The sequence below is a fragment of the Flavobacterium zubiriense genome, assembly GCF_041729725.1.
Classification (GTDB): Bacteria; Bacteroidota; Bacteroidia; order Flavobacteriales; family Flavobacteriaceae; genus Flavobacterium; species Flavobacterium zubiriense.
Genome location: NZ_JBCFQL010000002.1, coordinates 57,672 through 115,342 on the forward strand (window position 1 = coordinate 57,672; position 57,671 = coordinate 115,342).

50 protein-coding genes (2 of these 50 cut by a window edge) are annotated in these 57,671 nt (G+C 33.3%); 36 read left to right on the top strand and 14 right to left on the bottom strand.

What is annotated here, in order from left to right; all coding sequences use genetic code 11:
* The 8 genes from AAGV28_RS02245 to rlmF all read left to right on the top strand — a co-directional run.
* On the top strand, nucleotides 1-1,730 hold the 3' portion of the coding sequence (locus AAGV28_RS02245; protein ID WP_373405201.1) for an NADP-dependent isocitrate dehydrogenase. The gene continues 508 nt to the left of window position 1, outside the view; only the last 1,730 of its 2,238 coding nucleotides appear in the window; the start codon falls outside the window, past its left edge; it ends in the stop codon at nucleotides 1,728-1,730.
* Between the two features lie 279 nt (nucleotides 1,731-2,009).
* Nucleotides 2,010-2,600 carry a TetR/AcrR family transcriptional regulator gene (locus tag AAGV28_RS02250; RefSeq protein WP_373405202.1) on the top strand — a complete coding sequence of 197 codons (591 nt, stop codon included), beginning with the start codon at nucleotides 2,010-2,012 and terminating at the stop codon, nucleotides 2,598-2,600.
* Nucleotides 2,601-2,611: 11 nt separating this feature from the next.
* Entirely contained in the window at nucleotides 2,612-2,842 is a 231-nt protein-coding gene (locus tag AAGV28_RS02255) for a hypothetical protein (RefSeq protein WP_373405203.1), read from the top strand.
* A gap of 4 nt (nucleotides 2,843-2,846) precedes the next feature.
* On the top strand, nucleotides 2,847-4,118 hold the full coding sequence (locus AAGV28_RS02260; protein WP_373405204.1) for an MFS transporter: 1,272 nt from the start codon (nucleotides 2,847-2,849) through the stop codon (nucleotides 4,116-4,118).
* A 106-nt stretch (nucleotides 4,119-4,224) separates the two neighbouring features.
* Nucleotides 4,225-6,606 (top strand): TonB-dependent receptor, encoded by a 2,382-nt coding sequence (locus AAGV28_RS02265; RefSeq protein WP_373405205.1) that lies wholly within the window; start codon nucleotides 4,225-4,227, stop codon nucleotides 6,604-6,606.
* 28 nt (nucleotides 6,607-6,634) lie between these two features.
* A complete protein-coding gene (locus tag AAGV28_RS02270) occupies nucleotides 6,635-7,453 on the top strand; it encodes a DUF4249 domain-containing protein (protein ID WP_373405206.1) in 819 nt (272 codons plus the stop codon).
* A 271-nt stretch (nucleotides 7,454-7,724) separates the two neighbouring features.
* Nucleotides 7,725-8,387, top strand: a complete 663-nt coding sequence (locus AAGV28_RS02275) for a thiamine diphosphokinase (protein WP_373405207.1) — start codon at nucleotides 7,725-7,727, stop codon at nucleotides 8,385-8,387.
* Between the two features lie 364 nt (nucleotides 8,388-8,751).
* Entirely contained in the window at nucleotides 8,752-9,741 is a 990-nt protein-coding gene (gene rlmF, locus AAGV28_RS02280; RefSeq protein WP_373405208.1) for a 23S rRNA (adenine(1618)-N(6))-methyltransferase RlmF, read from the top strand.
* A gap of 46 nt (nucleotides 9,742-9,787) precedes the next feature.
* Here rlmF and AAGV28_RS02285 read toward each other — a convergent pair whose 3' ends face one another.
* Nucleotides 9,788-10,621, bottom strand: coding sequence for a hypothetical protein (locus AAGV28_RS02285; protein WP_373405209.1), 834 nt, complete (start codon nucleotides 10,619-10,621; stop codon nucleotides 9,788-9,790).
* Nucleotides 10,622-10,870: 249 nt separating this feature from the next.
* Here AAGV28_RS02285 and AAGV28_RS02290 point away from each other — a divergent pair, with 249 nt between their 5' ends.
* From AAGV28_RS02290 to uvrB, 4 genes are all read left to right on the top strand, one after another.
* Nucleotides 10,871-11,131, top strand: coding sequence for a hypothetical protein (locus AAGV28_RS02290; RefSeq protein ID WP_373405210.1), 261 nt, complete (start codon nucleotides 10,871-10,873; stop codon nucleotides 11,129-11,131).
* Nucleotides 11,115-11,861 carry a hypothetical protein gene (locus tag AAGV28_RS02295; protein ID WP_373405211.1) on the top strand — a complete coding sequence of 249 codons (747 nt, stop codon included), beginning with the start codon at nucleotides 11,115-11,117 and terminating at the stop codon, nucleotides 11,859-11,861. The genes AAGV28_RS02290 and AAGV28_RS02295 overlap by 17 nt, the downstream gene beginning before the upstream one ends.
* A gap of 95 nt (nucleotides 11,862-11,956) precedes the next feature.
* The gene (locus AAGV28_RS02300; protein WP_373405212.1) at nucleotides 11,957-14,473 is read left to right on the top strand and encodes a glycoside hydrolase family 95 protein; all 2,517 of its coding nucleotides are present in this window, start codon (nucleotides 11,957-11,959) and stop codon (nucleotides 14,471-14,473) included.
* 343 nt (nucleotides 14,474-14,816) lie between these two features.
* A complete protein-coding gene (uvrB, locus tag AAGV28_RS02305; RefSeq protein WP_373405213.1) occupies nucleotides 14,817-16,808 on the top strand; it encodes an excinuclease ABC subunit UvrB in 1,992 nt (663 codons plus the stop codon).
* On the opposite strand, the gene AAGV28_RS02310 is transcribed toward uvrB, so the two are convergent.
* A complete protein-coding gene (locus AAGV28_RS02310; protein WP_373405214.1) occupies nucleotides 16,805-17,209 on the bottom strand; it encodes an excinuclease ABC subunit B in 405 nt (134 codons plus the stop codon). The two genes, uvrB and AAGV28_RS02310, sit on opposite strands and share 4 nt — an antisense overlap.
* A 321-nt stretch (nucleotides 17,210-17,530) precedes the next feature.
* On the opposite strand from AAGV28_RS02310, the gene AAGV28_RS02315 reads away from it, so the two are divergent.
* From AAGV28_RS02315 to AAGV28_RS02325, 3 genes are read left to right on the top strand one after another with little or no spacing between them, the layout of a single operon-like run.
* Nucleotides 17,531-18,541, top strand: coding sequence for a dipeptide epimerase (locus AAGV28_RS02315; RefSeq protein WP_373405215.1), 1,011 nt, complete (start codon nucleotides 17,531-17,533; stop codon nucleotides 18,539-18,541).
* Nucleotides 18,542-18,547: 6 nt separating this feature from the next.
* The gene (locus tag AAGV28_RS02320) at nucleotides 18,548-19,588 is read left to right on the top strand and encodes an aminotransferase class I/II-fold pyridoxal phosphate-dependent enzyme (RefSeq protein ID WP_373405216.1); all 1,041 of its coding nucleotides are present in this window, start codon (nucleotides 18,548-18,550) and stop codon (nucleotides 19,586-19,588) included.
* A gap of 39 nt (nucleotides 19,589-19,627) precedes the next feature.
* Nucleotides 19,628-20,095 carry a DUF1456 family protein gene (locus tag AAGV28_RS02325; protein ID WP_373405217.1) on the top strand — a complete coding sequence of 156 codons (468 nt, stop codon included), beginning with the start codon at nucleotides 19,628-19,630 and terminating at the stop codon, nucleotides 20,093-20,095.
* Nucleotides 20,096-20,185: 90 nt separating this feature from the next.
* On the opposite strand, the gene AAGV28_RS02330 is transcribed toward AAGV28_RS02325, so the two are convergent.
* The 3 genes from AAGV28_RS02330 to sucC form a co-directional block, all read right to left on the bottom strand.
* Nucleotides 20,186-20,527 (bottom strand): hypothetical protein, encoded by a 342-nt coding sequence (locus tag AAGV28_RS02330; RefSeq protein ID WP_373405218.1) that lies wholly within the window; start codon nucleotides 20,525-20,527, stop codon nucleotides 20,186-20,188.
* 329 nt (nucleotides 20,528-20,856) lie between these two features.
* Nucleotides 20,857-21,195 carry a hypothetical protein gene (locus AAGV28_RS02335; RefSeq protein ID WP_373405219.1) on the bottom strand — a complete coding sequence of 113 codons (339 nt, stop codon included), beginning with the start codon at nucleotides 21,193-21,195 and terminating at the stop codon, nucleotides 20,857-20,859.
* 332 nt (nucleotides 21,196-21,527) lie between these two features.
* On the bottom strand, nucleotides 21,528-22,721 hold the full coding sequence (gene sucC, locus AAGV28_RS02340) for an ADP-forming succinate--CoA ligase subunit beta (RefSeq protein ID WP_373405220.1): 1,194 nt from the start codon (nucleotides 22,719-22,721) through the stop codon (nucleotides 21,528-21,530).
* A gap of 423 nt (nucleotides 22,722-23,144) precedes the next feature.
* Here sucC and gltB point away from each other — a divergent pair, with 423 nt between their 5' ends.
* The 3 genes from gltB to lysA all read left to right on the top strand — a co-directional run bounded on the left by gltB (nucleotide 23,145) and on the right by lysA (nucleotide 30,541).
* Nucleotides 23,145-27,659, top strand: a complete 4,515-nt coding sequence (gene gltB, locus AAGV28_RS02345; RefSeq protein WP_373405221.1) for a glutamate synthase large subunit — start codon at nucleotides 23,145-23,147, stop codon at nucleotides 27,657-27,659.
* 4 nt (nucleotides 27,660-27,663) lie between these two features.
* Complete coding sequence (locus AAGV28_RS02350; RefSeq protein WP_373405222.1) at nucleotides 27,664-29,118, top strand: glutamate synthase subunit beta; 1,455 nt, start codon at nucleotides 27,664-27,666, stop codon at nucleotides 29,116-29,118.
* A 202-nt stretch (nucleotides 29,119-29,320) separates the two neighbouring features.
* Entirely contained in the window at nucleotides 29,321-30,541 is a 1,221-nt protein-coding gene (lysA, locus tag AAGV28_RS02355) for a diaminopimelate decarboxylase (protein ID WP_373405223.1), read from the top strand.
* Nucleotides 30,542-30,589: 48 nt separating this feature from the next.
* On the opposite strand, the gene pafA is transcribed toward lysA, so the two are convergent.
* Nucleotides 30,590-32,203, bottom strand: a complete 1,614-nt coding sequence (gene pafA, locus AAGV28_RS02360) for an alkaline phosphatase PafA (protein ID WP_373405224.1) — start codon at nucleotides 32,201-32,203, stop codon at nucleotides 30,590-30,592.
* Nucleotides 32,204-32,406: 203 nt separating this feature from the next.
* Between pafA and AAGV28_RS02365 the strand changes: the two genes are divergently transcribed.
* The 3 genes from AAGV28_RS02365 (at nucleotide 32,407) to AAGV28_RS02375 (ending at nucleotide 35,521) form a co-directional block, all read left to right on the top strand.
* Nucleotides 32,407-32,868: a hypothetical protein gene (locus tag AAGV28_RS02365; RefSeq protein ID WP_373405225.1), complete on the top strand. Its 462-nt coding sequence runs from the start codon at nucleotides 32,407-32,409 to the stop codon at nucleotides 32,866-32,868.
* Nucleotides 32,869-33,137: 269 nt separating this feature from the next.
* The gene (locus AAGV28_RS02370; RefSeq protein WP_373405226.1) at nucleotides 33,138-34,025 is read left to right on the top strand and encodes a dienelactone hydrolase family protein; all 888 of its coding nucleotides are present in this window, start codon (nucleotides 33,138-33,140) and stop codon (nucleotides 34,023-34,025) included.
* Nucleotides 34,026-34,258: 233 nt separating this feature from the next.
* Nucleotides 34,259-35,521, top strand: a complete 1,263-nt coding sequence (locus tag AAGV28_RS02375) for an RsmB/NOP family class I SAM-dependent RNA methyltransferase (protein ID WP_373405227.1) — start codon at nucleotides 34,259-34,261, stop codon at nucleotides 35,519-35,521.
* Nucleotides 35,522-35,632: 111 nt separating this feature from the next.
* Here AAGV28_RS02375 and rho read toward each other — a convergent pair whose 3' ends face one another.
* Complete coding sequence (rho, locus tag AAGV28_RS02380; protein WP_373405228.1) at nucleotides 35,633-37,396, bottom strand: transcription termination factor Rho; 1,764 nt, start codon at nucleotides 37,394-37,396, stop codon at nucleotides 35,633-35,635.
* A gap of 184 nt (nucleotides 37,397-37,580) precedes the next feature.
* Here rho and AAGV28_RS02385 point away from each other — a divergent pair, with 184 nt between their 5' ends.
* The 3 genes from AAGV28_RS02385 to AAGV28_RS02395 all read left to right on the top strand — a co-directional run bounded on the left by AAGV28_RS02385 (nucleotide 37,581) and on the right by AAGV28_RS02395 (nucleotide 40,492).
* Nucleotides 37,581-37,994, top strand: coding sequence for a DUF4293 domain-containing protein (locus AAGV28_RS02385; RefSeq protein ID WP_373405229.1), 414 nt, complete (start codon nucleotides 37,581-37,583; stop codon nucleotides 37,992-37,994).
* Between the two features lie 101 nt (nucleotides 37,995-38,095).
* Nucleotides 38,096-38,758 carry a response regulator gene (locus AAGV28_RS02390; RefSeq protein WP_373405230.1) on the top strand — a complete coding sequence of 221 codons (663 nt, stop codon included), beginning with the start codon at nucleotides 38,096-38,098 and terminating at the stop codon, nucleotides 38,756-38,758.
* A gap of 153 nt (nucleotides 38,759-38,911) precedes the next feature.
* Complete coding sequence (locus AAGV28_RS02395) at nucleotides 38,912-40,492, top strand: tetratricopeptide repeat-containing sensor histidine kinase (RefSeq protein WP_373405231.1); 1,581 nt, start codon at nucleotides 38,912-38,914, stop codon at nucleotides 40,490-40,492.
* On the opposite strand, the gene AAGV28_RS02400 is transcribed toward AAGV28_RS02395, so the two are convergent.
* Nucleotides 40,493-40,990 (bottom strand): metallophosphoesterase family protein, encoded by a 498-nt coding sequence (locus tag AAGV28_RS02400; RefSeq protein ID WP_373405232.1) that lies wholly within the window; start codon nucleotides 40,988-40,990, stop codon nucleotides 40,493-40,495.
* 206 nt (nucleotides 40,991-41,196) lie between these two features.
* Between AAGV28_RS02400 and truA the strand changes: the two genes are divergently transcribed.
* The 3 genes from truA (at nucleotide 41,197) to AAGV28_RS02415 (ending at nucleotide 44,594) form a co-directional block, all read left to right on the top strand.
* On the top strand, nucleotides 41,197-41,952 hold the full coding sequence (gene truA, locus AAGV28_RS02405; protein ID WP_373405233.1) for a tRNA pseudouridine(38-40) synthase TruA: 756 nt from the start codon (nucleotides 41,197-41,199) through the stop codon (nucleotides 41,950-41,952).
* A gap of 96 nt (nucleotides 41,953-42,048) precedes the next feature.
* A complete protein-coding gene (locus AAGV28_RS02410; RefSeq protein ID WP_373405234.1) occupies nucleotides 42,049-43,803 on the top strand; it encodes an ABC transporter ATP-binding protein in 1,755 nt (584 codons plus the stop codon).
* A 5-nt stretch (nucleotides 43,804-43,808) separates the two neighbouring features.
* Entirely contained in the window at nucleotides 43,809-44,594 is a 786-nt protein-coding gene (locus AAGV28_RS02415) for an ABC transporter ATP-binding protein (RefSeq protein WP_373405235.1), read from the top strand.
* Nucleotides 44,595-44,776: 182 nt separating this feature from the next.
* Here AAGV28_RS02415 and AAGV28_RS02420 read toward each other — a convergent pair whose 3' ends face one another.
* From AAGV28_RS02420 to AAGV28_RS02440, 5 genes are all read right to left on the bottom strand, one after another.
* The gene (locus AAGV28_RS02420) at nucleotides 44,777-45,244 is read right to left on the bottom strand and encodes a tRNA (cytidine(34)-2'-O)-methyltransferase (RefSeq protein ID WP_373405236.1); all 468 of its coding nucleotides are present in this window, start codon (nucleotides 45,242-45,244) and stop codon (nucleotides 44,777-44,779) included.
* Between the two features lie 23 nt (nucleotides 45,245-45,267).
* Complete coding sequence (locus AAGV28_RS02425; protein WP_373405237.1) at nucleotides 45,268-45,918, bottom strand: pseudouridine synthase; 651 nt, start codon at nucleotides 45,916-45,918, stop codon at nucleotides 45,268-45,270.
* 269 nt (nucleotides 45,919-46,187) lie between these two features.
* Nucleotides 46,188-47,582, bottom strand: coding sequence for a hypothetical protein (locus AAGV28_RS02430; RefSeq protein ID WP_373405238.1), 1,395 nt, complete (start codon nucleotides 47,580-47,582; stop codon nucleotides 46,188-46,190).
* A 48-nt stretch (nucleotides 47,583-47,630) separates the two neighbouring features.
* Nucleotides 47,631-48,179 (bottom strand): RNA polymerase sigma factor, encoded by a 549-nt coding sequence (locus tag AAGV28_RS02435; RefSeq protein WP_373405239.1) that lies wholly within the window; start codon nucleotides 48,177-48,179, stop codon nucleotides 47,631-47,633.
* Between the two features lie 59 nt (nucleotides 48,180-48,238).
* Nucleotides 48,239-48,649 (bottom strand): hypothetical protein, encoded by a 411-nt coding sequence (locus tag AAGV28_RS02440; protein ID WP_373405240.1) that lies wholly within the window; start codon nucleotides 48,647-48,649, stop codon nucleotides 48,239-48,241.
* A 148-nt stretch (nucleotides 48,650-48,797) separates the two neighbouring features.
* Here AAGV28_RS02440 and AAGV28_RS02445 point away from each other — a divergent pair, with 148 nt between their 5' ends.
* Complete coding sequence (locus AAGV28_RS02445; protein ID WP_373405241.1) at nucleotides 48,798-50,168, top strand: DNA recombination protein RmuC; 1,371 nt, start codon at nucleotides 48,798-48,800, stop codon at nucleotides 50,166-50,168.
* 86 nt (nucleotides 50,169-50,254) lie between these two features.
* A complete protein-coding gene (locus tag AAGV28_RS02450) occupies nucleotides 50,255-50,797 on the top strand; it encodes a YceI family protein (RefSeq protein ID WP_373405242.1) in 543 nt (180 codons plus the stop codon).
* A gap of 1 nt (nucleotide 50,798) precedes the next feature.
* On the opposite strand, the gene AAGV28_RS02455 is transcribed toward AAGV28_RS02450, so the two are convergent.
* On the bottom strand, nucleotides 50,799-51,713 hold the full coding sequence (locus AAGV28_RS02455; protein WP_373405243.1) for a TIGR01777 family oxidoreductase: 915 nt from the start codon (nucleotides 51,711-51,713) through the stop codon (nucleotides 50,799-50,801).
* Nucleotides 51,714-51,822: 109 nt separating this feature from the next.
* Between AAGV28_RS02455 and AAGV28_RS02460 the strand changes: the two genes are divergently transcribed.
* From AAGV28_RS02460 to AAGV28_RS02490, 7 genes are all read left to right on the top strand, one after another.
* Nucleotides 51,823-52,482 (top strand): TetR family transcriptional regulator C-terminal domain-containing protein, encoded by a 660-nt coding sequence (locus tag AAGV28_RS02460; protein WP_373405244.1) that lies wholly within the window; start codon nucleotides 51,823-51,825, stop codon nucleotides 52,480-52,482.
* A complete protein-coding gene (locus tag AAGV28_RS02465) occupies nucleotides 52,482-53,783 on the top strand; it encodes an ABC1 kinase family protein (protein ID WP_373405245.1) in 1,302 nt (433 codons plus the stop codon). The genes AAGV28_RS02460 and AAGV28_RS02465 overlap by 1 nt, the downstream gene beginning before the upstream one ends.
* Nucleotides 53,783-53,917 carry a DUF2256 domain-containing protein gene (locus AAGV28_RS02470; RefSeq protein WP_373405246.1) on the top strand — a complete coding sequence of 45 codons (135 nt, stop codon included), beginning with the start codon at nucleotides 53,783-53,785 and terminating at the stop codon, nucleotides 53,915-53,917. The genes AAGV28_RS02465 and AAGV28_RS02470 overlap by 1 nt, the downstream gene beginning before the upstream one ends.
* Nucleotides 53,893-55,197 carry a DASH family cryptochrome gene (locus AAGV28_RS02475; protein ID WP_373405247.1) on the top strand — a complete coding sequence of 435 codons (1,305 nt, stop codon included), beginning with the start codon at nucleotides 53,893-53,895 and terminating at the stop codon, nucleotides 55,195-55,197. Before AAGV28_RS02470 ends, AAGV28_RS02475 begins: the two co-directional genes overlap by 25 nt.
* A 6-nt stretch (nucleotides 55,198-55,203) precedes the next feature.
* Nucleotides 55,204-56,688, top strand: a complete 1,485-nt coding sequence (locus tag AAGV28_RS02480; protein ID WP_373405248.1) for a cryptochrome/deoxyribodipyrimidine photo-lyase family protein — start codon at nucleotides 55,204-55,206, stop codon at nucleotides 56,686-56,688.
* A 107-nt stretch (nucleotides 56,689-56,795) separates the two neighbouring features.
* The gene (locus tag AAGV28_RS02485) at nucleotides 56,796-57,080 is read left to right on the top strand and encodes a TIGR03643 family protein (protein ID WP_373405396.1); all 285 of its coding nucleotides are present in this window, start codon (nucleotides 56,796-56,798) and stop codon (nucleotides 57,078-57,080) included.
* Between the two features lie 20 nt (nucleotides 57,081-57,100).
* On the top strand, nucleotides 57,101-57,671 hold the 5' portion of the coding sequence (locus tag AAGV28_RS02490; RefSeq protein WP_373405249.1) for an SDR family NAD(P)-dependent oxidoreductase. It continues 113 nt past the right edge of the window; 571 of the gene's 684 nt are visible here — the first part of the coding sequence; the start codon lies at nucleotides 57,101-57,103; its stop codon lies off the right edge, out of view.

The window sequence follows — 57,671 nt, forward strand, 5'->3', positions numbered from 1 at the left end:
CAAAAACAGCAGTTGCTTCTATGGAAAGCGGTGATTTTTACGGAAGTGAGCAATCACTTACTGTGGCTGAAGCTACTGATGTAAAAATTGAATTTATTGGACAAGACGGTACAGCTACTGTTCTTAAAGCAAGTACACCATTAAAAGCAGGTGAAATTATTGACAGTTCAGTAATGCACCTAAACGCTTTAAAATCTTTTGTTGCTAAAACAATCGCAGATGCTAAAGCACAAGGAGTTTTACTTTCTGTACACTTGAAAGCCACGATGATGAAGGTTTCTGACCCAATTATCTTTGGAGCTATTGTTGAAGTTTACTTCGCAGCTGTTTTCGAAAAATACGCTGCTTTATTTGCTGAATTAGGAGTAAACACTAAAAATGGTTTAGGTGATGTTTATGCAAAAATTGCAGGTCACCCACAACAAGCGGAAGTAGAAGCTGCCATTAATCAGGCAATTGAAAATGGTCCTGCTTTAGCCATGGTGAATTCTGATAAAGGAATTACTAACCTTCATGTCCCTTCAGATGTAATTGTTGATGCTTCTATGCCAGCCATGATTCGTACTTCTGGACAAATGTGGAACAAAGAAGGAAAACCACAAGATACTATCGCTATTATTCCAGACCGTTCTTACGCTGGTGTATATACTGCTACAATTGATTTCTGTAAAAAGAATGGTGCTTTCGACCCAACCACTATGGGATCTGTTCCAAACGTAGGTTTGATGGCGCAAAAAGCAGAAGAATACGGATCTCACGATAAAACTTTCCAAATGTCAGCTAACGGAGTAGTTCGTGTAGTAGATGTAAACGGAAACGTTTTAATGGAACAAGCTGTCGAAGCAAATGACATTTTCAGAATGTGTCAAGCGAAAGATGCTCCTATTCAGGACTGGGTAAAACTAGCGGTAAACAGAGCGCGTTTGTCTGATACTCCTGCGGTATTCTGGTTAGACGAAAACAGAGCACACGACAGACAATTAATCGAAAAAGTAAACTTATACTTGAAAGATTATGATACAGCTGGATTAGATATCCGTATCTTAAATCCAATTGCTGCTACTGAATTTACATGTGAAAGACTTATAAAAGGATTAGATACTATCTCAGTAACTGGAAACGTATTGCGTGACTACCTTACTGATTTATTCCCAATTTTAGAAGTAGGTACTTCTGCAAAAATGTTATCTATCGTTCCATTAATGAATGGTGGTGGATTATTCGAAACAGGTGCAGGTGGATCAGCTCCAAAACACGTAGAGCAGTTTACAGAAGAAGGCTATTTACGTTGGGATTCATTAGGAGAATTTTTAGCATTAGGTGCTTCATTAGAACATTTAGGACAAAGTTTGAACAATGAAAAAGCAATTGTTTTATCTGAAACTTTAGATCAGGCTAACGATGCTTTCTTGCAAAATGATAAATCTCCAGCTCGAAAAGTAGGTCAAATTGACAACCGTGGTTCTCACTTTTACTTAGCTTTATACTGGGCTCAGGCTTTAGCAGCTCAAACTAAAGATGCTGACTTGCAAGCTATTTTTGCTCCAATTGCAAAAGAACTGACTGAAAACGAAGCTAAAATTGATGCCGAATTAATTAGTGCTCAAGGAAAAGCGCAAGAAATTGGCGGTTACTACCAACCAAATCCAGCTTTAGTAAGCAAAGCAATGCGTCCAAGTGCAACTTTAAACGCAATTTTAGATAAAATAGCAGTATTAAAAACAGCTTAATTATTTTTATACAAATATTCAAAAGACAACTCGAAAGGGTTGTCTTTTTTTTTGCTCTTTAATTAAATTCAATCACCAAGCCAATTAGGAATTCATTTTTTTTGCAACACAGATTAGAGAAATTCGAATAATTTTATAAATTTCTCTAATCTGTGTTCCCTCATACCTATTGTAAACACCTTTAGTCACAAAAACAACTCAAAACATAAAATATTTTTTTTATAAATAAACGAACATTCACTTATAAATTATACTTTTGTCGCATAATTCAAAAAACAAATGAGAACTAGAGACAGTAATAAAGAAGAAATCGTCAAACAAAAAGCCATAGCATTACTTGTAGAAAAAGGAATCGAAGGTTTTAGCATGAATCGATTAGCCAAAGAAAGTAACATTTCAGTGGCGACTTTATACATTTATTACTCAGACAAAGACGATTTAATAAAGAAAATTGGAATCGAAATTGGAAAAAATTTCTTCGATGAAATGTCCAAAGATTTCTCTCCAACAATGCCTTTCAAAGAAGGATTATACAAACAGTGGGAGAACAGAATCCGTTTTGCTCAAAGCAAACCACTTGAAGTCAATTGCTGGGAACTGCTTACCCACTCCAGTTATGGCGAATACATTTTAGAAGAAAGTCTATTGGATTTCAAAATCATTATGGGCACCTTTTTTAGAAATGCAGTGGAAAAGAAAGAATTAATTCCGGTCTCAAAAGAAGTCTTTTGGAGCATGGCTTATGGCCCATTATACTCATTATTAGGTTTTGAAAGAGACGGAAAAAATTTTGGAGGAGGTCTTTTTAAACTCAACAAGAAAATAACTGATGAAACATTTGAATTAGTCATAAAAGCATTAACACCGTAAATTTCTAACTTATGGAAACTAATTTTGACAACCTCTTCATTTTTGGAACGAATCTCCAAACTGAAAAAGACAAACAAGTGATAAGCAAAGTATTGAACGTAAATCATGAAATCGAGCAATGGAATATTGATTTGGAAGATGTTGATTCGATATTACGAATAGAAAGCAAGACTTTAACAGCCGAATTAATCATCAAAATAATAACAGAACAGGATTTTAAATGTACTGAATTAAGCGAATAAGCAAATGAAAAACACAACAAAACAAGCAGTTCCTTTTACTTCCTATCAAAAGTTTGCTGTTTTTATATTAGCCATTACCCAATTTACCGTTATTTTGGATTTCATGGTCATGTCACCATTGGGTGATATTTTAATGAAAAGCATGCAACTAAAGCCGACTCATTTTGGTTTGGTAGTTTCAGCTTATGCGTTTAGTGCTGGAGTTTCAGGATTACTTACTGCTGGTTTTGCTGATAAATTTGATAGAAAAAAATTATTACTATTCTTTTATACTGGATTTATCTTAGGAACTATTCTTTGCGGATTGGTTAATTCTTATGCGTTTCTGGTAGCTGCCAGAATTTTTACTGGACTATTTGGAGGCGTTATTGGTTCCATTTCGATGGCCATTGTAACCGATTTATTTTCGATGCAACAGCGTGGTCGTGTAATGGGTTTTATCCAAATGGCTTTTGGCGCAAGCCAGATATTAGGAATTCCACTGGGACTTTATATTGCCACAGCCTGGGACTGGCATGCTCCCTTTTTATGGGTCGCAGCAATGGCAGCAATCATTGCTATTTTGATTGCATTGAAATTAAAACCGCTCACAGAACATCTTGCGATACCAAATAAAAATTCGGCTTTTCAACATCTAATTCATACCATTTCAAAACGAGAATACCGCATTGGGTTTGCGGCAACAGCAATTCTTTCCGTTGGAGGATTTATGCTAATGCCTTTCGGAAGTGCTTTTGCCATTAATAATTTAAAAATTACCGAACAACAACTTCCGCTTCTGTTTATGATTGCAGGGTTTTCTACATTAATTATTATGCCAATTATTGGAAAACTAAGCGATAAAATAGATAAATTCAAGATTTTTACTGTGGCTTCCATCTGGACAATTATAACCGTTGCGATTTACACTAATCTTGCTGAAACGCCTTTTTGGTTGGTTGCCATTGTCAATGTTTTGATGATGATGGGAGTAATGAGCCGAATGGTTCCTTCTACTGCCTTAGTGACTTCTATTCCTGCCAAAGAAGATCGAGGGGCGTTTATGAGTATCAATTCTTCTTTACAACAAATTTCTGGCGGAATTGCCGCTGCCTTTGCAGGAACAATTGTGGTTCAAAAAGATAATTTCAGTCCATTAGAACATTATAATACGTTGGGATTCATTATAATTGGAATATCGATTTTGTCAATATTCTTAGTTAGTCGGGTGAATCAACATTTGAAAAAGCATCCAGAACAAGATTCGGAACCTATTTTAAGCGTTTCTGAAATCTAAATGAAGGAATTAAAAGTTACAACACACAATATTAAACATAAATTAACAGTTGTGGACTTGGCTTTTCTATCTTAATAATAGACATTTGCAATTCAAATATCATAAAATGATTACAAAAAAACAAATTCTCCTTTTCGTTGTTCTGTTTATAGGTATATCCACTTTTGCGCAAGACAAATTTACTCTGAGCGGAATTATTACAGATGCTAAAAATAACGAAACCTTAATTGGCGTGAACCTCTACTTTCCTGATTTGAAAATTGGAACAACCACTAACGAATATGGTTTTTATTCGATTAGTGTTCCAAAAGGAAGTCAGAGTTTAAACATCAGTTATATTGGTTATCAAAACGTGCAAAAAACCGTTTCGTTGACCCAAAGTACTAAACTGAATATAGCACTTGATGAAAACGGCGAAATGCTAGACGAAGTTGTTATAAAAGACAATCAAGGTCGGGCGAATACGCGAACTCCCGAAATGAGTGTGAACAAACTTTCTATTGCTGCTATTAAAAAAATGCCTGTAGTTTTAGGAGAAGTAGATGTTATCAAATCAATTTTATTATTGCCAGGAGTTACAAATGCGGGCGAAGGCGCATCTGGTTTTAACGTTCGTGGTGGCGGTGCCGACCAGAATTTAATTCTTCTAGACGAAGCAACTATTTACAATTCTTCGCATGTTTTTGGATTTTTCTCTGTTTTTAATCCAGATGCTATCAAAGATTTAAAATTGTACAAGGGTGGAATTCCAGCTCGTTTTGGCGGAAGAGCGTCTTCAGTCTTAGATATTTATCAAAAAGACGGAAACAGTAAAGATTTCCACATGAATGGTGGAATTGGATTAATTTCCAGCCGTTTGCTTGCCGAAGGTCCAATTGTAAAAGACAGAGGTTCGTTTTTAATTGGTGGTAGAGCTTCTTATGCGCATTTATTTCTAAAATTATCCGAAGAGCAAAAAGACAACTCGGCTTATTTTTATGATTTGAATACCAAAATGAGCTATAAAATTAACGACAACAACAATATTTACTTATCGGGTTATTTTGGTCGTGACGTTTTTGCTATTAACGAAAGTTTCTCTAATACTTACGGAAACACCACTTTAAATTTACGTTGGAATCATTTATTTTCTGATAAATTATTTTCGAATCTTTCTGTAATCTATAGTGATTATTATTATGGATTGGAGTTGGATTTTGTAGGTTTCAATTGGGATTCCGGTATTAAAAACTACAATATCAAATATGATTTTAAACATTATATTTCTGATAATTTCAAATTAAATTATGGAGTAAATGCTCTTTATTACAATTTTAATCCGGGAACTATTAAACCATCTAACGATGAATCCAGTATCAATCCAGACCAATTGGATAGAAAATATGCTTTTGAGCCTTCGCTTTATATTGAAGCCGAAAACAGAATCACTAAAAAACTAAGTCTTGCTTATGGTTTGCGTTATAGTATGTTTTCTCGAATTGGAAATTCGACAGTTAATTTATACGAAAACGACAATCCTGTTACCTTCAATTCTGAATTTCAGATTTACGAAAAAGCAACTCCAATAGGCACTAAATTTTACGGTAAAAACAAAACTATCAAAAGTTACGACAACTTCGAACCGCGATTTTCAATTTCGTACCAACTCAAAGAAGATCAAGCAATCAAAGCGAGTTACAACCGCATGGTACAATATTTACAACTGGTTTCTAACACCGCCTCGCCTACTCCATTAGACATCTGGATGCCAAGTGACAATTACATAAAACCACAAATTGCTGATCAGGTAGCGATTGGTTACTTCAAAAATATTAGTAATGGCGATTATTCTATCGAAATAGAAAGTTATTACAAGAAAATCCAAAACCGCATGGATTATATTGATGGTGCCAATTTAATTGCCAATGAGGCTATCGAACAAGTTATCCTGAACGGGAGAATGCGTTCTTATGGTTTGGAATTCATGTTCAAGAAAAATGAAGGTCGTTTAAACGGTTGGGTTTCCTATACCTTATCTAAATCTGAACAGCAAACCCCGGGTCGAACTCCTGAAGAAATAGGAATTAATTATGGGAAATGGTACAATTCAGCTTATGACAAAACGCACAATATAGCCATAACTTCTGCTTATAATTTGAATGAAAAATGGGATTTTGGGGCTAATTTTTCCTTACAATCCGGACAGCCTGTGACCTTTCCAAATAGCAAATACCAATATGGAGATATTTTTGTGCCAAGCTATGGTTTACGCAACGCAAACCGTTTGCCTACTTACCACCACTTAGATATTTCAGCTACTTTAACGCCCTCTAAAAACAAAGGCAGAAACTGGCAAGGCGAATGGGTTTTTAGTATTTACAACTTATACAATCGTCAGAATGCTGCTTCCATTGCCTTTAGACAAAATACGGATACAGCTATGAATGAAGCGGTAAAAACATCCATTTTTGGAATTGTACCTGCGGTAAGTTATAATTTTAAATTCTAAATTTTCTTTCGAAAAAAAACATATCACAATGAAAAAAATACTATTCCCCTTTTTAATACTTTTTATCGGTTTGTTTAGCAGCTGCGAAGAAGTAATCGATTTAGAATTGGACAGCGCTGCTCCACGTTTAGTTATTGAAGCATCAATCGTCTGGATTAAAGGCAGTACAGGAAATGCTCAAAAAATAAAATTAAGCACCACCACGGGTTATTATGACACTGAAGTTCCTATTGTAACAGGAGCAACAGTTTTTATAACCAATAGCGAAAATACTGTTTTTGATTTTGAAGAAATTCCAAACACTGGCGAATATACTTGTACGACTTTCGAACCTGAAATTGGAAAAACTTATACACTAAATATTATTCATAATGGAGAAACTTATTCAGGAACGGAAATATTTCAATCCTTAGCTCCTATTACCCGAATTGAGCAAAACAACAATGGAGGTTTTACAGGAAAAGATATTGAAATAAAAGCTTTTTTTAATGATCCAGCAGACGCAGACAATTATTATTTGTATCGTTACGAATATTCAAATGAAGCTACGGTGAGTTATAATGTAGACGACGACCGATTTTCTCAAGGAAATGAAAATTCAAGTCGCTCTCAAAATGACGAATTAAAAGCAGGAGATTTAATCGAGTTAACACACTATGGTGTTTCTAAACAATATTACAATTACATGAATATTCTAATTGGTATTATTGGCAATTCTGGAGGTCCATTTCAAACGCCGCCTGCAACTATACGAGGAAATATTGTCAATACAACTAATCCTCAAAATTATCCGTTGGGATATTTTTATTTAGGCGAAACCGATATACGTCGTTATGAGATTGAATAGTAGATTTCAATTTAAAACCATTACTTCAATTGCCGTTGACTTTAGGAATTTAGATTTACAACTAAATTGGCTTTAGCCAAAATAGCCATAGAAATTTGACTAAAACCAAAGGCAATTTAATCCAATCAACTATTAGGTCTATAACATTCGAAATATTTTCATTTTACCGCAGATTACACTGATTCACTCAAATTAATCTGTGCTAATGTTTTAATCTGCGGTAAAAAAATTAGCTATATTTGCTAACTCAGAAACCTAAATCTACATTCCTTTGTCATCACATCACATTGTTCGAGACGATCAAGAACCGGCTTTAATCATTGCTAACGGTGCTGCCTGCAATCCTGAATTATTAGGACAATTGCTCGAATGGTCTCCACTGGTTATTGTGCTGGATTCTGCTATCGAACGTGTGATTGAATTGGGAATAAAAGTAGATGTTTTGTTAGGCGATTTCGACCGTGATTTTGATCCTGATTACTACAAAGAAAAACAATATCCGCTGGAAATTGTACATGCGCCCGACCAAGACAAAACTGATTTGGAAAAAGCGTTTGACTATTTGTTAGAAAGAAATATTCCTGCGGCAAATGTAGTTTGGGCAACAGGAAGAAGAGCCGATCATACCATTACTAATCTGACTAATATTGTTCGCTACCGCAATAAATTAAAAATCGTCATCTTAGACGATCATTCTAAGGTTTTTTTACTGCCTCGAAAATTCGAAAAATGGTACACTGCCAATACGCCTATTTCGTTAATTCCGATAGGTCATGTCAACGGAATTCATTCAGAAAACCTATTTTATCCTTTAAAAAATGACAGCCTGACTATTGGTTATCGCACTGGAAGCAGCAATCATGTGGCTCAAGATGGTTTGGTGGTTATTGAACACCAGGAAGGCGATTTATTGTTGATGGAATGCATGGATTAATTAATTTATAAAATAGTTTCTACTGAAAACATTAAGAACATTATTTTTTTCAAACCATTTAGGTATTTAAGAAAATTAAGATTTGTTGTGTTTTTAACTCGCTTCATGGTTTAAATGATTTATCTTTCACACAAACACTAGTTGAATCATAAAGAAACACTGATTAGAAAAATTTATAAAATTATTTTAATTTCTTAAATCTGTGTTCAAAATCCTTATCGACTATAAAGATGAATTCCCAAAATCATTACATTTTCTTAAAATTGCACTCCAAAATAACTACAATAAATTAATACCCAAATAACTAAGTATAAGCTAGAAACAAATTTGAAAATCGTACCTTTGCATCGAAATTAAAACCAAAATGTCTAAAGCAATTACTGAGAAAACCAACTTACATTCCAGGAACCCACATCGATTACGCTATGATTTTGACTTGCTAATCGGGAATTGTCCTGAATTAAAACCATTTGTTTTCATTAATGAACATCAAATAGACTCGAGCGATAGCGAACAGGCAAAGCAAAGTATCGATTTCAGTAATCCTCAAGCGGTAAAAGCCTTGAACAAGGCATTATTAATTAGCTATTACGACATTCAAAACTGGGATATTCCTCAAGATTACCTTTGCCCGCCTATTCCTGGCAGAGCCGATTACATCCATTACATTGCTGATTTATTAGCGGAAAGCAACAACGGAATTATCCCTACAGGAGATGAAGTAGAAGGACTTGACATTGGTGTTGGTGCCAATTGTATCTATCCGATTATTGGAAATGTGGTTTACAACTGGAGTTTTGTAGGTACTGACATTGACGAAAAAGCTTTAAACAATTGCAGTAAAATAATCGAAGCCAATCCTAAATTGATTGAAGCCATTAGTTTGCAACAACAATTAGAACCTCGATTTGTTTTTAAAAACATCATCACTCCCGAAGATAAATTTGCTTTCACGATTTGTAATCCTCCTTTCCATAAATCAGCTGAAGAAGCCAGCAAAGGCAGCTTGCGAAAAGTAAATAATTTAGAAAACAAAAAATCGACCAAAGCCGTTTTAAATTTTGGTGGTCAAAATAGCGAACTGTGGTGCGAAGGCGGCGAACTCGGTTTTATCACTCAAATGATTTACGAAAGCGCCCGCTACCCAATGCAATGCCTGTGGTTTACCAGTTTGGTTTCTAAACAATCGCATCTTGGCAGTCTTTATAAAACCTTAAATAAAGTCAACGCTGCCCAAATAAAAACCATCGATATGGCACAAGGACAAAAAACCAGCCGTATTCTTGCCTGGACTTTCCATACCGAAACCCAACAAAAAAATTGGAAATTCGAAGCAGTAAAACCTCTTTTTTAACTTTCTTATTAATGATAGATAAGTCTATAATACAAATAACAAACTACTAATCGAAAATATTTAATTCTTTACTAATCTTCAAAACAAACTCTGAAACACATTGAATCATCTTTTGTATAGCTTTCTCATCAGTGATTACACTTTTACCATCTTTAGTTTTACCATTTCTATGGACTAAATCATGTCGCATCATAACATATTCATAAACTTCTCCTATATCTGGGAAGTTAATTTTAAATGTAGAGATGAACATTATTTTCACAGAAGGTAAATTATGATAAATAGTATCAAGCATTACTTCCTTAGCAGTCTGCTTAATTTTATCTTGTTCATTAAAAATATCACGTAATTCAAATTTTCTTTTTCTAAATTCGGGATGATTTTCAACAAATCTCTGAAAATTAGCTGAATCATTCATTGTCAAATTTATAAAAACTTCAGAAAGAAATGTCTCCATTGTTCCAATAATTCCAATACAAATTTGACGATGTAAAACATTTGTAAGATTGACAGATTCTATCGTTAATTTACTAAGTTCTTTTAGATTATCAATTTCAGAATTAAATTTTTCTAAGTGTCTATCATTTTTAGAAATAGATTCATATTCTCTTTGATAATAATCACCAAATTCTAATTCATATGGCTGAATATACACTATAAAACCATATTCTAAACGATCAATCTTTGATAGAATTTCTTTCGGTGAATCTTTATCAAATTCAATTCTATAAGTTTGAATTAACCCATTTTTACTTGTATCTATATAAAATTTATAATCTAAAAACAATAATTCTTCATATGTAATCCCCAACACATCAGCTATAAATGGATTTTTATCTGCTTCTCTAAAATCTATATCCAAATTACTATAATATCCCATTCGCTTTTTGTTAATTAAAAAATATCTCAAATATAAAAAATCACATCCAATAATTTTTTACACATACAGAAGATTAAAATATTAAACCAGAGAGCGCAGAATTGTATTCTGGTCTGATAGTGTGAAAATTCTTTCCGTGCCTAAAAAGATTGTCTTGTTAATATAACACCTTTCCCTCTTTGACAAAACTCCAACATTGTAACCTAAAGAAAAAGCCTTATATTTGTTATTGAACTAAAATGCCCAATTATGCAACGAGAAAAACAGACTAAAAAAATTGTATTTCGATCTAATGCTAAAGAAGTATCTAATTTAATATTAGCAGGCAAACAGGCAGCAATAAATGCAATTAGAGAAAATAGAGCCTTAGGCTTAGCATTCACTTACACAAAAGGAAATAAAGTAGTTCGCGAAAACGCTAATGGAGAAATCGAAAACTTAGATAGAAAACCTTTACGCTCTTCGCTAAAAATAAAAAAAGGAACTATTTTGTATGTCAAATCAAAGTAGAATTAGACTTTTTGCTGGACCCAATGGCTCTGGTAAGACATCTTTGTATTACAAAATAAGTAAAACCTACAATTCGGGTATTTTCATAAATGCCGATGAAATAGAAAAAGCACTCCTAACAAAAGGACTAATCGATTTATCTGATTTTGGACTAAAAGTAACAGAAGAAGATTTAGAAAAATTCATACTATTAAGTGATAGCCAATCCTTATTAACAAAAGCTAAACAAGGAAACTACATTATAGATATCACTGTAGCTGAAAATTTTATTGTCAATAAACCTAAGGAAACAAATAGTTATGAAGCGGCTTTTGCTGCATCATTCATCCGACATCTACTTTTAAAAGAAAATAAATCATTCTCATACGAAACCGTAATGAGTGACGATTCTAAACTTCGGGAATTAGAAATAGCAAAAAAATCAGGTTTCAAAACCTACCTTTATTTTATCTGCACTGATGATTATCAAAAAAATATTGACCGTGTACAATTAAGAGTTGCAAAAGGAGGTCACAATGTTGATAGTGATAAAATTCAAAAAAGATATTTTAAAACATTAGAAAATCTCTCGGATGCAATAAAAATAGTTGACCGAGCTTTTTTATTTGATAATTCAGGTAAAAAGATGGATTTATTAGCCGAAATATACCAAGGTCAGGCATTTAAATTTCACACCACAGATTTGCCTTTATGGTTTGAAGAATATGTTTACAATAAATTTGATTTCTAAAACTCCCCCATAACTTGCTTTAAAGTTGTAGGTTTTAGTTATTTTTAGCAACTCAAGATAAAAATCCTAAATCTATTAAAAACCAAACCTTTTTTATGCCCATTTTTTACAAAACAAAACCAAATCAGCTGAAAATTGTTTCTTTTATAGCTGTTCAAATGCTATTTACTTCTTTTTGTGAAGCCCAAAGCAATTCAAATACACAAGACCTGAAATTATGGTATGACAAACCTTCGGAAAAATGGGTTGAAGCATTGCCTGTAGGAAATGGAAAAATTGGAGCAATGGTATTTGGTGGCGTTGAAGAAGAACTGTTGCAACTGAACGAAAGTACTTTATGGAGCGGTGGTCCTGTAAAAACCAACGTCAACCCAGAATCAAAAAACTACTTGCCAAAAATTAGGGAAGCCTTACTAAAAGAGGAAGGTTATACGAAAGCCAACTTACTCACCAAAAAAATGCAAGGTTTGTATTCGCAATCCTATTTGCCTTTAGGCGATATTCTTATCAAACAGGATTTCAATAATACAAAACCTACGGCTTACTATCGTGATTTGGATATTCAAAATGCAATTGCAACCACAAAATTCACGATTAATGGTGTTGAATATACTCGGGAAATTTTCACTTCAGCACCCGACAATGTACTATTGGTTCGAATTTCGGCAAGCAAAAAAGGAGCACTTACTTTTGGTATTTCAGCCAAAAGTCAATTAAAATACAACACATCAACTAAAGAAAATAATGAACTTATTATTAGTGGAAAAGCTCCTGCAAATGTAAATCCGTCCTATTATAATCCAGAAGGCAAAGAACCAATTATCTACGATGATCCTAATGGATGTGATGGTATGCGTTACCAATATCGTATCAAAGCGGTTAACAAAGATGGAAGTGTTGCAACAACTAATTCGGGAATTGAAATTAAAAATGCCAGCGAAGTGGTACTTTACATTTCGGCAGCTACTAGTTTTAACGGATTTGATAAATGTCCAGATAAGGATGGAAAAGATGAAAATAAGATTGCATCCGATATAATCAATAAAGCGGTAAAAAAAACATACGCTCAATTATACAAAAAACATCTTGCTGATTTTAGACACTATTTTGACCGAGTTTCTTTTGCTGTAAAAGATACCATAAACAATCCGACTAAAACAAAATTACCTTCTAACGAACGACTGAAAGCCTATTCTAATGGTGCTTATGATCCTGAAATAGAAACTTTATATTTTCAGTACGGAAGATATTTGCTAATTTCTTCTTCGCGTCCAGGTGGACCTCCAGCTAATTTACAGGGAATTTGGAACAAAGAACTTCGTGCGCCATGGAGTTCCAATTACACCATTAACATTAATACCCAAATGAATTATTGGCCAGCTGAAGTAACAAATCTTTCTGAAATGCACCAGCCGCTTTTAGATTGGATTCAAAGCCTGGCTAAAACTGGAAAAATTACCGCACGCGAATTTTATAATGCCAATGGCTGGGTAGCACACCACAATTCGGATCTTTGGGCATTGAGTAATCCTGTGGGCGATAAAGGCGAGGGTGATCCTGTTTGGGCAAACTGGTGGATGGGTGGAAACTGGCTCACACAACATCTTTATGAGCATTACCGTTTTACAGGAGATAAAAAATTCTTGGCTGAAAAAGCCTATCCAGTGATGAAAGAGGCAGCTCTATTTTCATTAGACTGGTTAGTCGAAGACAAAAACGGCTATTTGGTTACCGCACCTTCTACTTCTCCTGAAAATAAATTCAAAGACAGTAAAGGCAAAGAACAATCAGTTTCGGTTGCTACCACGATGGATATGTCGATTATTAGAAATTTATTTAATAATTTGATTGAAGCATCAGAAATATTAGATACCGACAAAGCTTTTCGAGACCGTTTAATTGCAAAACGAGCTAAACTGTATCCTTTACAAATTGGCAAAAACGGAACATTGATGGAATGGTACAAAGATTTTGAAGAAACGGATATTCATCACCGTCATGCCTCTCACCTATTTGGTTTGCATCCCGGAAGAGAAATCACTCCTTTGACCACTGACTTTTTTAATGCTGCCAAAAAATCTCTTGAAGTTCGCGGAGACGAAGGAACAGGATGGAGCAAAGGATGGAAAATTAACTGGTGGGCAAGATTACAGGATGGCGATCATGCTTATTCGTTGATCAGACAATTACTCAATTATGTTGATCCTTCTAAGAAAAATAATGGTGCTGGAGGAACGTATCCTAACTTTTTTGATGCACATCCGCCCTTCCAAATTGACGGAAACTTTGCTGGTACGGCTGGTATGGCGGAAATGCTTTTACAAAGTCAAGCCAATTACATTCAATTATTACCAGCCTTACCAAAAGTATGGAGTGAAGGTCAGGTAAAAGGTCTAATTGCACGAGGCGGATTTGAAATAGACATGAATTGGAGTAACCAAAAGTTGAACGATGCATCTATAAAATCATTAAATGGTGCCGAATGTATCTTGGTTACAAATGTTCCTGTAACAATCAAAAACACGAATGTTGTTTCACAAAAAACGGACAATGGTTACCAAACTTCATTTAAAACATCCAAAGGTAAAACCTATCAAATAGTCAAATTGTAACCGAAACATTCAGCGTTTTAAAACTTTACACAGTCGTTTTATTTTTTAATAAAGCGACTGTGTTTTTTTATTCGCTATTAAACTACTATCTACTTAAAGTCCATAAATTTGATTTGATAGACTAAAAGTCTGCAAGGTTGAAAAAAAAAAAAAAAAATCCACCGCAAATTCGCAAATTTAGAGACTTCGAAAATAAAAAATAATTTGCGAATTTGCGGTCAATATTTTTAAAACCTGAAAATAAAACGCATTAAAACACAGCAATTCTTTAGCTTTTCCTTTAGATTGAATTGGTGATAAACTTTGTAACTTTGCAACTTCCAACTTTGCAATAGAAAAACAAATGAATTTCCAAGTCGTATCTGATTACCAACCTAAAGGAGACCAGCCTCAAGCTATTGAAAAATTAACGCAAGGCATTATTGATGGTGATAAATTCCAAACACTGTTAGGAGTTACGGGTTCGGGAAAAACATTTACGGTGGCTAATGTCATTCAGGAAGTGCAAAGACCTACATTGGTTTTGGCTCACAACAAAACTCTGGCAGCGCAATTGTATTCGGAGTTCAAACAGTTTTTCCCAAACAATGCAGTGGAATATTTCGTTTCTTATTACGATTATTACCAGCCTGAAGCTTTTATGCCTGTTACAGGAGTTTTCATCGAAAAAGATTTATCCATCAACGAAGAGCTGGAAAAGATGCGTTTGAGCACTACTTCTTCCCTACTTTCAGGACGAAGAGACATTCTGGTGGTGGCTTCCGTTTCTTGTTTGTACGGTATTGGAAATCCAGTGGAATTTCAAAAAAATGTTATTGAAATACAACGAGAACAAGAAATCTCCAGAACCAAATTACTTCATAGTTTAGTACAAAGTTTATATTCCAGAACCGAAGCCGATTTTACTCCTGGAAATTTCAGAATTAAAGGCGACACGGTGGAAATTTACCCAAGCTATGCCGATGATGCGTATAGAATCCACTTTTTTGGTGACGAAATCGAAGAGATTGAAAGCTTTGATGTAAAAACGTCTCAAGTCATTGAAAGATTTGAAAAACTGACTATTTATCCAGCTAATATGTTTGTGACTTCGCCAGATGTACTGCAAGGTGCTATTTGGGAAATCCAACAAGATTTGGTCAAGCAAGTCGATTATTTTAAAGAAATAGGCAAACATCTGGAAGCCAAAAGACTGGAAGAAAGAACCAATTTCGACTTAGAAATGATTCGGGAATTGGGTTATTGTTCTGGTATCGAAAATTATTCTCGTTACCTAGATGGTAGACAAGCTGGAACAAGACCGTTTTGTTTGTTGGATTATTTTCCAAAAGATTATTTGATGGTGGTTGACGAAAGTCACGTAACACTTTCTCAGGTTCACGCCATGTACGGTGGTGACAGAAGCCGAAAAGAAAATTTGGTGGAATACGGTTTTAGACTTCCCGCAGCAATGGACAATCGTCCGTTGAAATTTGACGAATTTGAAGCCATGCAAAACCAAGTCATTTATGTGTCAGCAACACCTGCTGATTACGAATTGCAAAAAACCGAAGGTGTTGTCGTGGAACAAGTGATTCGTCCAACGGGGTTATTAGATCCTATTATCGAAATTCGTCCAAGTTTGAATCAAATTGATGATTTAATTGAAGAAATTCAGCAACGTTGTGAGTTAGACGAACGTGTTTTGGTCACTACCTTAACCAAAAGAATGGCCGAAGAATTAGCGAAATATTTAACTAAAGTGAATATTCGTTGCCGTTACATTCATTCTGATGTGGATACTTTGGAACGCATCGAAATTATGCAGGATTTACGAAAAGGAATTTTTGATGTCTTAATTGGAGTAAACTTATTGCGTGAAGGATTGGATTTACCTGAAGTTTCACTTGTAGCAATTTTAGATGCAGATAAAGAAGGATTCCTGCGTTCGCATCGTTCATTGACACAAACAATTGGTCGTGCGGCGAGAAACTTAAATGGAAAAGCGATTATGTATGCCGACAAAATTACGGCAAGCATGCAAAAAACTATTGATGAAACCAATTATCGCCGAACAAAACAGATCAATTATAATACGGCTAATAATATTGTTCCACAGGCATTGAATAAGAAAATCGACAGTGCTTTTACCAAAAATCCTTTGGTAGAATACGAACTGGGTCATACTTTGAATACTGCCGCAGAACCAGTAAACGAATATTTATCGAAAGATGAAATTGACAAACGCATTCGGGAAAAGCGTAAATCAATGGAAAAAGCCGCAAAAGAACTCGACTTTATGCAGGCTGCAAAATTGCGTGATGAAATTAAAAAACTACAAGAACAACTCGCTTAGTAATCCGATTCTTCATTGAAAATATCCCATAAAACGTCATCAGAAATCACTGTATTAGGTGCGTTTTTCACCTTTTTCAATAAATATCTAATAGCATCTGTATCCAATCCCATACTAATTGCGATATGAACAATTAAGTCTGGATCTTGCTTGTATAAAATACCATCATTTTGAAAAAAGACAACCAACTGATAAAATTGTTTGATTCGACTTAATTTCCTATTATCAGGTAGTACTGGCAGTTCTTGACTTAATAAATCAATAAATCCTCCTTTTTCATAATTCAATTCATTGGCTATTAGAAATAAAAAATCATAGCCTTTTTTACTTAATTGACCATCTACAGTCGCATAGGCAATCATCTCTAGAAGCAATTTCTTTTTTTCTTCACAAGTATCCATATCATAAATAATTTTAGCTAAATTATCATTTTTTATGATAATAACCCAAAGAAAAAGGTGCAATTAAACAATTTAATTGAAAAATCACATTTTTTTTCTATCTTAAAATAGTCTGAAAAGAGAAAAAATGATAAAAAATTAACTTTTTGATTTATGAATACTTAGAATAAAAATATTCATTTTAAAGAAAACACTTTTATGGCTACACTTTTTTATTATATATTTAAAATGAGATAAGAAAAATCAGAAAATCAAAATTCTTCATCTGCATCAAAAAATATTCATTTTTATAGCTTAATTTTATCATAAAAGTCAACTATTATGGAATTGATTATTAGAGAATACGAGCTAAAACTGAGGCACACTTTTACAATATCCAGAGAGTCAATTGATACCCAACCTTCTTTAATAGTACAATTAAAAAGTGGTGGATTCTCTGGATATGGCGAAGCAACTTCAAATCCTTATTACAACATAAGTGTTCCAACGATGAAACAGGATTTAGAAGCAATACAAACGCTTATAGAATCAACAGAAGGGGAAACTCCCGAAGATTTCTGGGCAAAAGTCTATCCTTATTTAAAACATGATATGTTTGCCCTTTGTGCGCTGGATATGGCTTACACCGATTTATATGCTCGACAAAAAGGCAAAAAACTACACGAACTTTGGGAGTATAACATTGAAAGAAACCCTTTGACTAATTACACCATCGGAATTGATTCTATCGATAAAATGGTCGCTAAAATGAAAGAATTACCATGGCCGATTTATAAAATAAAATTAGGTACCAGCGATGATATTGCCATTGTAAAAGCATTAAGAGAACATACCGATGCTATTTTTAGAATTGATGCTAATTGCGGTTGGGAAATAGAGGAAACACTAAATAATGCTGTGGAACTAAAAAAACTAGGTGTCGAATTTCTGGAACAACCACTAAAAGCGGACGACTGGAAAGGACATGAAGTTGTTTTCAAACATTCGGTTTTACCTATTATTGCTGACGAAAGCTGCATTATTGAACAAGATATTTCCAAATGTTACAATCATTTTCATGGCGTGAATATCAAATTGGTAAAATGTGGAGGCTTAACTCCTGCCCGAAGAATGATTGAACAAGCTAAAAAACTAGGATTAAAAACCATGGTGGGTTGCATGACGGAATCATCTGTTGGAATTTCCGCAATTGCGCATTTATTACCACAACTGGATTATGTTGATATGGACGGTGCCTTGCTTCTTTCAGAAGATATTGCGAGCGGAGTACAAATACAAAATGGAAAAATTGGCTATTCTGCATTGAATGGAACTGGAGTTGTTTTAAAATAATAATTGATGAAAGTAACTGAATTCCCGGATCGGGTTTTAAAAATCGATGGAGAAAAATACCTATATTTTGGCGGAACAGCCTATTTAGGCTTACCGCCAAATAAAAAATTCCAAAAAATACTCTTTAAAAATATTGCTCGCTGGGGAACGGCTTATGGCAGTTCCAGAAATGCCAATATCAAACTAACCGCTTACGAGAAAGGAGAAACTTTCCTGGCTAAATTTATCCAATCCGAATCCGCACTTACTGTATCTTCCGGAATGTTAGCTGGTAAATTAGTTCTTGAAACATTACAATCAGAAACAACGGTTTTTTATCATTTTCCAGACACGCATGTTGCCATTAATTATCCAGATAGTATTCCGTTTCTTATAAATGAGGAATTAAATCCTCGATTATTGGATAACAAACTCGAAAAAATCACCATCTTAAGTGATGCTGTTACTTCCAATGCTGTTACAGCAGCCGATTTTTCTGTTTTGGAACAAATTCCAAATCATAAAGAAATTACATTGGTTATCGATGAATCGCATTCACTTGGAATTTTAGGTACAAATGGTAGCGGAATTTTTTCGACAATAACTCAGCCTAATATTAAACGAAAAATCATGGTTTCTTCTTTAGGAAAAGCTATGGGTTTATCAGGAGGAGTAATTGCCAGCGATACTGATTTCATTACTAAAATTAAGGCAAATGATATTTTTGTTTCGAGTGCTGGAATGAATCCCGCTTTTGTACAAACTTTAGCCGATGCTGAGAAAATTTACTGGAAACAAAATAAAAAACTGAAAGAAAACTTGAGTTACATTGATTCGAAATTACTTCCAAATACAAACATTCTGTTTGACAAAAACTACCCCGTTATTTACCCTAAAATCGAAAATATCAATACTATTTTAGCGTCGAATAAAATTATTATAACCAATTTCAAGTACACTTCAGAAACAGATTATTTGAATCGCATTATCATTACAGCCAATCATAAAAAGAAAGATTTAGACAAAATAATTAAAATCCTTAATCAATACCAAAACGAAAATGATTAGCTAATGCTAGAATAACGTACATTTGTAAAAAATACAAAAATGACAAACAACGATATCTTTAAAAAATTACGCGTGGCCTTGATGCTTCGTGATGACCAAATAGTAGAAATATTGGAATTAGTTGATTTCAGAATTTCAAAATCAGAATTAGGTGCTTTTTTCCGTGATGAAAAACACCCTAATTATGTAGAATGTGGAGATCAGGTTTTACGCAATTTCTTGAATGCTTTGGTTATTCATTTGCGTGGAACTAAAGAAAATCCAAAAAATCCAAATGATGTTTTAGCAAAACACAAAGCGGAAATTCCAAAAAAAGACGGTTCTAAAGAACGTACTGAATTTAAAGCTAGTGCAAAAGATGAAGAAAAAGGAAGAGGAGATCAAAAACCTTCAAAATCGGGTACTGCTGCTAAAAAACCTTTTAAGAAAAGTAATTCCAAAACAGCTCCTAAAGTTCAAGTTGTAGAAAAAGTGAAATTCAACAACGGAAAAGGAAAAAAATCTTAAGTTTAAAAGTTTTATTTCTTTTACATAGAGAACAAAAAAATCCCGATATCGTTTAATCGAAATCGGGATTATTAGTTTAATGTATAGCCCTTATTTAGTAAACTTAACTAGAAAAACAAGTCCTCTTCCTGCTTCTAATTCGCTAGTTGATAGTTTTCGATAGTTCAACGTATTTTTAATATAATAGTTCAAACTTTCATTACTAGTGTTAGTACTCATTACCACAATTTCATGATTCTCATTTATTGCAATTCTCACTTTTACCAAAACATCTTGGTCTAAACCACTAAATGTTGGATAATTATTAAGCAATTTTGTTATCTCTTTGTAAGTCTCATTAAGCGTTCCTGTTGGATTGTCTTTTGACTTCTCAGCTGCAAATGCTGTTGTTAAAAATAGTGTAACAACAACGGATAAAATTAATTTTCTCATGATTTCTTAATTTTTAATTAGAATTAAATTGTATCAGATTTCATTGTAAAAGTAGCAAAAACAATGATTTAAAAAATAAATAAACACTTGATACAGTGTGATTTACGATTTAAAAAAATTTAAAGAATAAAAAATAACAGCATGATAAAAAAAATTAACTAAAATTTTGGTATTCGCAAAAAAATGAGAGCTACGAAGAAAAAAATTTATTCAAAATAGCCAAAACAGCCTAATAATCAGGAATAATTCAATTATAAATTGCTCTAAAATGAAAAATCCCAATCTCTTTTAAAATGAGATCGGGATTTTTTTGCTTAATGTACTTTGTCCTACTTGGTAAACTTAACTAGAAAAACAAGTCCTTTTCCAACTTCTAATTCGTCTGCTAATAGTTTTTGATAGTTTAAAGTATTTTTGATGTAGTAATTCAAATCTTCGTTAGTAGTATTAGTACTCATCACCACAATTTCGTGATTTTCATTGATTGCAATTCTCACTTTTACCACAACGTCTTGGTCTAATCCTCCTAAGTTAGGATAGGTATTCAATAGTTTAGTTAATTCTCTGTAAGTCTCATCTAAATTTTTTGCTGTATTAGGAGACTTACCTGCAGCAAATGCTGTACTCATAAATAAAGTAACGATAACAGATAAAAATAATTTTTTCATGATTTCTTTGTTTTTAATTACAGGTCAAAATTACTACAGACTTCCAACATAAAAACCACAAAAACAATTACTTAACCTAATCATAAAAGAGCTTGTTTTTCTTTTTTTACGAGGTACAAAAACTATCTGTATAAAAAATAAGAGCCTTATAAAAATGAATCATTAAAATTTCATTAATCGCATAAAAACACGCAAATCACTAAAAAAAAGTAACAATTATCCAATTAATATTAAATTAATACAAAGATTGATAACCAACTAGAATTGAATAGAAACAAAAAATCCTGTTCGCCGCGGCGAACAGGATTTTAATATATTAGCCTGATTCTTAATTAAGAAAGAGCCGCTTTTACTTGGTCAGCAGCTTCTTGAAATTGAACTGCAGATAAAATTGGCATACCAGAATTATCAATTAATTCTTTTGCAATTTCAGCATTTGTTCCTTGCAAACGTACAATGATTGGTACTTTAATAGCATCTCCCATGTTTTTGTAAGCATCTACAACACCTTGAGCAACACGGTCACAACGAACGATTCCTCCAAAAATGTTAATCAAAATAGCTTTTACATTTGGATCTTTTAAGATAATACGGAAAGCCGTTTCAACACGTTTAGCATCAGCAGTTCCTCCTACGTCAAGGAAGTTAGCTGGTTCAAAACCTGCATATTTAATTAAATCCATAGTTGCCATTGCAAGACCTGCTCCGTTTACCATACAACCTACAGTACCGTCAAGATCTACATAATTCAATCCTACTTCTTTAGCTTCAACTTCAATTGCATTTTCTTCAAGAATATCACGCATTTCTGCATAAGCTTTTTGTCTGTATAATGCATTGTCGTCAATATTTACTTTAGCATCAACAGCTAAAATTTTATTATCAGATGTTTTTAAAACTGGGTTGATTTCAAACATAGAAGCATCAGAACCAATGTAAGCTTTGTACAATGCATCGATGAACTTCACCATTTCTTTAAAAGCATTTCCAGAAAGGCCTAAGTTAAAAGCAATTCTTCTTGCTTGAAAACCTTGTAATCCTACATTAGGATCAATTTCTTCAGTAAAAATTAAATGAGGTGTGTGTTCAGCCACTTCTTCAATATCCATTCCACCTTCAGTAGAATACATAATCATGTTGCGACCTGTTCCTCTGTTCAATAAAACGGAAACATAAAACTCAGAAGTTTCAGATTCTCCAGGATAGTAAACATCCTCAGCAATTAAAACTTTGTGCACCTTTTTCCCTTCAGCAGAAGTTTGAGGAGTTACTAGTTGCATTCCAATAATTTGCCCAGCAATTTCTTCTACTTGTTGTAAATTTTTAGCCAGTTTAACCCCGCCACCTTTACCACGTCCACCAGCGTGAACTTGTGCTTTTACAACGTACCAACTTGTTCCAGTTTCGGTAGTTAATTGTTTTGCAGCAGCAACAGCTTCTACCGCATTATTAGCAACGATTCCGCGTTGAATGCGAACTCCGTAGCTTGCTAAAATCTCTTTTCCTTGATATTCGTGTATGTTCATAATATAGAATTTGTCTGGATTCTGAATTTATTTCAAAATATGAGTGCGACAAAAGTAGCAAAAATGAACTAAAATCCGCAATCTTTTTAACGATTTAAAATATCTTATAAATAAAGTTAAAAAAAGATGCTTTTGCGTTCATTTTTTCATTGAAAAAAAGATTTTACAGCAAAAAAAAGAATGAACAGTGCATTTTATATTGAATATAACAATTAGGAATTTAAAAAAATCAGAAATAATTTTCAAATTAACACCCTAAAAACGAAGGTATTTTAACGATTTGTTAATACATAGCACAAATAATGCAATTATTATTATTTATAATACATTTTTCTATTATTCCTGTAAAAGTGGCTTATAATAGTCCAAATCGATGGATTATATTTAATGAAATATCTATTTTTGTAGAAAAAATTATCAAGCATGAAACTTAAAGAACAAGGCCTTTATTTGCCAGAATTCGAGCATGAAAACTGTGGAGCTGGTTTTATTTGCAACCTTAAAGGGGAGAAGACAAATCAAATTATACACGACGCATTAGAAATTCTAGTAAAATTAGAACACCGTGGTGGTGTAAGTGCTGACGGAAAAACGGGAGATGGAGCTGGACTTTTGATTGACATTCCACACGAATACTTCAATAGAGTTTGTGATTTCAAACTACCTGCTGCACGTGAATATGCTGTTGGAATGGTATTTTTACCAAAAATCCAAAATCAATACGTTTTTTGTAAAGACATATTTGAAAAAGAAATTAAAAATCAAGGACTTACTGTTCTAGGATGGAGAGAAGTTCCTGTTGATTCTAGTCAATTAGGTGAAATTGCCTTAGCTTCTGAACCTACTATAGAACAAGTTTTTGTTGGTAAAAGTGAAGTTATTGACGAAGCTACATTCAAAGCTAAATTATACGCTGCCCGTAAAATTACAGAACACACCATTGCGAATTCTAAAATATCTCAAAGTTCATACTTTTACTTACCAAGTTTATCTACTACTACCTTAATATATAAAGGTATCATTATGCCCGAAGATATTGGGCCATATTATACTGACTTACAACAAACGGATTTAGTTACTCGTTTAGCGTTAGTTCACCAACGTTTCTCTACGAATACAATGCCTACTTGGGAATTAGCGCAACCATTTAGATACATGTGTCAAAACGGGGAAATTAATACTTTAAGAGGTAACGTAAGCAGAATGCGTGTGCGGGAAGAAATCATGAAAAGTGATGTCTTTGGACCACAAATAGAGAAATTATTCCCTATTATTTTACCTGGAAAATCAGATTCAGCTTCTATGGATATGGTAGTTGAATTACTTACACATACTGGAAGATCATTGCCTGAAGTAATGATGATGATGATTCCTGAAGCATGGGAGAAACATAAAACCATGTCTGACGAAAGAAAAGCATTCTACGAATACAATGCTTGTATCATGGAACCATGGGATGGACCAGCTTCTGTACCTTTCTCTGACGGAGATTATGTAGGAGCATTATTAGACCGTAACGGTTTAAGACCTTCTCGTTATACTGTGACTAAAAGCGGTAAATTGATTATGGCATCAGAAATTGGTGTTGTAACTGTTGATCCAGAAGATGTAGAAAGCCACGGTAGATTAGAGCCAGGGAAAATGTTCTTAGTAGACATGAACAAAGGACGTATCATTAATGATGAGGAAATCAAAAGCAAAATTGTTTCTGAAAGACCGTATCAAGAATGGTTAAATCAATACCGTTTGAACTTAAAAGACGTTCCTACAACAACTAAAGTTTGTCCAATCGAAACTATCGATTTAAAAACTAGAGAGCGTTTATTCAACTATACTTTAGAGGATATTCAAGATATGATTACGCCAATGGCTCAAGCTGGAAAAGAAGCTTTGGGTTCTATGGGTATAGATACTCCTCTTGCCGTTTTATCTGATAGACCACAACTAATCCCTAACTATTTCAAACAATTATTTGCTCAGGTAACTAACCCACCATTGGATGGTATTCGTGAAGAAATTGTAACTGACATTAGTTTAGCATTGGGACAAGACAGAAATATTTTTGATATTTCCAGTAAACAATGTAGAAAATTAAGAATTCAAAATCCGGTTATTTCTAACGATGACTTAGAAAAAATCAGAAACATTGATATCGATAATTTCAAAGCAGAAACTATTGAAATTTTATATACAAAAGATAAAGGTTTAAATGGTTTAGAAAATGCGTTAGAAGACATTATCACTCAAATCACCAAAGCAGTTGACAGAGGAACTAACATCATTATCTTATCGGATAGAGGTGTAAATAAAGAGTTTGCTCCTATCCCTGCTTTATTAGCTTGTTCTTATGTTCACCACCAAATGAACCGTTTACGCAAACGTTCTTATTTTGATATTATTATCGAATCAGCTGAACCGCGTGAACCACACCACTTTGCTACATTATTTGGTTACGGAGCAAGTGCAATTAACCCTTACATGGTTAACGAAATCATTCGTGTACAAGTACAAGAAGGATTCATCACTGGAATTAGCGAACAAAAAGCAGTTGATAACTTCAACAAAGCAATTGGTTCAGGAATTTTAAAAATCATGAACAAAATTGGAATTTCTACTTTACACTCGTACAGAGGTTCTCAAATTTTCGAAATTGTAGGTTTCAGCTCTAAATTTGTTCAAAAATACTTCCCGTACACTGCTTCAAGAATTGAAGGTATTGGACTGTACGAAATTGAAAAAGAAATTAACGAAAGATACCAATATGCATATCCTGATGTATTAGTTCCAAACCGTTTAGGATTAAACATTGGAGGTGAATACAGATGGAGACGTAACGGTGAAAGACATATGTTCAACCCTACTACTATTGCTAAATTGCAGCAAGCAGTACGTTTAAGCGATCAAGATAGTTATGATGTTTATGCTAAAACAGTAAACGATCAGGCTAAAAATTTAATGACTATTCGTGGATTATTCGAATTTGACAACCTAGACCCTATTCCATTAGACGAAGTAGAACCATGGACTGAAATTGTAAAACGTTTCAAAACGGGTGCGATGTCTTACGGATCTATTTCTCGAGAAGCTCACGAGAATTTGGCTATCGCTATGAACCGTATTGGAGGAAAATCCAATTCAGGTGAAGGTGGAGAAGACAGAACTCGTTTTCAACCAGATGTTAACGGAGACAGTCGTAACTCGGCTATCAAACAAGTAGCTTCTGGACGTTTTGGAGTAACTTCTCACTACTTATCTAGTGCAAAAGAGATTCAAATTAAAATGGCTCAAGGTGCAAAACCTGGAGAAGGTGGACAATTACCGGGTGAAAAAGTATTACCTTGGATTGCATCGGCTCGTAACTCTACTCCTTTCGTAGGATTGATTTCGCCGCCGCCTCACCACGATATTTACTCTATTGAGGATTTAGCACAATTAATCTTCGATTTGAAAAACGCTAACAGAGAAGCACGTATCAACGTGAAATTAGTTTCTGAAGTTGGTGTTGGAACAATTGCTGCAGGTGTTGCTAAAGCAAAAGCTGACGTTGTATTAATTGCTGGTTATGATGGTGGTACTGGAGCTTCTCCATTAACTTCATTGAAACACGCAGGTCTTCCTTGGGAACTTGGATTAGCTGAAGCACAACAAACTTTAGTATTAAACAACCTAAGAAGCCGTATTGTTGTAGAATGTGACGGACAGTTAAAAACTGGACGTGACGTAGCAATCGCTGCTTTATTAGGTGCTGAAGAATTTGGTTTTGCAACCGCTCCTCTTGTTGCTTCTGGATGTATCATGATGCGTAAGTGTCACTTGAATACTTGCCCAGTAGGTATTGCTACCCAAGATAAAGAATTACGTAAAAACTTTAAAGGAACTCCTGAGCACGTAATTAACTTCTTCTACTATGTGGCAGAAGAATTAAGAGGTATCATGGCACAACTAGGTTTTAGAACTTTAGAAGAGATGGTGGGACAAACTCACAAAATCAACTCTAACAAAGCGATAACACATTATAAAGCCAGAGGTTTAGATTTATCATCTATCTTACACAGGCCAGATGCTTATAAATACAAAACAGTTCGTAATACAGAGAAACAAGATCACGGATTAGACAACGTAATGGATTTCCAAATCTTAAAAGATTCTCACCGTGCTTTGTACAGAAAAGAAAAAATGACTTTAGAATATCCTATTAAAAATACCGACCGTTCAGTGGGCGCTATTGTTAGTAACGAGATTTCTAAAATATACGGACACTTAGGCCTACCAGAAGACACTTTAAACATTAATTTCACAGGTTCTGCAGGTCAGAGTTTAGGAGCATTTAGTGCACACGGATTGACTTTTACTGTTGAAGGAAACACTAACGATTATTTAGGTAAAGGTTTATCTGGAGCTAAATTAATCATCAAAAAACCAGCAAAAGCTACTTTTGTTGCCTCAGAGAATATTATCGTAGGTAACGTTTGTTTATTTGGAGCTATTGAAGGCGAAGCTTTCATCAACGGTATTGCAGGAGAGCGTTTTGCGGTTCGTAACTCAGGAGCTACAGCAGTTGTTGAAGGTGTGGGAGATCATGGTTGTGAGTACATGACTGGTGGAAAAGTAGTTGTACTAGGTAAAACTGGAAGAAACTTTGCAGCAGGTATGAGTGGTGGTATCGCTTATATCTATGATCCTGAAAACAAATTCAAAAATGGCTTATGTAATACTGAAACAATCGAATTTGAGACAGTTGAAGGAAACGAAGCTGATGAATTGAAACATTTAATAGAAAGACACGTAGACTACACTAGTAGTACAAAAGGTATCGAATTATTAAATAATTGGAATACAAGCTTAGAGAATTTTGTAAAAGTAATGCCTACAGAATACAAAAAAGCATTAAAGCGTTTGGAAACTGAGGTACAAATGGTAGAAGAATTAACAGCATAATACAATGGGAAAAGTAACAGGTTTTAAAGAATTCGAAAGAAAAGATGAATCATACACAGCAGTTCAAGAGCGTGTAGGACATTATAAAGAATTTACAGTTCCTTTGAGTGAAGCTGAAATTACAAAACAAGGATCACGTTGTATGGATTGTGGAATTCCATTTTGCCACAGTGGATGCCCATTAGGGAATTTAATCCCTGATTTCAACCACATGGTTCACCAAGGTGAATGGCAAAAAGCTTCTTGGATACTACATTCAACAAATAACTTCCCTGAATTTACAGGACGTTTATGTCCTGCACCATGTGAAAAAGCATGTGTATTGGGAATTATTAATGAACCAATTTCTATAGAAAACATAGAAAAAAATATTGTGGAGCGTGCCTTTGCAGAAGGATGGATTAAACCTCAACCACCAAAAGTAAGAACAGGAAAAACTGTTGCTGTTGTTGGTTCAGGCCCTGCAGGTTTAGCAGCTGCACAACAGTTAAACAGAGCTGGTCACACAGTAACTGTTTTTGAAAGAGACAATGCTATTGGAGGATTGTTACGTTACGGAATTCCTAATTTCAAATTAGAAAAAGAAATTATCGACAGACGTGTGGCTATCTTAGAAGCAGAAGGCATCACTTTCAAAGTAAACACTAATGTTGGTGTTAACTACGAAATTAATGATTTAAAAGCTTTTGATTCTATTGTTCTTTGTGGTGGTGCTACAGAAAGAAGAAGCTTACCTACTCCAGGTGCTGATGCAGATGGTGTAGTTCAAGCAATGGATTTCTTAACACAACAAACTAAGGTCGTTTTTGGAGAAAAAATACAAAACCAAATTTTAGCTACTGGAAAAGATGTAATCGTTATTGGTGGTGGAGATACAGGATCCGACTGTGTGGGTACATCTAACCGTCACGGTGCAAAATCAGTAACTAACTTTGAGATTATGCCAAAACCTCCAGTAGGAAGAAGCGAATCTACTCCTTGGCCTTTCTGGCCGTTACAGTTAAAAACATCTACTTCTCACAAAGAAGGATGTGAAAGAAACTGGTTAATAAATACTAAAGAATTTGTAAAAGATGCTAATGGTAAATTAATCGCTCTTAAAACAGTAAATGTAGAATGGAAAATGGTTCCTGGACAACGTCCTGAATTAATAGAAATTGCTGGTTCTGAAAAAACATGGCCATGTGATTTAGCTTTATTAGCTTTAGGATTTACAGGTCCTGAAAAAACTTTAGCTGAACAATTAGGCTTAGAAACTGATTTTAGAAGTAATTACAAAGCGAACAATTACCAAACAAATGTTCCTAACATATTTACTGCGGGAGATATGAGAAGAGGACAATCATTAATTGTTTGGGCAATCTCTGAAGGCCGTGAGGCTGCCAGGGAAGTAGATTTATACTTAATGGGAACTACAAACCTTCCTACTAAAGAAGGTGGAGATTTACCTCCATTGTAGAAATCAATAAATTTTAAAAAGGCTATCCGAAAGCAATTTCAGATAGCCTTTTTTTTTCTAAAAGCGACTTAACTTTTGTTCAAAAAATAATAATTACAACGTTGTATGTTTATTTTAAAACAATTTGTTACAATTTGTTAGTTTTGTATTTATCTATTGTGGTATCGATAAAGAATAATAAATTTGTGTAAAAATAATAACAATGCAATCAAAAGACTTACTTCAATTAGCAGATCAATTTGGCAGTCCGTTATATGTATACGATGCCGAGAAAATAAAATCACAATACGAGAGATTAACGAAAGCTTTTTCTAAAGTAGAAAAACTACGTATCAATTATGCTATGAAGGCGTTGTCTAACGTTGCCATTCTGCAATTGTTGAGGGATTTAGGATCTTGTTTGGATGCTGTTTCTATTCAAGAAGTACAACTAGGACTTCACGCTGGATATTCTCCTGATCAAATATTTTTTACGCCAAACGGTGTTTCTCTTGAAGAAATCGAGGAAGTACACGCTTTAGGAGTTCAAATTAATATTGATAACCTTTCTATTCTTGAACAATTTGGCACAAAACATCCAACAGTTCCTGTTTGTATTCGTATCAATCCTCACGTTATGGCGGGTGGAAACGAAAACATTTCAGTAGGACATATTGATAGTAAATTTGGTATTTCAGTACACCAACTTCCGCATTTAGTGCGTATTGTTGAAAATACAAAAATGAACATCGTGGGTATTCACATGCACACTGGATCTGATATTTTAGATATCGAAGTATTCTTGTATGCAGCCGAAATCTTATTTGATGCAGCTAGAAATTTCAAAAATCTGGAATTCTTAGATTTTGGTAGCGGATTTAAAGTACCATATAAAAAAGACGATATCGAAACGGATATTGAAGAATTAGGTAAAAAATTATCAAAAAGATTCAATGCTTTCTGTGAAGAATACGGCAAAGAATTGACTTTAATTTTCGAACCAGGAAAATTTTTAGTGAGTGAAGCAGGTTTCTTCTTAGCAAAAGTAAACGTAGTAAAACAAACAACATCTACTGTTTTTGCAGGAATTGATTCTGGATTCAATCATTTAATTCGTCCTATGTTTTATGGTTCATCACACTTTATTGAAAATATTTCGAATCCAAAAGGAAAAGAGCGTTTTTACTCAGTAGTAGGGTATATTTGCGAGACAGATACTTTTGCAAGCAATCGAAGAATTCAGGAAATTGCCGAAGGAGATATTCTTTGTTTCAGAAACGCTGGAGCTTATTGCTACTCTATGTCTTCCAACTATAATTCAAGATACAAACCAGCTGAAGTATTGTGGATTAATGGCGAAGGACATTTAATTAGAGCTCATGAAACCTTTGAAGATTTATTAAAAAATCAAATTCCATTACCTGCTTCGGTAGCTAAACAATAAATTCAAACCAAAAAAAGGGACTTAATTAAAGTCCCTTTTTTATATTCTTTAGTTGCCTAAAATCTCTGTCAACACATTGGCATCTGTGCCATTTGGAAAATCAATTTTAATTTTCTGAGCAATTGTTGGTGCAATTTGGGTAATTACTTTTTTATCAAAAGATTCCCCTTTTTTGATATTCCAGCCATAAAACAACAATGGTACATGCGTATCATAATTATAAGGTGTACCATGAGAAGTTCCAGTTCCTTCGTGCTCTATGTAACCTGGCTTATTCAGAATAACTAACTCACCATTTTGTTTGGAATCATAACCATTTACTACATAATTTAAAAAATAATCTGAATTGCCTGCTGCAATAATTTCTTCCTCAGTGTAAACACGTTTTACTTGTGGCAATTTCGTTAAATACTCCTTGAAAGCTAATTTTACTTTATCCAAAGAAAGTCCTTTTTCCTGAATTTGCTTTTTATCGAAAAAAACATTGTAGTTCGAATAATTCAACACTAAATCAGCCCCAAAATTAGTTTTAGAAAATTCATGCAACTTATTCGATAAATCTTTATAATCTACAGATGCTACTGCATATTTATTGTCTCTTAAAAAATTCACATTTTCAGCTGCAGCATGATCGGAAGTTAAAAACAATAAATAATTGTCCTTACCTACTTTTTTATCCAAATAAGACAGAAAATCAGCTATAGTTTCGTCTAAACGCAAATAAGTATCCTGAACCTCTCTGGAACGTGGCCCTGTTAAATGTCCAATATAATCGGTTGACGAAAAACTAACAGCTAAAAAATCGGTGTTTGAATCCATACCCAGCTCTTCATTAGCAATAGTTTCTTTTGCAAAATCAGCTACTATATCATTCCCAAAAGGTGTTGATTTTATTACCTTAGCTCCTTTATTTGCATACATTTCTTTTAAATTATATGGAAAAACAGGTTTTTTACTTCCATACAAAAGCCCTTCATACGGATTATCATCAGCTAAACTCTTATCATAAACTGATTCTGGTTTTAACAAAGACCAATCTTTATTCAAATAGCTTTCATACTGTTTCTTAGCATTGAATTGAGAAACCCAATTTGGTAATTGTTTTCCATAAAAAGTACTGGAGATAAAATTTCCTGAATCGCTTAACCAAAATGCCCAGTTAGCAAAATGTCCAGCTGGAAGTATCGCCCCTCTGTCCTTAACACTAATTCCAATGACTTTTCCTTTAAAATTAGTTGCCAAACGCAATTCGTCAGTAACGGTGGTGGTTTCTAAATTAAGCGGAGACATTCTCCCTTCGGCTAAATCTCCCGTACCTAAAATAGAAACAGATGCATCATCAGTACAATATCTAGATTTTCCCGTAGATCTATCAAACCAATTATTCCCCACAATTCCATGGACGGCTGGTGTAGCACCTGTGTAAATAGATGCGTGACCTGGTCCAGTGTAAGTAGGCATATAATTAAAATGAGTGTTGTGGAAAACATAACCGTCATTCATCAATCGGTGAAAACCATTAGCTGAAAAATCATCTGAGAAGCGATAGAGGTATTCCATCTTCATTTGGTCCACAACAATTCCTACTACTAATTTGGGTCTTTGTTGTCCATAAACATTTAAAATTGTAACTGTTGCAAAAAGCAAAAATATTTTTTTCATGATAAAATTTTAGATATAAGAGCAAAAATACAAATTAAAGTGCGAGCTAATATTATGAAATGGTTATGGAAGCTACTAGCTAATTGAAAAAGAAATACTAAAACAATATCAATCTTAATTTCAAATTTCTCATTCCTATCCAAATCAAACTTTAAAAAGTTATTTTTGTAACTATAAAAATTATTGCTCGAAACAAGAAAAAAATGAAATACCTCTCTATCTCTTCTTCAAGAAAACATATTTTTATACTCTTTTTCAGTCTTCTGGCAACTTTAAATTCATGGGCAGCCTGTGGAAAATGGACAAGTAAAGTTACGGGTGGAACTATTGAATACACAACAACCGAATCTAAAAATCCAATTAAAGATTTCAATGGGAATTACTTAACAGTAGTGTATTTAAAAAATCTTGCTATTAAAAAAATTGGTCGAAATAGCATTAAAAAAGATGTGAATTGGCTGCTTGCCGAAGGCTATCGGGTTATCGAACTGAATTATTCCAAAAACACCAATGCCAAGGCTCTTAAAATAAACGAAGACATCATTGCAATCAACGATTCTATAGCTGCTCTTCTTATTTGGTTGAAACCAAAACGACAGCTCCTACTCTATTTTTTTATAATACGGACGACGATGCTTATTATGAAGATCAAATTATTCATTTAAAAAATAAATTAGACCGTCTAGGTGTTCCAACAACTACCCTAATCAATTATGGAAAAGGACACGCTATTCCGCAAACTGCACCTCATCTCAATACACTTTATAGTTTCTTTAAAAACTATCTTAATCCTCCAAAATTGGATAATACAAAAAGATAATTAACTATAATTTCAATCTGCCATAGCTCCTATTTCGGGAGCTTTTTTTTGTTCCAAAAATTATCAAATAAATAAGTATATTTAAACTATCCTGAAAACCAATTGATTCCCATTATGAAAAAATTAACCAAAGAAGATATAAGTCAGGAAATATTTGACTTGTACGATGATTACGCTCATAACAAAATTGAAAGAAGACAGTTTATCGAAAAACTTTCGGTATTTGCAGTTGGAACACTTACACTGCCTTCCTTGTTAAGTTTTATTACTCCCGACTATGCAAATACCTTACTCATAAAACAAGATGATCCCAGAATTGATTCCGATTATATTACTTTTGAATCGCCAAAAGGAGGAGGAAAAATCAAAGGTTTACTTTCTAAACCCAGCAAAAACAACAAAAAATTACCTGGAGTAATTGTAGTACATGAAAACCGTGGTTTGAATCCATACATCGAAGATGTAGGCCGCCGTACTGCCGTAGAAGGTTTTATCAGTTTGGCTCCTGATGCTTTAACTCCGTTAGGCGGTTATCCAGGAAATGATGATGAAGGCCGAGAAATGCAAAAAAGAAGAGACCGATACGAAATGCTCGAAGATTTTATAGCAGCTTACCATTATTTAAAAAATCATCCTGATTGTAATGGTCACATTGGAGTTGTTGGTTTTTGTTTTGGTGGATGGATTGCTAATTTGATGGCGGTTAAAATACCAACATTAAACGCTGCTGTTCCCTTTTATGGTGGACAGCCCACTGCCGAAGAAGCCGCTCAAATTAAGACTCCTTTATTGTTACAATATGCGGGCTTAGACATTAGAGTAAACGAAGGCTGGCCTGCTTTTGAAGTTATTCTAAATCGAAATAAAGTTCCAAATACAGCTCATATTTATCCAAATATCAATCACGGATTTCATAATAATACCACACCGCGGTATGATGAAAAAGCGGCCACTTTAGCCTGGACAAGAACGATTGATTTTTTCAAAGAGAAATTAAAATGAAAAATGCGTTTTTAAGAAAGTAAACTATCCTTTTTACCGCAAATTCGCAAATTTAGAAGTACAGTTACTGTTAGTGTAATTTTCGAATTTGCGGTAATTTTTTTCAAAATAATCTCAGTAAATTAGTCTTCTTAAAACAACCTTAAATAATATTAAAATCATTTTTACAGAATCGAAATTTTAATTTAACTTTCAAATCAATTAATAGTACCTTTGCAGTTCAAATAATTAAAATGAGATTACACAGAAACTTAGTATATACTACTATCGATTCTCTAAATGCAATATTTAACGAAGGAGAATACGCAGACAAAGTAGTTGCAAGAGCACTAAAAAAAGACAAGCGTTGGGGAAGTTCTGACAGGAAATTTGTCGCTGAAACCATATACGAAATTGTTCGTTGGAAAAGATTATATTCAGAAATTGCCGAAGTAAAAGAACCTTTTGACAGAGATAACCTGTGGAGAATGTTTTCGGTTTGGGCTGTTTTAAGAGGATACCCAATTCCTGATTGGCGCCAACTGGAAGGAACTCCTGAAAGAAAAATTAAAGGACGTTTTGATGAACTTTCAAAAAACAGAGCACTTAAAGAATCTATTCCAGACTGGATGGACGAATTAGGTGTAAAAGAATTAGGCGAACAAGTTTGGGCTAAAGAAATTGCTGCTCAAAATCAACCTGCAAAAGTAATCCTTAGAACTAATACTTTAAAAACAACTAAAGAAGCTTTAAGAGCTATTTTGATGGATTTAGATATCGAAACCGAATATCTAAAAGACCAACCAGATGCTTTGGTTTTAAAAGAACGAGCAAATGTTTTCATGACCGATGCTTTCAAACAAGGTTTTTTTGAAGTTCAGGATGCCAACTCCCAATTAGTTGCGGCTTTTCTTGATGTTAAACCAGGAATGCGAGTGGTAGATACTTGTGCTGGTGCTGGTGGAAAAACATTGCACATGGCGGCCTTAATGGAAAACAAAGGACAATTAATTGCAATGGATTTATACGAAAGTAAATTGAAGCAATTAAAATTAAGAGCCAAACGTGATGGTGCCTTCAACATTGAATACCGCATTATTGACACCACAAAAGTGATCAAAAAACTGCATGAAAAAGCCGATCGTGTATTGATTGATGCACCTTGTAGTGGTTTAGGTGTTTTAAAAAGAAATCCAGATGCCAAGTGGAAATTGAAGCCTGAATTTATTGATAATATTCGAAAAGTACAATCGGAAGTTTTAGAAAGCTATTCTAAAATTGTAAAACCAGGTGGAAAACTGGTTTACGCAACCTGTTCTATTCTTCCTTCGGAAAATCAAGAACAAGTAGCCCGTTTTTTAACTACTGATATTGGAAAACAATTCACTTTTATAAAAGACCATAAAATCCTAGCCTCAGAATCTGGTTTTGATGGATTTTACATGGCTTTGATGGAACGCAAAGAAAATCTAGTAAAAGAGAAAAAAGAAGAAGCTAGAGAAAAGAAAATAGAATAAAGAACATAGATTTTAGACTTCCTAAAATTGCATAAAAAAATCCTCGATATCCTCGAGGATTTTTTTTATGCAATTTTTATCTTTTCTCTTTATTCTTTCTTCTATTCTCTTTTAATCATTCATCGAAATCAAAAACTCCTCATTATTTCTGGTTTTTCTAAATCTATCATTGATAAATTCCATCGCTTCAACCGGATTCATATCAGAAAGGTATTTTCTCATAATCCACATTCTTTGTAGCGTATCTTTATCAAGAAGCAAGTCGTCTCTTCTGGTGCTTGATGAAGTCAAATCAATAGCCGGGAAGATACGTTTGTTAGCAATTTTTCTATCCAATTGTAATTCCATATTACCTGTTCCTTTGAATTCTTCGAAAATTACCTCATCCATTTTTGAACCAGTTTCGGTCAAGGCTGTAGCAATAATACTCAAAGAACCCCCTTTTTCTACATTACGAGCCGCTCCAAAAAAGCGTTTTGGTTTTTGCAACGCATTGGCATCTACACCTCCACTCAATACTTTTCCTGAAGCAGGTTGTACGGTATTATAAGCTCTTGCCAAACGCGTAATCGAATCTAACAGAATTACTACGTCATGCCCACATTCTACCAAACGTTTTGATTTTTCAAGAACAATATTTGCAATTTTAACGTGCTCTTGTGGCTCTCTGTCAAAAGTTGAAGCAATTACTTCACCACGCACAGAACGCTGCATATCAGTCACCTCTTCAGGACGTTCGTCAATTAATAGAACAATAAGATATACTTCGGGATGATTGGCAGCAATAGCATTGGCTATTTCTTTCAACAACATGGTTTTACCCGTTTTTGGCTGAGCTACAATCATACCACGTTGTCCTTTACCTATTGGAGAAAACAAATCGATAATTCGAGTTGAAATCGTACTTTCTCTTTCGGCTAATTTGAATTTTTCTGATGGAAATACAGGTGTTAAATGTTCGAATGAAATTCGGTCTCTAACAACTTGTGGATCGTGTCCGTTAATTTTAAGTACACGAACTAAAGGGAAAAATTTCTCACCTTCTTTTGGAGGTCTTACCACTCCTTTTACGGTATCTCCTGTTTTTAAACCAAACAATCTAATTTGTGATGTTGACAAATAAATATCATCTGGAGAAGCTAAATAATTATAATCAGAAGAACGTAAAAATCCGTAACCATCAGGCATCATTTCAAGAACACCTTCGCTTTCTATGATTCCATCAAATTCAAAATCAGAGTCTCTAAAATTATTTTTCTTGGTTTTAAAATTAGGATTTTGGTTTTGGTTTTGATTCTGATTTGGATTGGGATTCTGCTTATTTTGTTGATTCGGATTGATTTTCTTTTGCGGAGCAGCAGGAGCAACAATTTCGGTAGTTGAATCTTCTTGTTTTGCTTCTACAGCAACAGGATTTTCATCTGTAGTTTCTTTATTCTTTTTTAAAGCAATTTTCTTTTCGTAAGTGGCTTTATTAAATTTAACCACCTTCGCTTTTTCAGCTACAACTTCTTGATATGTATCGTCTTTTTGTTGTTTTAATTCTCCATCTGCAATGGTTTCCTTAGGAAAATCAAGTTTCTCAGCATTATTTTGCTCTAATTGTTCTTCTTTATTGGTAGAAATAGTAGGCTTTTTGGGAGTCGCTTGTTTTTTTACGGGAACAATGCGTGTTCGTTTCGACTTATCATCAACTCCTGCCGACATCACCTTTTCTTCAACTACAGTAGAGGATGCAGCCGTATTTTGAAAATCCAAAATACTGGCTATTAAGGCATCTTTTTTTACACCGTTGAATTTTATTGTTTTAGCAGCTTTAGCTATTTGTTGAAGCTCAGAAAGCTTCATTACTTTTAATGCAGAAATATCAAACATGAATATTCTATGAATTTAATTAAATTGGGGAATCTTGAAAAGATTGGGTGTGTTTTTTTTCTTCGAATTTACCGCAGTATGAAGTGCTTACGGTATTATGTTGCAATAATACGAATAAAATTTAATCATACAATAGTATTTTAAAAAAAGAAAATATATTTTTGTGAAACAATAGGAATAGAAAATGATACAACGAATTCAAACAATATATTTATTTATAGCTTTTATAATTACTGGAGTTTTGCCTTTTATATTTCCTTTATGGACTTTGAGTGAGGGCAAATCATACTTTTTTATGGAAAACCAAATTTATGCCGTTTTGTTTGGATTGAGTACCACTCTATCCATATTAAGCATTTTATCCTATAAAAAAAGACAAAATCAATTTGTTATTGGCAGATTGAATATCATATTAAATTTGATTTTATTAGGATTGTTTTTATATCATTCACTAAATTTATCTGGAGAAGCTCCTGTAGTTTCTGAGAAAGGTATTGGGATGTTCCTACCTATTATTGCTATCGCAGCCTTAGTTTTAGCTAATAAAGCGATCAAAAAGGATGAGGATCTTGTAAAATCTGTGGACCGATTGAGGTAAACCTATAAATTTTAATTTATTAGTGCGAAGGAAACCCGAATGAAAATTCGGGTTTTTTTGTGTTATTTTTTTTATACATTTGGAAATATTAGAATCTAACTATGAAAACCACCATACGAATTCATCTAGCCGACGATCACAAAGTACTAATTGATGGTATGCGTACTTTATTGAATTCAATTCCTAACTTTAATGTGGTAGGCTTTTCTTTAAAAGGAACTGCACTTTATGAAGAAGTTACTAACAATGCAACGGATATTTTAGTTTTAGACATCAGTATGCCTGAAAAAGATGGTATTGAAGTACTCAAAGAATTTTCTAAAAAAGGTTTTCCGTGCAAAGTAATTGTACTTTCTACTTATGACGATATTAAATTAATCCAAGAAGTCATGAAATTAGGTGCTAGCGGCTATTTGACCAAGCAATGCGCCGGAGATAATATTGTTGAAGCACTACAAGTTGTAAGTACTGGTGAAGAATACTTTTGTAATCAGGTTAGAGAAACCATTTTTTTATCAGCAACACAAAAAAGCACAAAACCAAGTAATACAATCATTAGTCACGAATATCAATTAACATGTCGGGAAATAGAAATCATCACTTTGATAGCATTAGAATACAGTAGTAAAGAAATCTCTGAAAAACTTTTTATCAGTTCGAATACCGTAGAAACGCATCGAAAAAATATTCTAAAAAAATTAAAAGCTAAAAACACGATTAGTTTGGTAAAATTTGCCTTAAAAAACAATTTGATTTATCCTTAAATTACAGTCATCTTAAATTTTACTATGCCTTACCAACGCATTTACTGTTTTTTATTAGTGCTCCTTATTTGTAGTACTAACTTATTGTTTCCCCAAACAAAAAGTTCGGAACTAAATAAAATTACAACTCTCACACAACAAGCAACTAAATTAATGAGAGCTGAGAACTATGAAAAGTCATTAATTCTTTCTCGTCATACTTTGCATCAAGCAATTAGATTAAAAGACGACAATCTAGCTGCTCTTTCTTACAACAACATTGCTGCTAATTTCGATCAATTAGCTGAATACGAGAAAGCTTTGTTCTATTATAAAAAAGCAATTATTTACGCCAATAAAACTAACAATCACCATCTAAAAAATCGGATAAGCAATAACTTAGGAAACATCTATTGTTTTGATAAAAAAGAATATGCAAAGGGAATTCACTACTATAAAAAATCGCTGGAATACAGCATGAAAATTGCCGATTCCTCTGAAATTGCTTTTACTAAACTTAATATTACCTGGGCCTATTTTGATATCGGAAAATTTAATTTGGGACTTCCTTACCTAAATTTTATCAATAAACATTATAAAAAACATGAAGACAAATCTATTATTGTAGCTTTAAACATGCTGAATGGCATGTACTTTTCTCATCTTAATAACTTTAAAAGCGCTACTTTTTATTTTGAAAAAGCCATCGAATTAGGGAAAAAAGGAAATGAAAAATCAGATTTATCGTTTAGCCATCAGGAGTATTCTAAGTTTTTATTCAAAATAAAAAATTATAAAAAAGCTTATGAAAACCTTAATGCTTACAACCAAATTACAGATGAATTGAACAGCGAGGAAAAATTAAAAAAACTCAACATTGCCGGCATCAATCTTGAAATTGACGAATACAAAAGAGAAATTGATGACATCAAAACGAAGTACAAATCAGACCAACAAATCTTATTAGAAAAACAATCTAAAAATAAACTATTTAGCATTGTAATTATATCTATTTTGCTTTTAATCATTGTGTTTTCCTATTTTCATTTTCAAAATAAACAACTAAAACAAACCAACAAACTCAAAAATATAGAAAGTAAAATTCAAGAAAAAATAATTAACGCTTCAATAAATGGTCAAGAAATGGAACGAAAAAAAATCGCCTCCTTTTTACACGACAACATTAGTGCATTGCTTTCTTCGGCAGCTTTACATTTAACTATTTTTTCTACAAAAAACAAAAATGATTCGATTGAAATCACAAAAACAAAAGCTATTTTAATACAAACCCATTATAAAATTCGGGACTTATCACACCAACTCTTACCATCTTTGTTAGCACGTTTTGGATTGTTTTATGCGCTGAATGATTTATGCGAAATAAACTCTAATTCGGATATATTTTTCGAATATTCTAGTAATGTTTCTACCGAAACACGTTACAATGAAGAATATGAAATGAAAATGTATTTTATAATCAGTGAGTTATTGAATAACATTATCAAACACAGTGAAGCCTCTAGCGCTAAACTAAGTTTAAAAGAAATCAATTCGGAACTTCATATCCTATTAGAAGATGATGGAATTGGCTTTGAAATCAAACAATACCCAACGATTGAAGGATTTGGTTTGAACCAAATTAAAGCCCGAATAAACACAATGGAAGGGAAATTTACGGTGATTTCGAAACCAAAACAAGGAACTACAATTAAAATAATTGCTCCTATTGAATATAAAGCAAAACCTACGGTATAATCAAACTCTTTTTTCAATTTCAATAATTTCCAGATCCTTAATTTTATCGCCTTCAATTACAAATCGCAACATCGTGCGTACTTGATGAAAACCACTTTTTCCACAAGCCCCAGGATTCATGTGCAAAAGCTGATGCTTTTTATCGAACATTACTTTTAAAATATGCGAATGACCACAAATAAACAACTTAGGAGTATTTGCCGACATTTCAGCCTTTATATTTGGATTGTATTTTCCAGGATAACCGCCAATATGTGTAATCCAAACCGAAACATCTTCGCATATAAACCGATTGTGCAACGGAAATTCTAAACGCGCCTGAGCATCATCAATATTACCATAAACAGCACGTAACGGTTTCAATTTTTTCAAAATATCTGTTACTTTCAAATCACCAATATCTCCAGCATGCCATACCTCATCCGCTTGTTGAACATATTTCAAAATGGTATCATCAATATGACTGTGGGTATCTGATAGTAAAAGGATTTTTTTCATTTTTTTGAGTCTAAGATTCTCGGAAGCTAAGTTACTTAGGTTTTTCTTAGGTTCAAAAAAAGATAATTTCAAAGTTTTAGGTAAAAATCAGCATGTTATCAAATGTGTCATCAGCCATCTCTTAACAAAAACTTAGTATCTTAGCGACTCAGTACCTTAGCTTCTTTTTTGTACCTTTGAAATTCTGAAACTTTGAGATTAAAAACTTGAGATATTTTATAAAATTAGCCTACAACGGAACCGCCTATCATGGTTGGCAAATTCAGCCCAACGCCACTTCGGTACAGGAAACACTGAATAAAGCTTTTTCGGTTTTGTTGAATTCTGAGATCTATTTGATGGGGGCTGGACGTACAGATACTGGAGTTCACGCAAAAGAAATGTACGCTCATTTTGATTTTGAAAATCCCTTTGATATCCCAAAATTAGTTCACAAACTCAATTCCTTTCTTCCAAAAGACATTGTTATTTATCAAATTTTTCCAGTAGACAGTCAAGCACACACTCGTTTTGATGCTACTAAGAGAACTTACGAATACCATATTCATCTGTTTAAAGATGCTTTTTTGCAAGAACAAAGTTGGCATTTTACTCAGAATCTAGATGTGGATTTGATGAATGAAGCCGCCAAATTATTACTCAATCATACTGATTTTCAAAGTTTCTCTAAGGTAAATACCGATGTAAATACATTTGACTGTACTATTTTTGAGGCGTATTGGACTCAAGACGGAGCTACAAAAGAAGGAAACAAACTGATTTTTACTATTTCGGCCAATCGGTTTTTGAGAAACATGGTGCGTTCTATTGTGGGAACATTGGTCAATATAGGTTTACACAAAATAACATTAGCCGATTTTAACGCTATTATCGAAAGTAAAAGTAGAAACAAAGCCGGTTTTTCAGTACCAGCGCACGGATTGTATTTAACTAAAATTGAATATCCTTATCTAGATGACTAGTACTTAGTTCCTAGTCCTTAGTAAATTCATTTCACAAATAAATACTAAGGACTAAAAACTATGGACTAAGTACTAAAAAAGGACTAAAATAACAAAATGAAAGCAAAAGCATTCGACACACGATTATTCAAACGAATATTACAATATACAAAGCCCTACCAATGGCGTTTTAATGGCGTGGTTATTTTCGCCATTTCCTTATCCCTTTTTGCGGCTTTACGCCCGTATTTATTGAAACAAACGGTGGATGACTACATTCAAACCGAAAATGCTAACGGACTTTTACTGTACATCAGTTTGATGGGAATAGTGCTTTTACTAGAGGTTTTTTCGCAGTTTTATTTTGTCTATTGGGCAAACTGGCTGGGACAAGATATTGTTAAAGACATTCGAATTAAATTGTTCAAACACATTTTGAGTTTCCGAATGAAATACTTTGATTTGGTTCCTGTTGGTCAACTTGTAACTCGTTCGGTTTCTGACATTGAGTCGATTGCACGAATTTTTAGCCAGGGTTTATTCATGATTATAAGTGACTTAATGAAAATGGTTGTAGTGCTTATTTTTATGTTTTACATGAACTGGAAACTGACCTGGATTGTAATTGTAGCAATGCCGATTTTGGTTTTTATTACTAGAATTTTCCAACGCAAAATGCAAGTTGCTTTTGAAGAAGTACGAACGCAAATTGCCAATATGAACACTTTTGTGCAGGAACGTGTTACCGGAATGAAGATTGTACAATTGTTCAACCGAGAAGAAATCGAATCGGAAAAATTTAAAAGCATCAACGAAAAGCACCAAAATGCCTGGATAAAAACCATTCTTTATAACTCCATCTTCTTCCCTATTGCCGATATTATCTCGTCGCTAACACTTGGATTTATTGTATTATACGGAGGAATCAAAATTCTAAATGGTGATAATTTTACCACTTTTGGAGATTTGTTTTCGTACACGATGTTTATTGGAATGTTATTCAATCCTTTACGCCAAATTGCGGATAAATTCAACGAGATGCAATTGGGAATGATTGCTGCTAACCGTGTTTTTGAAATTATTGATACACAAGATCAAATTCAGGATACTGGAAAAATTGAAGCACCAGTTTTTAACGGAAATATTACTTTTAAAGGCGTTCATTTTAGTTATATCCAAGACGAAGAAGTCATTAAAGGCATCAATTTAAACGTTAATTCGGGTGAAACTATAGCTATTGTAGGTTCTACTGGGGCAGGAAAATCAACCATTATCAATTTATTGAATCGTTTTTACGAAATAAAAAGTGGTACTATTTGTATTGATAACGAAAACATCGAAAACTATACTTTGAGTTCGCTAAGAAAACAAATTGCCATTGTATTGCAGGATGTATTCTTATTTGCTGATACTATTTATAATAATATTACGCTAAACAATCCCGAAATTACCCGAGACGATGTTTATGCTGCTGCCAAAGAAATAGGTGTTCATGATTTTATTATGAGCTTACCTGATAATTATGATTTTGACGTAAAAGAGCGCGGTGTAATGCTATCTTCCGGACAACGTCAATTGATTGCTTTTTTAAGAGCTTATGTAAGTAATCCAAGTATTTTGATTTTGGACGAAGCCACTTCATCAATCGATACCTATTCGGAAGAGTTGATTCAACGTGCTACCGAAACTATTACTAAAGGACGAACTTCGATTGTTATCGCGCATCGATTGGCAACCATTGTAAATGCAGATAAAATTGTGGTCATGGACAAAGGTTTAATTGTTGAGGAAGGCAAACACCAAGAACTGATTAATAAAGTATCTGGTTTCTATAAAAACCTATACGATTCTCAATTTTCATTGGTAGAATAATCAAAATGAGTACTTCTAACATCATATTACAAGCTCGAAAAATAAGCATTGGCTACATCAATAAAAAAGAACAAAATACAGTTGCTTCTAATATTGATTTGACCTTAGAAAAAGGAAAACTCATTGCTTTAGTTGGTGCGAATGGTATTGGAAAATCGACTTTATTACGCACCATTACTGGAATTCAAAAAACAATTTCCGGAACTGTTTTTTTGAACGAAAAAAACATCCACGAAATGAATGCTTTGGCTTTAGCCAAAAATTTAAGTCTTGTATTAACCGAAAAATTACCACCGAGTAATCTAACCGTTTTTGAATTGGTCGCCTTAGGCAGACAACCTTATACAAATTGGATTGGCACCTTAGCCGATGAAGATATAATAAAAGTAAATCAGGCATTAGCGCTTACACAAATTGAACATTTGGCATCCAAAAAGCATTACGAAATTAGCGATGGACAATTGCAAAAAGTATTGGTAGCAAGAGCGTTGGCACAGGATACACCGCTTATTATTTTAGACGAACCCACTACACATTTGGATTTACTGCACAAAGTAGCCTTATTTAAACTTTTGAAAAAACTAACTCAGGAAACTCAAAAATGTATCCTGTTTTCTACTCACGATATTGACATGGCAATTCAGTTGAGTGATGAAATGATTATCATGACTCCAGAAATGGTTGTCCAAGATGAACCCTGTAATTTTATTTCAAAAGGAACTTTTAATACGTTGTTTAAAGACGAACATATTGTTTTTGATGCTACAAAAGGGAAGTTTGTAATTAGTTAGTTTTCTTTTAACCGCAAAGAGCGCAAAGGTTTTTCGCAAAGAAGATGCGGTATTTTTTAACCACAAAGAGCACTAAGTTTTTCGCAAAGTTCACTAAGAAAATCTAATTTATGAAATCTACTTTCTATATTCTAAAAATCTATTTTCTCTATTCTGCCTGAACACTGATCACTAAAAACTGCCTACTGAACACTACTTACTCCAATCTGCCTTTTCGCTTCACCAACCACAAAAGCTACTGAATTAGCGATATTAAAACTTCTTATTAAAGAAGACATTGGAATTTTCAATTGGTTCTTTTTATCGAATAACGCAAGAAATTCTTGGCTCAACCCAACACTTTCTTTACCAAAAACCAACCAGTCTCCATCCTGAAATTCAGTTTCTAAATAAGACTTCTCAGCATGAGAACTCATCAGGAAAACACGAGATTGATCTGGAATTTGACTCATCCATTCGGTTACATTTTGATATTCGGTTACATTAAGGTGTACCCAATAATCCAAACCAGAACGTTTCAGGTTTTTATCGTTGATAACAAACCCAAAAGGATGAATCAGATGCAAACGGCTTTCGGTTCCCACACACAAACGACCAATATTTCCAGTATTATTAGGGATTTCAGGTTCTACTAAAACGATGTTTAACATTCTTAATTTATTTGGTTATTTGTTTATTCGGTTATTTGGTTTTTGGTTATTTGTCTATTTTCATTGAAATTGCCATTGTCATTGTCATTGTCATTGATATTGATATTGATATTGAAATTGTCAACTTCAATTACTTCACCTGATTGTAAGTCATTCAAATGTACATTTCCTATTCGAACACGCACTAAACGTAACGTAGGAAATCCAACAGCAGCAGTCATTTTTCGCACTTGACGAAATTTTCCTTCATTAACTGTTATCGATGCCCAGGAAGTGGGGCCATGACGTTCATCTCGGATTTTTTTACCTCTTGCTCCAAAGTTAGGAACTTCTGAAATTAATTGGGCTTCACAAGGTTTGGTAATGTATTTAGTTCCATTAAAACCTATTTCGACTCCTTTTTTTATGTTGTCAATGGCTTTTTGGGTAATAATTCCATCCACCTGAACATAATATTCCTTATCGACTTTTTTGGAACGAATTTGTTCACTTACTTTTCCATCGGTGGTAAGCAACAATAAGCCTTCCGAATCTTCGTCTAAACGTCCGATAGCCATTGTTCCTTCAGGAAAAGGATGCAATTCACCCAACAGTTTCTTTTTTCGTTTCAATTCGTATATAAATTGACTCAGATAACCATAAGGTTTATGGAGAATAAAATGCTGATGCGACATGGCTTGAAGTGAAATTTGCACAAAAATACACAAATCAGCGCAGTCTTAAACTATTTCGAAACGAATTCAGGGCAAACGCACGAGTTTTATTTTTGCCACGAATTACACGAAATAACACTAATACTAATGATTCTAAAATAAATTACACAAATTTTTATCTGCCTTTGGCAGATTTGTGGAATATTATAACATCCAAATTTGTGATATTTCGTGTAATTCGTGGCTACTTTTTTTATTTATGGAACTAGTGTGTTTGCCCTGGAAAGGAATTAAAAAGATACATTCAAACCAAAATTAAAAATCAACTGAAATTGATTGAAATTTTGGTTTTGAACCGGCTTTGTGTAATAATTCATTCCGGGCTCCACAAATACTTTTGTTTTTTGAAACAATTCGTATTGTAACGTACTACTGAATAATGTTCCAAAAATTACATCATTAACATCTGTATTTTCTCCAATCGAACTATCGTTCAGCAACACTTCATTCGAAATTACTTTGCCTACAAATCCTCCCGTATTCATATTTATACGAGCTTTCCCTTTGTTGAAAAGAGCATAGGAAATCTCCATTGGCATCTCTAGATATTGTACATTTTGCGACAAATCGCCAGTTTGATAAAAAGTACTACTAATGGTATTTAAGGTACGATTAGGACTATTAGCAATAAATAAATAATTAGCATTGGTGGCTATAGTTCCCTTTTCCTGAGGTGTATTTAATGGCTCTTTAGAAATGCTAACCAAACTTTTTGCCGAATTAACATAAGAAACATTAGCTACTCGCTGACCCAATTCACTCACTTTTAATCCTGTACTCACGGCCCAACGGCGATTGAATTTATAATTGGTTTTTACGCCATAGCTATGCCCTTTTTGAGATTCAATTGTATTCCCTAATGATTTTTGATTCTTTAAATTTTGTGAACTATTTACCCCAGCAAATACCTGTAAAGACCATTTATCTTCAACTGTAGCTGTTTTTTCTTTCTTTGTTTGTTCTTTTACTAAAACTGCCAAAGCATTTTCTTCTAAGTTTGCTGTTGCTTGATTTTCGTTTACTTTAGCATCTGGAATTGTTTTCTCTTTTTCGATTTTATTAGCAGCTGCAATTTTATTATCTTGGACTAAATGCTCATTGTTTTTTACTGCTGTTTGCCATTTATTTTCGGGTTTGTTTTCTTCAAAAGTATTATTCTTGTTTCCAACTGTAGTTACAGCATTTTGATTTAATAATGTAACTTGGCTTTTATTCGAATAAAAAACAGGATTTTTTGCGGTCGCTTTTTTATTTTCTTTTTCTTCAACTGATGAATTTGAATTAGCAACTCGGCTGTCTAAATTTTTATTTGGAATTACTTTTTTATCAATATTTTCATCTTTTTCAACAGCACGATTCGTAGATCTTGATTGATTTACCACACCGTTTTCTTGCTGGATTGGAACATTTATCAAAGAATTTTCTGGATCCGAATAAAAATAAAAGGTTCCCAAAAGTCCTAAACCAACAACTAAACAAGCCGCCAATGGCCACCAGAATGCTGCTCTTTTTTTCTTTTTTGGAAAATCCAATTTCTCTTCAATCCCTGACCATAAATTATCTGGAGGAGTTTTAGAGAAATTTTCCAACGAAGAAAATAGTTTTTCTAATTCATCTTTTTTCATAATCTCTTTTTAGTGCATTTCAATGTATATTGCAATCTAAATTTATTTTCAAACATTATTTGAAGCCATTATTTCCAATATTTTCTTTTGCAAATTATTCTTTGCCCGATTCAAATTAGACTTCGATGTTCCTTCGGTTATATTCAATAAACTTGCAATTTCCTTGTGTTTCATTTTTTCGAAAAAATACAAGTTAAAAACTAATCTGTACTGATCGGGCAATTGCTGAATACAGTCTAACAATTTTTCTTGAGGCAACGCAAATGAATCCATTTCTTCTTCCTCAACAATATCTTCTTCAAACGTCGCGTCTACAAAAAGAAAGTCTCTTTTTCTCTTATTCAGCGTTTCAATCAATTTATTGATAAAAATACGCTTCAACCAACCTTCAAAACTGCCTTCAAATCGATATTGACTTATTTTTTGAAAAACAATTATAAACGCTTCCTGAAAAACATCCTGTGCATCGGCTTCATTTTTCATATATTTTAGGCATAGTCCATACAGTACAGGAGCAAACAACTGATAAATCTTTTGTTGTCCTCCTCTATCGTTTTCGATACACTTCTGGATGTAATGGTCTAATGGTTCTTTCAAAAAATAACTCTTAAAACAGTTTAACGTTAACAAATTTAAAACATTCTTATTACTTATAATTACTTTATGTAAGTCAACACATAACCCTCTGTAAAATTGTCTTGAATACTCAAATTCTTGTCATCAAGATTCTGAATTACATAGCTCATCTCATTAAAAGTTAATAAATAATGCTGTTTATTATCAAAAATACTGTTCCCCTTTTTTATGGTATAGTTATATTGTCCCGTTTCTGCATCGTTAGTAAAAATCGTAACTTTTTTATTGCTTCCAAAAATTAATTTCTTATTCACTCCAGTGCTTGTAGGAGTTATTATTTCGTTTCCAGTTATACCTCCAATGGATTTTTGCCAATGCCAAGTTCCAATAATAGCAAGTCTATTTTGAATATTATTTTCATCATTTTTATACGAACAAAAAGATAGAAAGAATACAAAAAAGATTAAAAAAGGAATACTTAATTTATGCATAATGTTACTTGCTTAATGGTAACTAGATTAATAACAGTAAAAAAGGTTGCGTCAAGAAAACTAAAAAAAGTAATTCCATTCGAATAAAAAAGTGTTACAAATCAGCATTAATCTCTATTTTTGCTTACTTTACTTTTAAACTTTATTTATGTTTGATTTATTTCCTTTTTTATTCTCGTTTATCATTGCACTTTCCATTGGTGTTTTTATTGGAAAATTGATTTTTTCTGCTCGTTTTCAATCCGAGAAAACCAGTTTGGAAGAAAAATTAATTGCGTTTAATTCTCAAATTAATCAATTGAAAGAACAACTTTCGAATGAAAAAGTACAATTCGAAAAACAACTTGCAATCAGCAATCAAGAAAAAGAAACGATTCGAAACGAAAAAGACAGTCTGGCTATCCAACTTTCGAAAAAAGAAGTCGATTTTGAAAATCTTTGGGAACGCAACAAAGAACAAAAAGACGAAGTAGAGAAATTACAGGAAAAATTTACTAAAGAATTTGAAAATTTAGCCAATAAAATATTAGACGAAAAATCGAATAAATTCACGGAGCAGAATAAGGAAAACATGAAAAACATCTTGTCTCCTTTGCAAGATAAAATTCAGTTATTCGAAAAGAAAGTCGAAGATACTCATAAAGAAAGTATTGATTATCATGCTGCTTTACGCCAACAAATTCTGGGCTTACGCGAAATGAATATTCAAATGAGCAAGGAAACGCTCAACTTGACAAAAGCCTTAAAAGGCGACAGTAAAATGCAAGGAAACTGGGGCGAATTAGTTTTGGAACGCGTATTGGAAAAATCAGGATTAGAAAAAGGACGCGAGTATGATGTACAACAGAGTTTCTCTACCGAAGAAGGAAATCGTGTTTTTCCAGACGTAGTGATTAATTTACCTGATGGTAAAAAAATGATTGTGGACTCTAAAGTTTCTTTGACAGCTTATGAGAAATACATTAATGAAGAAGATGATGATTTAAAAATTGTCTATTTAAAAGAACACGTTAATTCCATTAGACGTCATGTGGAGCAATTAGGAAACAAAAATTATCAGGATTTATACCAAATAGAAAGTCCTGATTTTGTATTGCTTTTTATTCCTATCGAACCCGCATTTGCCATTGCCTTAAACGAAGACACCGCATTGTACAATAAAGCTTTTGAAAAAAACATTGTTATTGTAACTCCAGCCACTTTACTAGCCACTTTACGCACCATTGATAGTATGTGGACTAATCAAAAACAACAGGAAAATGCAGTTGAAATAGCGCGTCAGGCGGGAGCTTTGTATGATAAATTTGAGGGTTTTGTTGCCGATTTAATTAAAATAGGTAAAAAAATAGACGAAACTAAAATAGAATACAGCGGCGCCATGAACAAACTGGTTGAAGGAAGTGGAAACCTGATTACCAGAGTAGAAAAATTAAAGAAAATGGGGGCAAAAGCAAAAAAAGCACTTCCCGAAAGTATTATTGCCAGAGCAAACAAAGACGAAACTAATTTAATCGAATAAAAACACTGATTTTAGATTTATCTCGTCTGATTTTATTATATTTTTTGCTGTTTTTTTTGTAACTTTAAGTAGAAAATAAAGTTGCCATGAAAAATTCTATACTCCTACTTTTATTTTTTTTCAGTATTCCAATAGTTGCACAAGAAAAGAAAATAGCAACTAATGGCAACATTACTTTTGAGGCTTCCGTTCCATTCTACGAAGCTGTTGAAGCCAAAAACAATCAGGTTCATGCAGTACTGAATACTAAAAATGGTACTATCTCTTTTGTAGTTATAATTAAACAATTTCGTTTTGAAAGAAGTTTGATGGAAGATCACTTTAATGCCAATTATATGGAAAGTGATAAATATCCCAGAGCGACTTTTAAAGGTGGAATTGAAAAATTTGCTCTAAACAAAATTAACACTACTCCAACAGAATATTTTATAAAAGGAAAAATAAACATTCACGGAGTAACTAAAAGCATCAGAGTTCCCGCGGTACTCAATAAAACGGATACAAATACAATTAAAATGCAATCAAATTTTGCCCTAAACACCGATGATTTTAAAATTGACATACCTTTTATTGTTCGCAACAAAATAGCAAAAAACGTCAATATAGCATTGAATATTGAACTTAAATAGTCTATCGAGATAGGCAATCTTTCATGGTGTTTTCTAAATTTTCATACTCAAATTGGAAACCTAAAGTTTTTAATTTAGCATTTGAAACTCTTCTGCCTTTTAGTACCATTTTAGACATTTCGCCTAAGGCAAATTGTATTACAAAAGAAGGAACACTAGGCAACCAAAGTTTGTAGCCATAAACTTTTGCCAAAGTTTCAGAAAACAACTGATTAGTTGTATTATCAGTAATAGCCGCATTATAAGCACCACTCATTTCATTATTTTGTATGGCTTCTAGATAAATTCGGCACAAATCATCAATATGAATCCAAGGCATATATTGTTTTCCTGAACCTAAAGCAGATCCAAATCGATATTTAAAAATAGGACTTAGTTTTTTCAATAATCCATCGTCTTTACCCAATACTAAACCAGTTCGAATAATTACACTTCGAATTCCTTGATCCGCAAAAGGTTGAACTGCTAATTCCCATTTTTGACATGTTAATCCTAAAAAATCATTAGCAGGTTGCATACCCTCGGTACAAATTGCCTGACCATTGATCGCTCCATAAATTCCTACGGCTGAAGCAGAAATAAAAGCTTCTATTTTAGAATTGGATTCCAGTAAAGAATTATAAATTAATTGAGCAGAGAGTGCTCTACTAGACAAAATAGCCTCTTTTCTTTTAGGAGTCCATGGCTTCTCTGCAATATTTTCTCCAGCCAAATGGATCACATAATCTGCTTTATAAACCGCTTCATTTTCTATAAATTGCTTTTCTACATCCCAAGCATAGTAAAAAACGTCTTTTGTATTGCTTTTTTTGTTCCTAGTTAAAATAGAAACCGAATAGCCTTGAGCGATTAACATTTGTGTTAAATGCCTTCCCACAAAACCTGTACCTCCCGTAATTAAAACATTTTTCCTCATTACAACTCATTTTTAATTTATATTCAAATATACGAATATATTTTGTTTAACATTAACACATAATAGTTAAACAATTTATTATCTTTATAAAAAATTAAAAAAATATACAATGGCAACAAAAAAAAATAAAATATCAAAAGAAGCAATTGTTTCAATGTACATGAATTATACATTAGAACACAACGAAAAGCCCAAATCAGTTTATTTGTTTAGTAAATTAAATGAGTTTACTGAAACTGAATTCTATAATTTCTTTGGTAATCTGGAAAGTATAGAAAAAGAAATTTACAATGTGTTTTTAGAAAAAACTATCGAATTATTGAATAAAGATGCAAACTACGAATCATACGATATGAAAAGTAAGTTATTAAGTTTTTATTTTACTTTTTTTGAATTACTAACCGCTAATCGAAGTTATGTAAGCATGAATTTGAAAGAGGGCAAAAATCAGTTAAAAACCTTGATGCTACTATCAGGTTTACGAACCAATTTCAAAAAATTCATTGGAGATATTACTACTGATGAATTCCGAATTCAACAAGAAAAAATTCAAGAATATCAAGAAAAAGCAATTCAAGAAAGTGCTTGGATTCAATTCTTATTCACTTTAAAATTTTGGCTTGAAGACGGATCTCAAAATTTTGAAAAAACCGATGTTTATATCGAAAAATCAGTGAAACTAAGTTTCGAACTAATAAACATTGCTCCTATCAACAGTTTAATTGACTTTGGGAAATTTATTATTAAAGAAAAAACACAAAAAAACTAATGAAAACAATAGACTATATCCCAACTTCAAAAATTGAACGAGCTACAAAACTGGTTCAAACAGGAGCTAAAGTAGGTGTAAATTACCTGAAATATTACGGTGAGAAAATGGTGAATTCTGATTTAAGTCGTGACAAACTCAATGAAGACAACGCCGAAGACATCTATGACGGACTGAAAAGTTTGAAAGGAAGTGCGCTTAAAGTTGCACAAATGCTAAGTATGGATAAGAATTTCTTACCGCAGGCTTATGTAGAAAAATTTTCATTATCTCAATTTTCAGTCCCTCCTCTTTCAGCTCCTTTGGTATTGAAAACCTTCAAGAATAATTTTGGAAAAACACCTTATGAAATTTTTGATGAATTCAATCCTAATTCGGTCAATGCGGCAAGTATTGGACAGGTACATTTAGCGGTAAAAGACAATAAAAAGCTAGCGGTAAAAATTCAATATCCTGGCGTTGCCAATAGTATTTCTTCTGATTTGGCATTGGTAAAACCCATTGCCATCCGAATGTTTAATTTGCAAGGAAAAGATTCTGATAAATATTTCAAAGAAGTCGAAGATAAATTGATTGAGGAAACCAATTATTTATTGGAACTCAAACAAAGTCAACAAGTAGTTGATGCATGCAAAAAAATAAACAATCTAATTTTCCCCGAATATTATCCTGAATTTTCTTCAGAGAAAATTATCACAATGGACTGGATGTCTGGCGTTCATATTTCTGAATTTAAAAATTCAGATCCAGAAATTGCTAATAAAATTGGTCAGGCTTTATGGGATTTTTACATGTATCAAATTCACATTTTGAAAAAAGTTCATGCCGATCCGCATCCTGGAAATTTTTTAATTAATGATAAAAACGAATTGGTTGCCCTTGATTTTGGATGTATGAAAGAAATCCCGAATGATTTCTACATTCCCTATTTTGAGTTAATCAACAAGGATGTGATTGATAACAAGAACCTTTTTAGAGAAAAATTATTCGAATTAGAAATCCTTAGACCGGACGACAGCAAAGAAGAGATTGCCTATTTCACGCAAATGTTCTATGATTTATTATCGCTATTTACACAACCGTTTCAAAGCGAAACTTTCGATTTTTCGGACGAAGTATTCTTTCAAAACATAGCGCAATTGGGCGAACGTTTTTCTAAAGACACTAATCTCAAAAAAATGAATGGCAATCGAGGTTCCAAACATTTTATTTATATGAATCGAACTTTTTTTGGCTTATACAATTTAATGTTTGATTTAAAAGCAACTATTGTGGTGAACGCTTTTAAAAAATACAACTAGTGAAAAAAGAAAATCTTCCGTCAAAAATATGTTTGGTTTGCAATCGACCTTTTAATTGGCGGAAAAAATGGGAAAAAGTTTGGAATGAAGTCAAATATTGTAGCGAAAAATGCAAAAGAAACAAAAAGGCTTAGTTTGGTTTAGAAATGATTTGAGAGTCAATGACAATGAATCTTTGAACAATGCCATGCAAGAAAATGATGCCATTGTTGCTGTCTATTGTTTTGATCCAAGACATTTTGAAAAGACGCGTTTTGGATTTAAAAAGACTGAAAAATTTAGAGCCAAATTCTTAATAGAATCGGTTACAGAATTGAAGCAAAATTTGGATAAATTGAATATTTCACTTTTAGTTTACTATCAAAAACCAGAAGACTGTATTCCTGAAATTATTTGTCAAAACGAAATCAATTCGATTTATTTTCAAAAAGAATGGACGAGTGAAGAAATTGAAGTTTTAGAGAATCTGAAATCAAAAGTTCAAAATTCGGTGGTGTTCAAAGCAACTTACAATCAGTTTTTGTTTCATCCAGAGGATATACCTTTTGCCGTCAACTCAATTCCAAGTGTTTTTACACTGTTCAGACAACAATGTGAAAAATCAGTAAAAATAAGGACAATTTGCACCGTCAAACAGGTACTTAAAGAAATTTGGATTACCAATAACACAACAATACCAAACCTGAAAACGCTTGGTTTTACTGACTTTGAAATGGATTCCAGAACAGCCTTTCCCTTTAAAGGAGGTGAAAATGAAGCACTTAAAAGATTGCGCAATTATTTTTGGGAAACTAAAAAACTAAGCGTCTATAAATTAACCCGTAATGGATTGATTGGAACTGATTTTAGCTCAAAATTTTCACCTTGGCTAGCTAATGGTTCTATTTCGGCTAAAACTATTTATTGGGAGATTATTAAATACGAGAAAAATATCGAGAAAAATGACTCAACTTATTGGTTAATTTTCGAACTAATTTGGAGGGATTTTTTCAAATATATTTCCATGAAACATGGCGATTCAATTTTCAAAATTGGAGGAATTTTAAATAAAAATTACGATTGGAAAAACAATATCTCTGATGTAAAAAATTGGATAAATGGAAATACTTCTGAGCCATTTGTAAATGCCAATATGATCGAATTGCAACAAACAGGATGGATGAGTAATCGCGGCAGACAAAATGTAGCCTCTTTTTTGGCAAAAGAATTAGTATTAGACTGGCGCATAGGAGCCGCTTATTTTGAAGCTATGCTTATTGATTACGATGTTCACAGCAATTACGGGAATTGGATTTATATTTCAGGAGTAGGCAACGATCCTAGAAATCGAAAATTCAATATTAGGCTGCAAGCTGAGAATTACGATGGACAATCAAAATTTCAGAAACTATGGTTACAACACCAATTATTCTAAAATAAAATGAATACTAACAAAAAACAAATAAATGTGGTTTGGTTTAAAAGAGACCTTCGTTTACAGGATAACGAAGCGATTTTTAATGCCTCTAAAACAGGTACACCAACGTTGTTTCTCTACGTATTTGAAAAATCTTTAGAAAATGATTCGCATTACAGCCAGAGACATTGGAATTTTATCAAACAATCACTAGTTGACATTAATAAACAACTTAAAAAATCAAATACACATGTTTTAGCTGTGACATCAGAAGTAGCTCATGTGTTTAATACACTCCAAGAAATTTATAAAATAGATAGTGTTTTTTCTCATCAGGAAACTGGTTTAAAAATCACTTATGAAAGAGACAAGACCTTTAAAAGATTTTGTAAAAACAATCAAATTAATTGGGTCGAAAACATCAATAACGGTATTTTTAGAGGATTAAAAAACAGATCTGACTGGGTTTCAAAATGGGAAAAATACATGAATGAGCCTCCATTTATTTTTGACTCTAAAGCAGAAAATTTTCTCTCTTCTGAGGCAATAAGCAAACTCGAAAAAATTTTAGAAAACACTAATTTAGAAACTATTCCAGATACTGTTTTTCAAAAAGGAGGCAGTACCATGGCTTACAAATATTTAGAAAGTTTCTTTGACGATCGCTATCAAAATTATAATTCTCATATATCGAAACCATTATTGGCTCGGAAAAGTTGCAGTAGATTGTCACCATATATTGCTTGGGGAAATTTATCTTCAAGACAAGTTTTACAAAAGGCAGCAACATTTAGATTGACCTGTAGCCATAAAAAACAAATTGATTCTTTTGTTTCCAGACTCACTTGGCAAGCACATTTTATTCAAAAATTTGAAATGGAAGAAATCATGGAGTTTGAAAGTATCAACAAAGGTTTTCATTTGTTGAAGAAGAAAATCAATCCAGCTTATATTAAAGCTTGGAAAACGGGACAAACGGGATTTCCATTAATCGATGCTTCAATGCGCTGCCTCAATGAAACTGGGTATTTAAACTTTAGAATGCGCGCCATGCTCGTATCTTTTTTTACACATAATTTATGGCAACCATGGCAGGAAGCGTCACAACATTTATCACAAATGTTCTTGGACTTTGAACCTGGAATTCATTTTCCGCAGTTACAAATGCAGGCAGGCGAAACCGGTATCAATATGTTACGTATTTATAATCCTATAAAGAATAGTTACGAGCACGATCCAAAGGGTGAATTTATAAAAAAATGGGTGCCTGAATTGCAACACTTACCAGCAACATTTGTACACGAACCTTATAAAATGACCTATTTAGACCAGAAATTTAATGAATTCGAAATAGGAATAAACTATCCCAAACCAATTATAAATATGGAACGAACGAGAAAATTTGCCAGTGACTTTTTATGGAAAATGAAAAAAAATCCATTGGTAAAGGAAGAAAGTAACCGCATATTAAGATTACACACCATGGCTGATATTGGTGACAGCGAATAAAACATGAAAATCAATGGCAAAAATCAATGATAATGGCAATTACAAGAACCAATAACAATTTAAATAGTCAAACAAATAAACAAATAACCAAACTAACACTAGAAACTGTGACTACAAAAAAAGAACTTACTGATTTAGACAAAGACCGAATTATAGAAATGGCTTGGGAAGACCGAACCACTTTTGATGCAATTCGGCTCCAATTTGGATTAAAAGAACAAGAAGTAATCGACCTTATGCGTTCCGAAATGAAAGCTTCAAGTTTTAAAATGTGGCGTGAAAGAGTACAAGGCCGCAAGACAAAGCATGAGAAACTCAGACTTTTTAGTGAAGGGCGTTTTAAATGTAACAGACAAAGACAAATTAACAACAATAAAATTTCGAAAAGATAAATTTACAAAAGATTTGAAATATGAAAAACATTGTCATCATTGGAGGTAGTAAAGGAATTGGAAGTGCTATTTTATTACAACAATTAGAAACTAATTTTGTGTATAACATCAGTAGAACTGCACCCGATGTTACACATCCTAACCTTAAACATTTTACGGTTGATGTATTGCATGATTCCCTTCCTGAAATCGAGAACATCGATGCGCTTATTTATTGTCCCGGTTCTATCAACCTAAAACCTATTGGGAATTTAAACATTGACGATTTTAGAAATGATTTTGAAATAAACGTTATTGGGGCTGTAAAAGCCATACAGAAATACTTACCTATTCTAAAAAAAGGAGACCAACCATCCATTGTATTGTTTAGTACTGTTGCCGCTAAATTAGGAATGCCTTTTCACGCAAGTATTGCTACCGCAAAATCAGGCGTGGAAGGACTAGTAAAATCATTAGGGGCAGAATTGGCATCTGTAGTTCGCATCAATGCCATTGCTCCTACAATAACCGAGACATCACTTTCTTCAAATATTCTAAGAAATGATAGAATGAAAGAAAACATGATTGAACGCCATCCTATGAAAGGCTATT

Coding starts and splice junctions, on each gene's coding strand:
- AAGV28_RS02455 (WP_373405243.1), bottom strand. CDS start 51,713: ATGAGGAAAAATGTTTTAATTACGGGAGGTACAGGTTTTGTGGGAAGG.
- AAGV28_RS02265 (WP_373405205.1), top strand. CDS start 4,225: ATGATTACAAAAAAACAAATTCTCCTTTTCGTTGTTCTGTTTATAGGT.
- rho (WP_373405228.1), bottom strand. CDS start 37,396: ATGTTTGATATTTCTGCATTAAAAGTAATGAAGCTTTCTGAGCTTCAA.
- AAGV28_RS02385 (WP_373405229.1), top strand. CDS start 37,581: ATGATACAACGAATTCAAACAATATATTTATTTATAGCTTTTATAATT.
- AAGV28_RS02300 (WP_373405212.1), top strand. CDS start 11,957: ATGCCCATTTTTTACAAAACAAAACCAAATCAGCTGAAAATTGTTTCT.
- pafA (WP_373405224.1), bottom strand. CDS start 32,203: ATGAAAAAAATATTTTTGCTTTTTGCAACAGTTACAATTTTAAATGTT.
- AAGV28_RS02400 (WP_373405232.1), bottom strand. CDS start 40,990: ATGAAAAAAATCCTTTTACTATCAGATACCCACAGTCATATTGATGAT.
- AAGV28_RS02350 (WP_373405222.1), top strand. CDS start 27,664: ATGGGAAAAGTAACAGGTTTTAAAGAATTCGAAAGAAAAGATGAATCA.
- AAGV28_RS02335 (WP_373405219.1), bottom strand. CDS start 21,195: ATGAAAAAATTATTTTTATCTGTTATCGTTACTTTATTTATGAGTACA.
- uvrB (WP_373405213.1), top strand. CDS start 14,817: ATGAATTTCCAAGTCGTATCTGATTACCAACCTAAAGGAGACCAGCCT.
- rlmF (WP_373405208.1), top strand. CDS start 8,752: ATGTCTAAAGCAATTACTGAGAAAACCAACTTACATTCCAGGAACCCA.
- AAGV28_RS02410 (WP_373405234.1), top strand. CDS start 42,049: ATGAAAGCAAAAGCATTCGACACACGATTATTCAAACGAATATTACAA.
- AAGV28_RS02270 (WP_373405206.1), top strand. CDS start 6,635: ATGAAAAAAATACTATTCCCCTTTTTAATACTTTTTATCGGTTTGTTT.
- AAGV28_RS02440 (WP_373405240.1), bottom strand. CDS start 48,649: ATGCATAAATTAAGTATTCCTTTTTTAATCTTTTTTGTATTCTTTCTA.
- AAGV28_RS02325 (WP_373405217.1), top strand. CDS start 19,628: ATGACAAACAACGATATCTTTAAAAAATTACGCGTGGCCTTGATGCTT.
- AAGV28_RS02285 (WP_373405209.1), bottom strand. CDS start 10,621: ATGGGATATTATAGTAATTTGGATATAGATTTTAGAGAAGCAGATAAA.
- AAGV28_RS02465 (WP_373405245.1), top strand. CDS start 52,482: ATGAAAACAATAGACTATATCCCAACTTCAAAAATTGAACGAGCTACA.
- AAGV28_RS02445 (WP_373405241.1), top strand. CDS start 48,798: ATGTTTGATTTATTTCCTTTTTTATTCTCGTTTATCATTGCACTTTCC.
- AAGV28_RS02315 (WP_373405215.1), top strand. CDS start 17,531: ATGGAATTGATTATTAGAGAATACGAGCTAAAACTGAGGCACACTTTT.
- AAGV28_RS02255 (WP_373405203.1), top strand. CDS start 2,612: ATGGAAACTAATTTTGACAACCTCTTCATTTTTGGAACGAATCTCCAA.
- AAGV28_RS02425 (WP_373405237.1), bottom strand. CDS start 45,918: ATGTCGCATCAGCATTTTATTCTCCATAAACCTTATGGTTATCTGAGT.
- sucC (WP_373405220.1), bottom strand. CDS start 22,721: ATGAACATACACGAATATCAAGGAAAAGAGATTTTAGCAAGCTACGGA.
- AAGV28_RS02415 (WP_373405235.1), top strand. CDS start 43,809: ATGAGTACTTCTAACATCATATTACAAGCTCGAAAAATAAGCATTGGC.
- gltB (WP_373405221.1), top strand. CDS start 23,145: ATGAAACTTAAAGAACAAGGCCTTTATTTGCCAGAATTCGAGCATGAA.
- AAGV28_RS02480 (WP_373405248.1), top strand. CDS start 55,204: ATGAATACTAACAAAAAACAAATAAATGTGGTTTGGTTTAAAAGAGAC.
- AAGV28_RS02310 (WP_373405214.1), bottom strand. CDS start 17,209: ATGGATACTTGTGAAGAAAAAAAGAAATTGCTTCTAGAGATGATTGCC.
- AAGV28_RS02420 (WP_373405236.1), bottom strand. CDS start 45,244: ATGTTAAACATCGTTTTAGTAGAACCTGAAATCCCTAATAATACTGGA.
- AAGV28_RS02375 (WP_373405227.1), top strand. CDS start 34,259: ATGAGATTACACAGAAACTTAGTATATACTACTATCGATTCTCTAAAT.
- AAGV28_RS02290 (WP_373405210.1), top strand. CDS start 10,871: ATGCAACGAGAAAAACAGACTAAAAAAATTGTATTTCGATCTAATGCT.
- AAGV28_RS02370 (WP_373405226.1), top strand. CDS start 33,138: ATGAAAAAATTAACCAAAGAAGATATAAGTCAGGAAATATTTGACTTG.
- lysA (WP_373405223.1), top strand. CDS start 29,321: ATGCAATCAAAAGACTTACTTCAATTAGCAGATCAATTTGGCAGTCCG.
- AAGV28_RS02450 (WP_373405242.1), top strand. CDS start 50,255: ATGAAAAATTCTATACTCCTACTTTTATTTTTTTTCAGTATTCCAATA.
- AAGV28_RS02395 (WP_373405231.1), top strand. CDS start 38,912: ATGAGAGCTGAGAACTATGAAAAGTCATTAATTCTTTCTCGTCATACT.
- AAGV28_RS02475 (WP_373405247.1), top strand. CDS start 53,893: ATGCAAAAGAAACAAAAAGGCTTAGTTTGGTTTAGAAATGATTTGAGA.
- AAGV28_RS02460 (WP_373405244.1), top strand. CDS start 51,823: ATGGCAACAAAAAAAAATAAAATATCAAAAGAAGCAATTGTTTCAATG.
- AAGV28_RS02390 (WP_373405230.1), top strand. CDS start 38,096: ATGAAAACCACCATACGAATTCATCTAGCCGACGATCACAAAGTACTA.
- AAGV28_RS02250 (WP_373405202.1), top strand. CDS start 2,010: ATGAGAACTAGAGACAGTAATAAAGAAGAAATCGTCAAACAAAAAGCC.
- AAGV28_RS02330 (WP_373405218.1), bottom strand. CDS start 20,527: ATGAGAAAATTAATTTTATCCGTTGTTGTTACACTATTTTTAACAACA.
- AAGV28_RS02365 (WP_373405225.1), top strand. CDS start 32,407: ATGAAATACCTCTCTATCTCTTCTTCAAGAAAACATATTTTTATACTC.
- AAGV28_RS02430 (WP_373405238.1), bottom strand. CDS start 47,582: ATGAAAAAAGATGAATTAGAAAAACTATTTTCTTCGTTGGAAAATTTC.
- AAGV28_RS02295 (WP_373405211.1), top strand. CDS start 11,115: ATGTCAAATCAAAGTAGAATTAGACTTTTTGCTGGACCCAATGGCTCT.
- AAGV28_RS02260 (WP_373405204.1), top strand. CDS start 2,847: ATGAAAAACACAACAAAACAAGCAGTTCCTTTTACTTCCTATCAAAAG.
- AAGV28_RS02320 (WP_373405216.1), top strand. CDS start 18,548: ATGAAAGTAACTGAATTCCCGGATCGGGTTTTAAAAATCGATGGAGAA.